Here is a 57671-nt window from a genome sequence, read left to right as displayed (position 1 = left end):
GAGTGCGATACATGCTGACCAATCCTACCTATGCCGCTATGCAACGATGGAAAGATAAATATTACCCTTTACTTGTATGTCCGGAGTTAGTCACATGGGATGATTTCCAATACATCCAATCAACATTGTTCGGAAACGACAATGTTTGGAAAGGGAAACAACGGCAATTGCTATCGTCAATCATGATCTGTCCTTTATGTGGGTCAAGAATGCACTCAAGGTATTTTAACAATAGGTCAAATCGAAAATATGTATGTAGCCGTAAGATCCAAACCGGAGATTGTAAGAGTCCCAACATCGATCAAGCTTCCCTAAACACCGCTGTAATTAACCTCATAGGCAAGATTGCGGAAGAAAAATTTGAACCAGATCATATATTGCCTGAGCTTGGAGATACCGAAGACAAAGGTCTAAATTCGATCCGTAAACTTCAGGATGAATTATCAAATATCGAGCGAGCAGAACAACAAGTATTTGACGATTATTATTTGCACAAAAAATTAAATGATGATCAATATAACAATATTATTAGGCGGTACGAAAAACGGAAGCAGGAAATACACAAGCTTCTGGACAAAATTCCTTTGCCGGTATCCAGATCCTTTGGGGATTATGACGATGCACTCAAAGATTTTGCAGAAGCCATTGAAGTTCTCGATGATGATGACAAAAGGAGATCCGTGGAACTCTTAGTCGAGAAGATCGTACCCGGCGCGCCAACGCTGGTACATTTCAAATGGGGAGAAGTTAAACAAATTGTACCCACAGAAACAAAGAAATACAAGTCTAAGCTGATCATCTACTAAAAAAAATAGACCGCGAAAATCGCGGCCCGTTGCCCATTTTAGAGCAACACACTTTTAGGATAGGAGTGGAGAGAAACCATACTGTACTTTTATTATATGTATACGTTTACATTCTGTCAATACTGAAAACGCATTTATTTCCGGTTATTTTAAACAACCGGAAATGATCACTGGTACACCGAGTGTCCTTTTGATAAGAGCAGCTCTTTTGCCCGCTCCTGTTCCACTTCATTACGGAAGGATAACCTCATCACACCAGGCACATCTTCCCGACTCTCGATAATTTGCATATTACTGAGGTTGATGCTGTTCGTTCCCAAATCGGTTGCAATGCGGCCGATGATACCCGGATGGTCAGGCACATCGAGATACAGATCATACTGAGACACAATCATACCTTTCCGCCTCTCAGGAAGGACGCTTCGGAATTCACCCGCTCTGCGGAAAGCTTCTTCAATGGCGGGACCGTCCTTTTCCTCCAGCATGTTCATAAATTGCTGGATGCCCTCATTCCAGTCACGGAGTAATGGCAGCATGACATTGCGATTATTTAATAGAATATCGCGCCAAACAATGGGATCACTGGAAGCAATCCGGGTGATATCCCGAAAGCCACCTGCAGCAAGTGTACGATACAACGGATTATCGTCATTGTATGCACTTATTTGATTCACCAAGGCAACTGCGATCACATGGGGCAGGTGACTGATCGCTCCCACAATCTCATCATGCAGCCCCGGTTCAACCTGCACGATATGCGCACGGGTATGAGACAAGAGCTCAATAAGGATGTCGAGCTTCTCTTGAGGGATTTGTCCTGGTGGAGTAAGTACATAATAGGCATTCTCGAACAATACCGTTGAAGCGGCTCCTACGCCGGACCGCTCTGAGCCGGCCATCGGGTGTCCCCCGATAAAATAAGCATCCTGAAGGGCTAGCCTGGACGCGCACTCCGCGATGCTCGCTTTGGTACTGCCCACATCCGTAATGATACAGCCCGGTTTTAACGATATTTCGCTTAACCGTTTCATATACAACTCAAGGCTGCCTACCGGCACGCACAAAAATATGACGTCTGCATTCTGTGCTGCTTCTTCTACCGAGAGCGTCACCTTATCTACGACACCCTTGGCAGTCACCTGGTCGGCATACTCTTGGGTATGGGCATAACCGGTAACGGTTATGCCTGGTTTTCCTTTGAAGCATAAAGCTAATGAACCGCCGATTAAACCGACGCCGAATATTGAAATTTGCATTGTCATATTCTCTCTCTCACTCGTTTCAAGCTGCGTTTATTGTTGCATCATTAGATTAGACTGGTGCGTTTACTTCGTTGAGCACTTGTTTCAATGCTCCAATAAAAGCTTTGTTCTGTTCTTCTGAGCCAACCGTGACGCGAATATAGTTCGGATACACTGCAAATCCCGGACGCACGATAATACCTTTTCTAAGTAAGGAATTAAATACTTCAGTACCCGGTTTTTTTACATCTACCATAATAAAGTTCCCGTTCGCCGGGAAATAAGACAGACCCAGACGATCAAACTCCTGCTGAATATAAGTGATTCCTTCGGCATTCAACCGTCGGCATGTCGCTATAAATTCCTGATCTTTGAGAGCTGCCATTGCAGCTACTTGTGCAAGACGCCCGGTATTAAACGGCTCACGCACCCGGTTAATCAAGGAGATCACCTCTTGCTGGCCTATGCCATAACCAATGCGAAGGGCAGCCAATCCATAAATTTTAGAGAAAGTGCGCAGGATCACCAGGTTCGGATAACGTTCCATTAGCTTGATGCTGTCCGGATATGCTGCATCCGTTACATATTCATAATAAGCTTCATCAAGTACAACCATCGTACGGGCAGGAACTTCATCGAGGAAGGACACCAGTTCACTCTCCGAAACGATTGTACCCGTTGGATTATTCGGATTACATACCCATATGATTTTGGTTTTGTCCGTAACAGCTTTCGCCATAGCGGGCAGATCATGTTTACCGTCAACAAGCGGTACTTCGATGCTTACAGCACCTTCAATGTCCGCGTTGGTTTTATATACCGAGAAGGTCTGATCCGCCATGATGGTCTCATCCCCCGGCTCCAGAAACGCACGGATAATCAAAGCGATAATCTCGTCAGATCCGCAGCCAAAAATAATCTGGCTTCGCTCGATTTCAAGCTTCTCGGCAAGAGCCGCTGTTAACTCCGCTGCACTGCCATCCGGATACAGACTGAGCGCTCCCAATTCGGCGGTAATCGCTTCGGTTGCCTGCGGAGAGCATCCATACGGGTTCTCGTTTGAGGCCAATTTAATGACTACATCCAGACCTAATTCCTTTTTGACTTCCTCAATCGGCTTTCCGGGTTGATAAACAGGAAGATTAACGATTTGCGCTTTCGGTTTCATTTAATATTCGCCTCACCTTTCTATACTGCCATACACAAGCACTATCCTATTAATTGTGCCACAAACTCTCTAATTTGCAAAAGCCCCTGCTGACGAGTATCTTCCTTCTCAAGCAAAGGAATATTGGACTCGACCTGGCGCACGATCGCGCTGCCGACAACCACGCCATCACAGATTTTCGAGAATCTGGCTACTTGTTCCTGAGATGAGATGCCAAAGCCGATCACGATGGGCACCTTGCTGTATCGTTTCACCGTTTCCAGGAAGTTATCTACGCCAGAATAAAAATCGGTGCGTTCCCCTGTCACGCCAAGCGAAGATACACAGTAGACAAGGCCAGTTGCTTCCGAAACAATGCTGGCAATCCGCTCATGAGAAGTAGGAGCCACCAGCGGAATCAAGTGTATTCCTGCTGTATGAGCAAGGGATCTGATCTGTTCGCATTCTTCCAGCGGGAGATCGGGAATAATCAAGCCGCTGATATCATGTCTCACTACTTCCTCGAAGAATGTATCGAGTCCGGTCTGCAGAACCGGATTATAATAAGTGAACAGAATGAACGGCAATTGACTTCCTCTATCCCTAGCCAACCGTGCGGTTTCCATCGCTGTACGGATCGTCACTTTGTTCTTCAGCGCACGTTCGGAGGCACGCTGGATGACTGGGCCATCCGCAAGCGGGTCAGAATAAGGAACGCCGAGTTCAATAATGTCAGCTCCGGCACTTTCAAGCTCTAGAATAATATCCACTGTTGTTCTTATATCGGGATCTCCTACAGTCAGATAGGGCATCATTGCGGTCTTGTTTTGCTGTTTTAGAGACGCAAAGGTCTGATCAATGCGATTCATTCCGTCTTCCCTCCCGTGTAAGCCATGATGGACTCCACGTCCTTGTCACCGCGGCCGGATAAATTAATCACGACGATATCGTTCTCCGTCCATTCAGAAGCCATCTTTACCGCTTGTGCCACAGCATGTGCGGATTCCAATGCTGGGATAATACCTTCTGTACGGCAAAGCAGCTGCAAGGCATCCAGTGCTTCTTGGTCTGTTATAGGTACATACTTGACTCGTTCAATATCTTTTAAATAGGAGTGCTCCGGACCTACACCGGGATAATCGAGACCGGCCGAAATGGAGTGTGCCTCTTGTACTTGTCCGAACTCATCCTGCAGCAAATAACTCATTGATCCCTGGAATACACCTTGGGTCCCCTTCGACATCGTAGCCGCATGAAAATCGGTATCGACTCCTTTGCCGGCTGCTTCGACGCCAATCAAACCGACTTCCTTATCTTCAAGAAACGGATAGAACATACCGATCGCATTACTCCCGCCCCCGATCGGTGCAAGAATCGTGTTTGGAAGGCGGCCTTCCATCTCCAGAATTTGCTTGCGAGTCTCATCACCGATAATGCGCTGAAAGTTGCGCACCATCATCGGATACGGATGCGGCCCTACGGCTGAGCCTAGTACATAGAAGGTATCCTCGACGTTACTGACCCAGTATCGCAGCGCTTCATTACCAGCATCCTTCAGCGTGCGGCTTCCGGATGTGACTGGAATGACTTCAGCACCAAGCATTTTCATACGAAAAACGTTCAATTGCTGGCGCTTGGTATCTTCCTCGCCCATGAATACTTTGCATTCTAGTCCCAGCAAAGCAGCTACAGTTGCTGTAGCGACACCATGCTGCCCTGCACCCGTTTCGGCTATAACCTTGCCTTTGCCCATGCGCTTGGCCAATACTCCTTGGGCGATGGCGTTGTTGATTTTATGCGCACCCGTATGGTTCAAATCCTCACGCTTGAGATATATTTTAGCCTTGCCAAGATGCTGACTGAGGCGCTCAGCATAATATAGCGGTGTTTCCCGTCCGGAATACTGTTTCAGTAAATAGGCAATCTCCTCTTTAAAAGCAGGATCCTCCGAAAAACGGTTATATTCTTGTTCAAGCTCTATTAAAGCGTTCATCAGTGTTTCCGGTACAAACCGGCCTCCAAACACTCCGAAGCGTCCATTACGGTCAGGAAGTTGTGTCATATCCCCTTCACCCTTTCTACGAATTCTGTCACTTTGTTTATATCCTTCACGCCTGGCGCACTCTCCACGCCGCTGGATACATCCACGCCGTATGGGGCGTATTGGTCCATTAGTTGCGTTACATTGTCAGAATCAAGTCCGCCGGCTACGAATAAGGGAATTCCCTGCTGCTTAGCCCACTGCTGGTAAGGTGGGATCAAATCCCAGGCAAACGTTCTGCCTGACCCACCGCCATAAACCGGATCGTAGGTATCGATTAATAGTCCATCAATACAGCCCGCATACGATTGCAGTGCTGACAGGCGTTCCATTTCCGGGCGTTCGCTCTCGATCGATACCGCTTTAAATACGGAAACCGGGAAGCGCTCCTTCACTTCCCGGCAAAATTGCGGAGATTCCTGTCCATGCAGCTGCACGACATCGAGTTTCGCTTCTTGCAAGAGCACTTCCAGCTCCTCCAAATCAGGGTTAACAAAGACGCCGACAGCGGAGGGAATCTTGTCAATTTCCCACTCCTGCAATACTTGCAGCATCCCCGCAGCCTGCTGCGGGGATACCTGCCGCCGACTCTTAGCAAACACAAATCCGATATAATCCACAGGTAAGTTTATCATCGATTTTAGCACTTCAACGCTTTGAAGTCCACATATTTTTAGAGCTGTAGTCATCATCTTTGTGTCCCCTCTTTATTCTGTATCCACGGTGATCGGCAAGGGTCCCATTAGATCATTCACTGCCCGGAAAACATCTTGCTGGCGCATAAAATGCTCTCCTACCAGAACACCGTGTGCCCCCACATAATGCAGATATGAAATATCCGCAGGCCCCGTAATCCCGCTCTCACTGATCAAAGTAACTCCTTGTGGAACTTGCGCCGCAATGTCGGCGGTTGTTTGCAGCGATGTTTCGAACGTCCGCAGATTACGATTATTGATCCCGATCAGCTGTGCTGTCCCCAAACCTAGGACGGAATCCAGTTCCGCTTGATCATGGACTTCAATCAGGCAATCCAGACCGATTGAACCGGCGATGTCCATAAACTCTGCAATTCGCTTGGGCTCTAATATGCTTGCGATCAAAAGTACCGCATCTGCACCTAACAGACGAGCTTCATAAATTTGAATCGGATCGATAATGAAATCTTTGCGCAGCAATGGAATGCTGACTGCAGCTCTTACGGACTTCAAATATTCTCCGCTGCCTTGGAAATAGTCCTTATCTGTCAACACCGATAGACAATCGGCATCGGCTGCTTCATAAGCTTTGGCGATCATGACCGGATCAAAGTCAGGCCGGATCAATCCTTTTGATGGGGAAGCTTTCTTCACCTCAGCAATTAATCCCATGCTCCGTTTTCGTCCCGTGGACAAAGCCTTTTCAAAACCGAGAGTCGGAGGTAAATCCGCTATCTGCCTCTCTGCCTCCGAAATGCTCAATGTTTCTCGGAGCTCGGCAACCTCTTTATGCTTCGTTTCTACAATGCGATCAAGATACATAACTCATTTCCCCCGTTCTTGAGATCAACTGCTCCAGCTTGGACTGCGCCAGCCCTGAATCGATGGCCTCTGTTGCCCGCTGCACACCCTCGGCCAAACTATCCGCAAGCCCCGAAACATAAATGCAGGCGCCTGCATTAGCGAGGACGATATCCCGATATGCACTGCGCTCACCGCGCAGTACGGATCCAATGATTGCTGCGTTTTCTTTGGCATCGCCGCCCAAAATATCACTCATCGGATGAACCGACAAACCTAATTCGTGAGGATGAATATCATATGTTCTGACTTCTCCGCCGCGCAGCTCGGATACCCGCGTCGGTGCTGAAATACTGATCTCATCCAAACCGTCATGACTGGTTACCACCATGGCTCGTTTCAAACCCAGTTCTTTAAGCACCTGTGCGATGGTTTCCGTTTTATTTATATCGTATATCCCCAGCATCTGACGATCAGCTCCCGCCGGATTGGTCAGAGGACCCAGCATATTAAATACTGTTCGAACCCCAAGCTCTTTGCGCGGTGCAGCCGCGTGCTTCATAGACGGGTGATAGATCTGTGCAAACAAGAAACAAATCCCGATATCCTCCAAACAAGCCGTTGCCTGTTCTGCTGTCAGATGGATATTCACACCCAGCGCTTCCAGCACATCGGCGCTTCCCGCTCTGCCCGATGCGGAGCGATTGCCATGTTTGGCTACTCTAACCGAAACAGAGGAGGAGATAATAGCAGACACGGTCGAAATGTTAAACTTGTGAATACCAGAGCCTCCGGTTCCGCAAGTATCCAGCAGCCTGTTCCGCTCGGTAACGACACGCCCGCCAGCGCCTCTCATGGCTTCAGCGAATCCGGTAATTTCTTCAACCGTTTCTCCCTTCATTCTCAGGGCTGTAAGCAGCGCACCGATTTGTGAGTGAGTAGCCTGACCTTCCATAATGGACTGCATAACCCCACGGGATTCATCGCGGCTTAGGTCTTGACCACTAACAAGCTTTGAAAGACTGGATTGCATCGTTTCCATTGTGTTGTTCATAAGGTTCTCCTCCTTCAGTTAAGGTGTATATTGATACAGATAATCTTGATTTATTAAGTCATTTCCCTGCGTGCTGGATGGAAACATCGCTTCCGCGACGCGAATCGCCTTCAGCATCCCTTTGGCTTTATTCACGGTTTCCTCATACTCCATCTCCGGCACCGAATCCCATACGATGCCTGCTCCTGCCTGCACATAAGCTTTTCCTTGACGAAAAACAATGGTGCGGATCGTGATACAGGAATCCATATTGCCGCCGAAACCTAGATAACCGATCGCTCCAGCATATGTGCCTCTGGCTTCCCGCTCCAGCTCCGCAATAATCTCCATCGCCCGGAGCTTTGGAGCTCCGGATACAGTTCCTGCAGGCAGACAGGACAGCATCGCATCAAAGAAATCTTTATTCTCGCTCAGTTGTCCCGAAACGCTGGATACCACATGCATGACATGAGAATATTTTTCAATCTCCATGAACGTCTCGCACTTCACGGTGCCAAACTCTGACACGCGGCCCAAATCATTGCGGCCCAGATCTACCAGCATAAGATGCTCAGCGCGCTCTTTCTCGTCCTTAAGCAGCTCTTCAGCCAGCGCCTTGTCTTCAGCTTCATCCCGCCCTCTTGGCCTTGTGCCTGCAATCGGCCTTGTTTCAAGCCTGCGTCCATCCACCTTTACCAAGGCTTCAGGCGATGTGCCAACGATGATGTCGTCATCCATTTTGAGATAATACATATAGGGTGAAGGATTTAGCGTTCTCAGCACCCGATATACGTGAAGCGGCGAAACATCGGTTTCAATATGGAAGCGCTGGGACGCAACCACCTGAAAGATGTCGCCCGCACGAATATACTCCTTCGCTTTTTGCACATTCTCGATATACTTTTCTTTGGTCATATTGGATTGAATGTCACCCATGTCAACATCAGCAGGAATGCTGCGGGAGTTCACGTTTTCTCTTGGTCCCTGCTCCTGCAGCTGCTCGGCGCAAGCTTCCAAAGTACGGCATACGTCCATATAGCTTTGGCGGATCGTGTCATCCGAATCTCCAGGCTTTACATGAACATTACCGACCAACAAGATCTGCTGTTTAACATGGTCAAAGACGATCACTTGGTCGCAAAACATGAACCTGATATCATCCATGCCGAGATCATCTATGGCATGCGCTGGAAGTTTTTCGTAATATTGGAGAAGGTCATATCCAAAAAATCCGATAGCTCCTCCGGTAAACGGAGGCATCTCTTTCAACTGCGGGCTGCGGTATGTTCGCAGCAGTGCCTTCAACTCTTCAAGGGGGGATCCCTCCAGCAGGGATTTTTCACCCTTCATTTCAATTTCGATTTTTCCTTTTTTGCCTCTTATCATTAAGAAGGGATCGGTTCCGATGAATGAATACCGCGCCCACTGCACGCCGCCCTCTACACTTTCAAGTAAAAATGCCCGCTCCCGCTCCGCATACCGTTGAAAAATGCGAATCGGAGTTTCCATATCGGCTAACAGTCTGATCGCTACCGGAATCAGGTTGTAATCACCTGCCATTGCCACCACTTGCTCCATTGATGGATTCGCCATGTCAATCCCTCCTTAATGAATGTATACAACAAAAAAACCTCTACCGAAGTAGAGGTTAACGTTAGAATAAGTCTATGGAAAAAGAGCACGGTTAAGATTCTCCCATCATATCCATTGATAAACTACAGCGGCTGTTGTTCAACTCCAAGTACAAGACGTGCTTGTAAACTTGATATGAACATGCTGTACTATTCATCAAAAAATCTGATTGGTTCCTTACCCGATTATGTTATGATCTAAAATGCCTCAGCTCTTCTCAACTCAACTCATCTATAAAACCTAAACTCTACTCAGCTATTCTGATACTCACTATACAGGATGATACCATATTATTGCAACCCTAAAAATGCAAACATCAGGATTTGGAGCCTGATAAATCCGGACGAAGCCGCTTGGCCTCGTTCAAATATACATGCTTGATCTCGCTCTGGCTTTTTTCGGTGTTGACCTGCACCATAAAACGGATACAGCGCGGCAGACTGCCTTGAACCGGTATTTCAACCGAACACATCAAAGGGACGAGATCCCAGCCATCCAGCTGGCGTATCGCTTTGGCTGGGAATGTTGCATCCAGATCCTGCGTCATCGTTATCCATATATTGCTGATATATTCCGGCTCGAGCTCGTTGCGTCTCACCATCTCTTCAAGCAATCGCAGCGTTTCCTGCACAATCTCCTGCTCATCGTTGCGAGTGACAGTTGTTGCCCCTCGAATTCCCCGATTCATCATGTACTATTCCTCTCCCTTCAACTGTTCAACCACCGATCGAACAGCTTCAACAGGCACATCCTTTACGATGCTGACCGAACCGATAGCATCTGGCACAATAAATACCATTTGCCCTTCGGCAAACTTTTTATCGTGCTGCATGGCGTCCATTATACCCTCAACCGGGACATCATCCGGCAACGTTACCGGCAGATTCATCGCTCTCAGCATACTAACCGTTTCATCGTATAAATCCGAATTTCTGCCCAGCATTTCAGCCAGACGTGCGGAACCCGCCATTCCTATTGCAATCGCTTCGCCATGGAGAAAGCGTCCGTAACCTCCGACGGCTTCGATCGCATGGCCAATCGTATGGCCCAAATTAAGGATGGCACGCAGACCGCCTTCCCTCTCATCTTGGGATACAACCTTGGCTTTAATGGCGCAGCCCCGCTCAAGACCATAAATCAATGTATCCGGCTGAAGATTTAGCAGCTTCTGTCCATTCTCCCGGCACCAATAAGCAAAATCACGATCCAGGATCAATCCGTGCTTCACCATTTCCGCAAGTCCTGAAGAAACCTCTCGCGGAGGCAGTGACTTCAGCGTATTCACATCGTAGACAACCATGACCGGCTGATGAAATGCGCCAATCATATTTTTCGCTAACGGATGATTGACCGCTACCTTGCCACCTACGCTGCTGTCATGAGCCAGGATCGTGGTGGGTATCTGAACAAACGTCACGCCGCGCATATAGGTTGCCGCTACGAAACCAGCCAAGTCACCCACAACGCCTCCACCCAGCGCGAATACAGCGGAGCTGCGATCCAGCTTGCCGTTAATGGCTGTGGTCATTACCTCTTCATAGACCTGAAGCGATTTGGAGGATTCTCCCGAGGGAACGATATGCGTAATTACGGTATAACCCTGTGATTTCAACCGTTCTACCGCTAATGATAAATAATGCGGTGCCACTTGATCATCCGTCACGATCAGATGCGGACTTTTCCGGGTAATTCCATGCTTCTCGCTGAGTTCGCCGAGAGTGTCCAGAATTCCGGCTCCAATATAGATTGGGTAGGAACGTTCCCCCAAATCAACCTGAAGTGTTCTCATATTAATAGTTCTCCAGCTGTTTCAGGTAATTCTGATAGTTGGCATGAATTTCTTCCATGGAATCACCACCGAATTTCTCAAGAAATGCCTTGGCGACCTCCCAGGTTACTACATGCTCCATGACAACACTCGCTGCCGGAACCGCACAAGCATCCGAACGTTCAACTTGAGCCGTGAAAGCTTCCTTCGTATCGATATCCACGCTTTGAAGCGGTTTATAGAGCGTAGGTATTGGCTTCATCACCCCGCGGATAACGATTGGCATACCATTCGTCATACCGCCTTCAAATCCGCCCAGACGGTTCGTTGCCCGGTAGTACCCGCGCTCTTCACTGTACATAATTTCATCATGAACCTGAGAGCCTCTCAGTTCCCCTGCCTCAAACCCGATTCCTACCTCGACGCCCTTAAATGCGTTAATTGACATCACACCTTGTGCAATGCGTCCATCCAGCTTGCGGTCGTATTGAACATGGCTTCCTAATCCAACAGGCAGTCCTTCAATGATACACTCTACAACGCCACCGATGGAGTCGCCTTCTTTCTTGATCTCGTCTATGTAAGCTTCCATCTTCTTCTCGGTTTCTTCATCCACTACCCGAACCGAGGAAGCTTCCGTCCGCTCGATCAGCTCATCGATTGGCAGATTGTGTGCAGGTGCTTCGATCTCTCCAATCCGAATAACCTGACCAGCAACTTTGACGCCAAATTGTGCCAGGAACTGTCTGGCAATTGCACCAACCGCTACGCGAACCGTCGTTTCACGCGCACTGGAGCGTTCCAGCACATTGCGCAAATCCTTCAGATTGTACTTCAACCCGCCGTTCAAATCGGCATGTCCCGGTCTTGGGCGATGCACTCTTCTCTTCGCCTCGTCATTGCCCTCGATTGGCTCCACGTTCATGATGTTCTGCCAATGCTTCCAGTCGTTATTCTGCACAACGAGTGCAATCGGTGCGCCAGTCGTATATCCATGCCGCACTCCTCCCAGAATTTGAGCGGTATCCTTTTCGATTTGCATGCGGCGTCCCCGCCCATAGCCCTTCTGTCTCCGATGCAACTGAAAATTCAGCGCTTCGAAATCAAGCTCCAAATTACTTGGAAGTCCTTCGATTATGGTTGTCAACTGAGGACCATGTGTTTCCCCAGCAGTAAGAAAACGTAAACTCATGCTGCTTTTCCCCCTTTAGGCTTTTAAGCGTTAAACCGCTAAACTCCGTAAATATCTTCTGCTCATTATAGTATAGGTCAAACGCTTTGACAAGAATATGCTAGACGAGCAAAAGCGCTTCTCATCCTCAGGATTGAAAAGCGCTTTATGACTCATACAGCCCTATTTATTGAATTTTCCGGTAGAAAAAGGTTTCGTTACTCTCCAAACCATATTGTCCCGGATTAAAGATTTGCTCGGTACTGCCAACGAACAGGAAGCCGCCAGGCTTCAGGCTGGCCGCAAATTTCTGATACAGCTTGTGCTTCGCACCTTCGGTGAAATAGATCATCACATTTCGGCACACTATCAGATCATAACCGCTTTCAAATCGGTCCGTCAGCAGATTCTGCTTATGAAAAGTAACTTCCTTCTTCAAGTTGTCATTGAAGCGGTAAACAGATCCCTCTTCCTGAAAATAACGGGCGGCCACTTCAGGAGGGACATCCTTTAAGGACCTCTCAACATACAGGCCTTCTTTCGCTTTATGTAACGCGCCGTCATCAATATCCGTCGCCACGATGCGAGAACGGTTGAGCATCCTATTCTCGGCCAGAATCATGGCAAGCGTATAAGGCTCTTCACCCGTAGAGCAGGCAGCGCTCCATATTTTGAGCACCCCAGGGTTCTGCGCGGACAGCATCGGCAAAATTTTATCGCGAAGAACCTCCCACCGGTTCGGATTGCGCCAAAACTCCGAGACATTGATCGTCATTCGGTCTAAAAACTCATGGAACAGCGGCTTGTCCTTCATCATGGCATCATAAAAGGCCGAAAAAGTTTCATAACCCTTCTTTATTCGCAGCGTGGTGAGCCTTCGCTTCATTTGCGCTTCTTTATAATCCGCCAGATTGATCCCCGTGCTTCGTTCGATGCTGCGAACAAAGCCGATATAATCCGGATCCTCCAGCACAGGTTCATGTTCCGTCATCGTATCATCCTGTTAATCATAGTATTCGCTTTCCCGGATTACAGCCAAGGGGACAGCGTTTTGTTATATACAACCAATTCTTTCTCTTCAAAAAAATTAGCTATCTCGCGCTGGGCACTTTCCGGGGAATCCGATCCATGAATTAGATTATGCGGCGTGTGCGCCGAAAAATCCCCACGAATCGTTCCTGGCAAGGCATCCTTCACATTCGTTTTGCCGATGACCTGGCGGGATAGCGCGATGATGTCATCTCCCTCCCAAACCATGGCAAACACCGGTCCGGATGTTATAAATCCAACCAGATTATCAAAAAAATCCTTACCATCATGCTCTGCGTAATGACGCTTCGCCTGCTCGTCCGAAATCTGCATAAACTTGCCTGCTACCAGCTTGAACCCTTTATCCTCCAAACGACCAACAATTCGGCCAATAAGTCCACGCTGCACACCATCTGGTTTAACCATCAAAAAAGTACGTTCCATAGGCCCATCACTCCATCCTAGGTAATTGAACAAACATATCGTGCTTTAGGTGATGTTACATGTTTGTACCCGTATTTTAACAGATAGCAACCTCATGAGTAAGGCTAATATGAGCGCTTGGTAATAAAATTTGCAATATCTCTAAGCTGTTTTTTCGTCTTGATGTCAGGCAAAGTATCCAATGCAGCCAATGCTTTATGGATATACCGATCAGCCAATGCTTCGGATCTCGGTACACCTTCACTTGAGGTTACGAGCCTTACGGCTTCAGACACATCACACTGGCCATTCAGGGCGCGGATTCGATCCAGCTCCTGCAGCAGCTGCTCTTTGCGCTTGCTGTCTTCTAGCGCAAATATAACAGGCAGCGTAATATTCCCCTGTCTCATATCGCTGCCCGGCGGCTTGCCGATCTGTTTCTCGGTGCCGCACAGATCCAGAAGATCGTCCTGAATCTGAAATGCCATCCCGACATTATACCCGAACCGGTACAGGCTGCTCGCCACTTTACGATCAGCATCGGCAGCCAGCGCTCCAAGCTGGCAGCTGATGGCAATTAATAACGATGTCTTACGACGGATGCGAAGAAGGTATCTTCTGACGTTTTGATCCGTGTTAAAGAAATCTCGAATCTGTTCCATTTCGCCGATGGACATTTCTACCATGGCTTTGGCCAAAATCTGATGAATCTCGGGCTGCTTCAGACGGGTCGTCAGCTCTAAAGCCTGGCCATAGATATAATCTCCTGTATACATGGCAATTCGGTTGTCCCATTTAGCCTTCACTGTTGGCTTTCCCCGCCGGGTGTCGGCATCATCAATTACGTCATCGTGAACGAGTGAGGCGCTGTGAATGAGTTCGAGCGGCACGGCCACATACTTTAGCTTATCAATGTCATAATTCCCGAACTTGCCCCCCATCAGCACAAATACGGGACGGAGTCGTTTGCCGCCTGCTCTAAGCAGATGCAATGAAGTCTCCGTCAATTCAGGACTGTCACCTTCGACACTAAGGTAGAGCTCCTTCTCGATAACATCCATATCTTTTTTTAATGTTCCGAATATGTCAAATCGTTTCATCTTTTCACCCGTCTGCTTAAATTCTCATTCCCTAATTACCGGTACCGGCCACTACTTGTGACGATCCGCAGGCCAAGTTCATATGCGAACTTGAAGTATAAGCGTAACCCTTCCTGTTGTCGTTCGTCAACGTTATCAAGTATCGGCAGCTCTAGTCACCCCATCTGGTGTACAATTGGTGATCGATACGCAGGCTGTCAAGCACCTTGCCGACCAGAAAATTAACAATATCATCAATCGTTTTGGGTTTATGATAAAACGCAGGCATTGCTGGAATGATTTTGACCCCAAGCTTGGATAACGTCAGCATATTCTCTAAATGAATCGCATGAAGCGGCGTTTCTCTCGGAACAAGCACGAGCGGACGGCCTTCTTTCATCATGACGTCGGCAGCACGTCCCATCAGATTATCGGAAGCTCCGTGTGCGACAGAAGATAACGTACCCATGGAGCACGGCATGATGATCATTCCTTCAACCAGGAAGGACCCGCTGGCAATCGTGGCACCGATGTCGGTTATGGGGTGATAGATTATCCGCCCCTCATATCCGCCGAATTTCTCGGCCAGCATCTCTTCGCGGCTAGTGACCTGAAAGCCCATTTCTTCCTTCAATACACGCCAGCCCGCATTGGTAATAATCAAATGCACATCGAAGCCCAGCGAGAGCAAGCTCTCGGTAAGGCGAACACCGTAGATGCTTCCGCTGGCCCCGGTTATACCGACAACCCAGCTTTTTTTGCGCAGGGAACTCATTAGGTATACCGCACCACCAAATCAATCAGAGTAAATACAAACAGAATGATGCTCAGTGTGCTGTTCATCGTAAAGAAAGCCGTTTGCAATCGGCTCATATCATTCGGGGACAAGATGTAGTGCTGATAGAACAAGATCCCGCAGGCGATGACCATACCAGCCAGATACCACCAGCCAACCGGCGTAACAAAGAAAAGGATGATAAAGCCGATCGCCGTTACAACATGAAACCCGCGTGCAAACCAGAGCGATCTATGTAAGCCGAACCGGGAAGGGATCGAGTATAGCTTCTCACCTGCATCAAACTTTTCATCCTGACAAGCGTAAACGATATCAAATCCCGCCGTCCAAAAGGCTAGTGCAATATAAAATACGATCGCCTTCCAGTCGATTTGACCCGTTACAGCAACCCATCCGCCTAAGGGAGCCAGAGCTGTTGTTAACCCAAGCACTAAATGACACAGCCAAGTAAATCGTTTGGTAAAGGAATAAATAATAAGCAGGAAAATAGCAATAGGCAGCAAACGAAATGCAAACGGATCTAACATGTACGTGGCCCAGAAAAACACCGCAAAAGAAAGGATAATGAATAATATAACTTCAAGCGGCTTTAGCAGACCTGCCGGAATCGCCCGTTTTGCGGTGCGGGGATTCTTGGCATCAATATGTCGATCCGCCAATCGATTCAATCCGAAAGCGGCGCTGCGCGCCCCGAACATCGCGAGAAAAATCCAACCAATATCTCCCCAGGAAGGCAATTGATTAAATACAACGGCCGATCCGAGAATCGCCCCCATAAAAGCGAAAGGCAGAGCAAACAACGTATGCTCCACTTTAATCATTTCAAGATACGTTCCTATTTTCTTAAACATCCAGATTCTCCTTGGTCCCAATATGTAAGGCTACGACTCCACCGGTTAAGGGATAGGCCTGGACTTGTTTGAGTCCGGTCTGACGGAAAGCTTCGGCAAGCTCCTCGCGGCCCGGGAATAAAGCCAGCGACTCTGGCAGCCATTTATACTGTTCATATCGTTTGGCTACCAGTTTCCCCATCCGAGGCATCACTTGTTGAAAATAAAAATAATATAGTCCTTTAAACGGCTGCCAGGTCGGTTTGGACACATCCAGGCATACAACCATCCCGCCAGGTTTTACGACACGCTTCATTTCCCTCAGTACCTGCATATAGTCCGGCACATTGCGAAGCCCAAAACCGATTGTGGCATAATCAAAAGACTCATCTTCAAACGGCAGGCTCATAGCGTTTCCTTGAATGAGTTGAATCTGCTGGTCCAGTCCCTGCATGGCAACCTTCTCCCGACCAACCTTCAACATTCCTTCACTGAAATCAAGTCCGACTATGTGGCCGGATTCACTTGCCTTGGCCATGCTGATGGTCCAGTCGCAAGTTCCGCAGCATAAGTCAATCGCCGTATCACCAGGGTGCATGCCCATCTTTTCCATGGTAAATTTGCGCCACGCTTTGTGTCTCTTGAAGCTGATGACGTCATTCATCATATCATATTTTCCCGATATGCTTTCGAAGACGGAATGAACATACTCCTCTTTTGGACTTTTGCCGTCATGCTTGCTCATGTCTACTGTTTGATTATCCACTGTATCCCCCTACCCTTCACTTACGACAGATCGGTACGTACTGAGCCGCTTCAAGAATGGATCCAGCATACCGTTACACGAACTGTCCCCGCGGTTTGCCAGCAGCTGCTGTATGGCATTAACTGAATCTCGGAGCTTGTCCAGCAGCTTCTCGGAAGCCTTATGCTTCAGAATCAGTTTTCTCCAGTCCTTCGTATCCGTCTTCTTGCTAACCAGCAGATTTCGTTCCTCTTCGCTGCCCGATTCGATCAAATGCCAGTACGCATAACCGCATCTGCCGATTTCAGGCGCAGCACAACGCTCCATCTCCTGCACAATGGTTTCACATGCTGTAAATTCCTTGAGCAGCTTCTCCCACGTTTCTTGAACGGATACCTCAAGCAGCGGAGTAAAAGAAAGAAACAGCTGCATATTCAGCTGTACGGTTAGCCGCAGATACTCTTCAGAAGGCAGCAATGTTTTTTTCATTTTGCCATACAGACGCATCTTCATCACATTCACATCGCTGACAGCCTTGCCAAGAAGCGAGATCACGGCAATTTCGCCCTTATGGGCAAGGAGTTGATAAAAACGGCTGCTAAAATAATCCCCAGCGAGCACTTTTAGCTGCCGGGAACGCATCATCGCCTCTCCTTGATTGCCCTCCGTAATGTCGATGCTTTCATGCGTATCGAGTCCCAACTGAACCAGTGAGGTAACCAGCGCGTACAATTCTTCGTGCCCGGCAATGTTCTTTCCTGAATCCTTTAAAAATATGTATAACAAATGAACACGAGCATCCGGAAATTCAGGAAGGTCCGTGTGTTTTTGAATCATATCATATTGAGTATATTTCTCTGCCAGTTCTTGTACGCGATACGGTTTCATTCTTAGCCTCCGAGCACTTGATGTTCTTTTGTCCAAATAAGCTCACAATCCAATCTATTATAACACATGTTCAGAGCACGTACATGCCCTGTCATCTACTATTTTAACCGTTTCATCGGCCGCTGAACTGCTTCTGCCAAAGATTCGTAAAAGTTATGTTAAGCGAGTTGGCAAGCCCTGGCGGGAATTCCCCGTCCTCAAGCTCGATTAAAGATTCCGCATATCTTGAATCCCATGCTTCCCTCGTCATATTCGAAGCAAGCAGCAAATATCGCTTCCCACTCCACCGATCGATGGCAACCACTCTTAAGTAAAGCTGCTGCACATTATCCGTTCCCTCAAATGAAAATGACAGGATGCTGGCAATATCTTCATAGACATCGGTGGCAGCAATTTCCGCTTCATCATGGTGTTTGATATCCAGAGTGAGGGCGCCTTCCTCAACATCCGCACGACTGATCTTGAGGTGGAGAGGTATCGACATGAGGGAATCCACTAATACATCATCACTTAATTCTCGGCTGTGATAAGGAAGCGCGGCAGTCATCGCTCCGGCCTTATCAAGCATTTGCGGCTTTAGCCCAGTTAATAGAGCCAACATCGTAAATGAAATCACCGCCGGCAATAATACTGCTCGTATGAAATGCCAATGCTTCATGTCTCCCTTGCCTCCTCTACTATTAAGTTTCTTCCTCTCACCATAAGTCCATACCTCATTGTATAAAGAAAAAAAGCAGGCTATGCCTGCTTTTAGGTCAACCAAACTCATGTTGTTTTAGAATAGCGATTGGGATGTAAAGATCACAGCGATCGTCAACGCTGCGATTCGTGCAAGATTCATAAACACAAAGTTTTGTACCGCGATCACGAAAGTCTTTTGTTTCGAGGGATCAGCAGTGAATATAACACTCTTTTTATAAATTGGAACTGCCGTGATTAGGACCAGGGCAACCAGTACGGGATGTACCTTTATCATCAGCAGTGCTACCAGATCCAAATAGGCGAAACAGTACAGCAACCGGAACAGCTTCAAGGAATGCTTAGTCCCTATGTATACAGGCAGGGTGTAACGCTTATTCTCCACATCTTCATCCATGTCACAGATGTTGTTGGCCAGCATTATGTTAGCAATCCCAAGAATGGCAGGCAAAGACACCACAAGCAGCAATATCACCTCGAAGAAATTCACATGAATCGCTGCCATGCCTGACCATAAATCAATATCCAGGACAGCAAGACGGATAGGGTTGTCCAAATGAATCCAGGCCGATATAAAAATGATAACGAATCCCATAAACAGCCCTGAGAACAATTCTCCAAGCGGCATACGGGAGATCGGGATCGGACCAAACGAATACAATATACCAACCGCAAAAGACAGTCCACCGAGCAGCAGGATCAGCCAGCCCGTCGAAAGGAAGAGCGCAATGCCACAACCTGCCGCTGTCAGGAGCAGTATGACGATTACAGACACGACTGCAGACTCTTTCAGGCCATAACGTACGATGGCATTATGCTGTTCGTAACCAAAACCATTTTTTTTAATTGCTTTTTTATAATCGTAGTAGTTATTGATTGCCGTCGTAGCCATGTCAAATGACAGCAATGATGCAAGCATCAGGGCAAAATGAACACCATCAAATGAATCAAAGCGAAACATCGCATAAACGGTTCCGAACAAGAACGGAATCATGCTGGCTACCTTGGTCTGTATTTCCACCAATTTAAAAAAAGCTTGTATTCCCACGGCCATCATCCTTTATCCAAAAGATCTAATTACAGAATAAAGGATTCCATGATCGCAGTCTGTTGGAATTGTACTTGACAAACCCATCTCGAAAGTGACGAAAGTTACTTTTGCGTTGAATTATACCTTCGCGGATAGATCCTTCTCTTGTCGTCTGCGGCTCCATGGTGTACCCAGCAGCGGCAAGGCCCAGCGGTCTAAACCATACCAACCCGCGACTTTCCATGCCATAACGAGCCAGGTAGCCAAAATAAAGAGCAGAGGATTGGTGCTTACCGTACCTGCGAACAGGAAGCTGGCATTCATCAGCCCGCCAAAAAAGGCAGCAATGCCGGTCAGGAGACCCACGATCAAGCCAAGTCCCACCAATACCTCACCAAAGGCTACCATGTATGAGAACATCTTGGCATTGGGAAGCACGAAACCTTCGAGGAAAGAAGCATACCAGCCGGTTACGTCCTTGCCTTCCTCTGCCTTGGCCAGTGCGCCGCCTACAAAGCCCTGTAGGGCTGAGCCAGCTTCACTTCCAGTCCATGCTTCAGATGTCATCTTTTTAATTCCCGCTGATAACCATGCATAACCAAGATACAGTCTCACAAACAGCCATATCCATGCAGACCGGGTGCTGTTAAACAAAAACATGGATACTGGATTTTCGGGGACCACAACATATTGTCCTTCTTTGTACGAATTAGCCATCGTTTCTTTAATCATCCTTTTTGTATATTTATTCATCCCATTCCTGCTAGTATATACATAGTTGCCATACTCGGCAATATACATTTAACAAGTTGTTAACACACATAACGAGAGAATAAACATCCGAAACAAAAAAAGCCGCCACCCATTGGTGGGGCTTTTTCTTATGAATAAATGAATAGATCAGCTGCCGGACTCGACCTTCCCGTGCTTGGTTATCACTTCAGCTTTACCGCGAATTTTCACAGCGGATGTATGGTCCGTGAATTGGGCGATAATCACTTCACCTTTGTCCAATTTCTCGGTATGATGAAACCGCGTATCCTGTCCCCGGGTCAGACCAATCACTTGGACTCCATGGTCTAACGCTTTGACTATAAAATAATCACCGCTTTGGGCGTTCTCCATCTTTAAGACCTCCTTACCGTATGTCTAAAAGAAAAGGCCGTGAACGAATTCACGACCTGTGCTCTTAGGTAATATGTAGAAATCATTATTTGATTCCGTCTTTGAGCGCTTTACCAGGTTTAAACGCAGGAATTTTGCTCGCAGGGATTTCGATTTCTTCACCTGTTTGCGGGTTACGGCCTTTCCGCGCGGAACGCTCGCGAACCTCGAAGTTACCGAAGCCCACCAGTTGTACCTTGTCTCCGTTCTGCAATGCTTCAGAGATAGCATCAAAAACGGCATCAACAGCTTTCGTTGCATCTTTCTTGGAAAGCTCTGTTGATTCGGCTACTTGTGTAATCAGATCCGATTTATTCATTCTTTCACCTCCCTAACAAGGAATGTGCTCCACTTGCTATTCACTGTTTCCGTTTTACCGCAAATTATACGTGCAATCGGGTAATTCACCCCTATTTCGCGTTTAGAATGCATGACGCGGAACAAATTTATAGTAATACAGTCATCTCATAATTTCAAGCACTTTGCTTTATTGGACCAAAGAAAACACGAAAAACAGTCACTAATCGGGACTATTGTCCCGTTAGCGACTGCATTTTTAACGCCTTTTCCGCGCTCACTTATAGAATAATTGCGATCAGACCGCCTGAACCCTCGTTAATGATGCGACCCAATGTTTCTTGCAATTTATATCTGGCATTGTCGGGCATCATGGCGATTTTGCCTTGAATTCCCTCACGGACGATCGAGTGCAGCGAGCGTCCGAATATATCGGATTCCCAAATCTTGATCGGATCATTCTCAAAATCCTGCATCAGATAGCGCATAAGCTCCTCGCTCTGCTTCTCTGTACCGATGATCGGCGAGAACTCGGATTCCACATCGACCCGTATCATATGGATCGATGGAGCCGTCGCTTTCAGTCTTACCCCGAAGCGGGAGCCCTGGCGAATAAGCTCAGGATCATCCAGCGCCATTTCGGTCAAGGAAGGTGCAGCAATTCCGTATCCGGTCGTTTTTACCATTTCAAGTGCTTCAGCGAAGCGGTCATATTCCCGCTTGGCATGAGAGAACTCCTGCATTAACTGGAGCAGATGATCTTTACCGCGGATCTCCACCCCTACAACTTCCATCAGGATCCGATCATACAGTTCATCTGGCGCGAAGAGATCAATTTCGGCAACCCCTTGCCCCATATTCATGCCGCTTAGGCCAGCGTGGTTGATGAAGTCATATTCCATGAACTGGCTTACCACACGATCGACATCGCGCAATCGGCGGATATCCTTAACGGTATCTCGAACTGAATTCTCATAGTTACTGCGCAGCCAGTGATTCTCGTTGAGCACCATCACCCAGCTAGGCAGATTCACATTGACTTCATGAACCGGGAACTCATACAACACTTCACGAAGAACGCCGGTTACATCATCTTCGGTCATTGTGGCCGCACTCAGCGTCATAACTGGAATATCGTATTTCTCTGCCAGCTCATTACGCAACTGCAGCGTTTCCTCACTGCGTGGACGTGTAGAGTTAATGACAACCACAAATGGCTTGCCGACTTCCTTCAACTCTTCAATTACGCGTTCTTCCGCCTCTACGTACGAGCTGCGGGGAATATCGGCAATACTTCCGTCAGTGGTTATCACCACACCAAGCGTGGAGTGCTCCTGAATCACTTTACGGGTTCCGATTTCAGCAGCTTCCTGGAACGGAATTGGCTCTTCGAACCATGGTGTTGAAATCATTCGTGGACCGTTCTCATCCTCATAGCCCTTGGCGCCTTCAACCGCGTAACCTACACAATCCACCAGTCTTACATTGACTTCAAGGCCATCCGTAACCTTGATCTGTACTGCATTGTTTGGCACAAATTTCGGCTCGGTTGTCATGATGGTTTTCCCTGCAGCACTTTGAGGCAGCTCATCGACAGCTCTTACTCGATCCGCCTCGTTCGTAATGTTCGGGAGAACAACCGTCTCCATAAACCGCTTGATGAAGGTTGATTTTCCCGTACGGACGGCACCGACGACACCCAAGTAAATGTCCCCTCCGGTCCGCTCGGCAATGTCTTTAAAAATGTCCACTTTTTCCAAAAGAGATCCCCTCCTCAAATTACTCCGAAGGAAAAATGCTTTAAGAGCATCCGCTTCGTGTTCCACTCATAGCCAAAGCCATTGCAACAGATGAGCCGCCTTTACAATGTCGCCAGCATCCCGCCGCCGGTGTTCCATGAGTTTTTGATGGAAACGGCAAAGCGGCGTAACTCGTACATGCATTTGGACTAGTATCATCATATGTACCGGGTTCAAAAATATGACGGTCGCTCCTTATGTCCCTCCTATTTTTTTTGAGAGAAGGAAATGCCAAATCAACTAGATACCGTCATCAGATTTTCAATGATAAACTACCGCATGGACGCAGGTCTTCTTCCTTATGCGCCTTCAGTCGTTTTCGTATTGCTCATGCTGAGGGCAACCGGCTCTTGCCCGCACTACTCTTTCGGATTATGAATATGCTCGCACTTTACTAGATATTCCAATCAGATCAAGCGGACACAAAAAAAATACCCGCCGTTCTCGGCGGGTATGATGGTTTAAGATAGAGGCTGAGCGACTGGTTGGCCGTCCTGCCATGTATAGGGCACGGATTTCACGGGAACATAAGAGGATTCCTGTTCCAAATATCTCCGTAAATCTTCACCTTCTTTAGGGTCAGTGCCGTTCTTTTGGATCGCCTGCATAATATCGAATGCATAATCGGCATAAACGGTACCGTTTTCATCCATGATAAAAGTCATTTCCTGACCCGAATACACACTGTTCAATTTAACGGATTTGGCATCGGTTTTGGACAGATCCACCGCTGTATACCCAGGATAAAGGGCTTCCCCTGCGGGGAGGGCGTCGTCATGGCTCATTTTATACAGATTGACAGCTCTCTGAACGTCATTCACCTTTTGCGTGGTGGTCAGGTCCATGACCTTCACGGTTGGCTCGGTTTCCTCATTGATAATGAGAAAATACCCGCTGCCTCCCTTCTCAAATGCCGTATTCGGAATTTGATCCATATATCCTCTGTTCTTCAGCTGATCCAGATCGACGCGATACTTCTCATAGCGCGGAATTTCCGAGCCAGCCGTAATAATCGGCAGTATGCCCTGCTCTTGATAAAAATCGTCTACAGCCGACTGGATTCTTTTGACGCTTTCCCTATAGGAAACCTTGTTCTCCGGCATGTTCTCACCAGGATACAGACAACCTGTCAGCAATACTGGAAACAGCACCAGGACCAAGGCTGCAGACATCCGCTTCGAACGGCCTGCCGCTTGGGTTATCCAAGTGATCATATTCAACTAACATCACCTTTCGCATTATATAAAGTCATCCGTATCTCGATTTCTCGCAGCTTCCAACTGCTTACGTATTGCAGCTTTCAGAGGGTCCTCCGGTATGATAACCTTCAAGTGATTCGTGATTTTTGTCTGGCAGGCAAGCCGGTAACCTTGTTCAATCATTGATGTCCCCAGCTTTCGGACTTCCTTCAGCTCCGGCGGTGAACAATGTTCCTTTTCCTCGCCTTGAACCATAATTTTGCACATCAAGCATCCGGCCTTGCCCCCACAACGGGTGGGAATACGCACACCCGCCCTTCTCGAGGCATCCAAGACATTTGTCTGTGAACGCACCTTGACCTTTTTGTCATCCGGCTGAAATAATATCTCGTAGTCCAACGGTAACCGCGCTCCTTTGTCTTATGTACACAAGTGATCCCTTGCGATATATTGGTGCGGCTAAAGTCCGAGAAGCTGATCCAGAGCCCTCTTATGTTCTTCATTCAGTTGATTCCGGGATAAAATTTGCTGGAGAAGCGGTATATGTTGTTCCTTATCCTTCCGCATTGCCTCCGCAATAGCTTCATAACGGTCAGCCCGGCCTCGAAGGACATTAAATACAAGCTCATGGCTTAAGGGCATCAGCCGTACTGTGCCACCTTGTATGTGTCGCGCTGCGGCTGCTGGGTACAGCAGCAGATCAATCTCCACTCTATAAGACGATCCCTCTGCATTCACTTCAAATCCGCCAACTAATTCAATTGAATATTTCATGAGTTCATAGTGGCTTAGTGTTGAAGAATAGATTCCTTCCTGGTCCAAGTGTGGTACATCCACTGCCACCGAGGCCAGGGACTGATGCAACAGCTGTATCCCGCTTGCATCGGCATATATATCGATATCTCTAGGTGACTTATGTAAATTGACATCCTGCAGCAGCAGACTGCAGCTTCCACCCAACAGCCAAGGGATTGAGACCTGATTCAGCTTATGAATGGCTGTAGCTAACACATTCTCCAGTTCCGGCATATCATTCAGTGTCATGCTGCACCTCTTCTACCATTTCTCCTGAATGGGGACTCTCCATATCAAATAATGGAGGCCAGTCCAATAATAAACCCGAAAATCATCATCATAAAGGCCACGAATGACAACGTGCCACGCAGAAAGCCCTTGGTTTTGCTCCGCGCAAGTGTAACCACTATAACGGACAGCGCCATAATCAATAATGCGACAAGGGACAGCCACATCTTTTGCATCGGATCCATGTCATGAAACTCTCCATTCTATCATCAAATTATTCAACCTATTATATCACAAAAAATGATTCCGCCTCATCCCGCATGCATCAAAAAGAGTAAAACAAAAGCCGTCGTCCATCTGGACACGGCTTTTGATCTGCATCGCCCTATCTTATTTGTTCATCATCATTTTCATCAAGGCTTCCATATTGCTCGGATTCATGCCACTCTTCTTGACCGCGCCAACAATCTCCTGGATCGTATCCTCACTCACAGGTATATTGGCCATCGCCGATACCTGCTTGATCAGCTGGCGGAGCTGGGCTTCATTTTGCATTGTAGACGGTTTAACCGTGCTAGCCAGCTTATTGACAGCCCCTGAAGAAATTTTTTTGCCGCTCTTCTTGTTGATCGCATTCAGAACATCCTTGTGAAAGCTTTTGCTCATTTCCACCCCTCCTCCGACATCCTCACATCAATATATGAGTCAAACATCGGAATGGTGAATAAGCTAAGTGTGCCACTGCTCCCAAGTTTCAAGCGGCATCATTTCCATCTCGGTTTTGGGATCGCGGCCCATCAAGGCTTCCACGGCGATGCGTGGATTCCGGTCTTTAAACAATACATGATACAGCTGATCAGCTATCGGCATCTGTACGCCATACTTTTCTGAGATCGCATGTGCTGCTTTAGTTGTACGTATGCCTTCCACAACCATGCCCATAGAACTTAGCACCTCGTCCAGCTTCTTGCCTTGGCCGAGCATAGAGCCAGCGCGCCAATTCCGACTGTGCTGGCTTGTCGCCGTTACGACCAGATCTCCGATCCCTGCAAGCCCGGCAAAAGTGAGAGGATTGGCCCCCATCTCCATGCCGATTCTTAAAATCTCCGCCAAACCTCTCGTAATGAGTGCTGCTTTGGCATTATCGCCAAAGCCCAGTCCGTCAGACATCCCTGCTCCCAGCGCGATGATATTCTTCAACGCACCGGCCAGTTCTACGCCAATCATATCCCGATTTGTATAGACTCTGAAATAGGCGTTCATGAACAAATCCTGAGCAGCTGCGGCCGCGTTGGCGTCCAATGAAGCCACAACGACCGTGGTTGGACAACGTCTGACCACTTCCTCCGCATGGCTCGGTCCTGACAATACCACGATATGCCCTTCCTCGCAGCCCAGCTCTTCAGCGATAACGCTGGACATTCGCTTTAAGGATTCCGTCTCAAATCCTTTGGTTGCGTGAATAACGAGCATATCTTTGTTCCAATACTGCTTCAGTTGCCCTGTAACCTCCCGCATCGCGGACGAAGGCGCAACGATGACAACGGCAGTAGCGGAAGAGACCGCTTCTTCCATATCCGTTGTAGCTCGAATCTTCGGGGAGAGTTCCACGCCGGGCAAATAACGGTTGTTGGTATGAGACTCGTTAATTTCGCGAGCCTGTTCCTCCGTTCTTGTCCAGACTACGACATCCAGATTATTCGACGCTAGAACACTTGCCAAAGCGGTTCCCCAACTCCCTGCTACCAACACAGCGACTTTGTCAGACAACTCGCTTCCCTCCTTTGTCCTTTCCTTTTCCAGAACCCAGCTTATTTTCACGGCCCTCTACCAGCTTCACGATGTTTGAGCGATGCCTCCAGATGGCGAATAAGCAAATGATCAAGCTCGTCCAAAAGATTGGCCAGGGATATCCTGCAATCAATAGAAAAATAGGTGTAAGTATTACAAATATAAGGGAACCAAGAGATACATATCGAGTAAGTACGATAGATAAGATGGCAATAATCCCAGCGATCAACGCTGGAATAAAGCATAGCGTAGCAAGCACCCCAATGGCGGTTGCAATTCCCTTACCTCCCCGAAAGCGGAAGTATATCGGCCAGTTATGACCGATAATAGCCGCTATGCCGCATAATCCGGGAAGCCACGCATTATCTCCGCCGAGCCATCGTCCGATCCAAACCGCAGCGATGCCCTTAATAACATCCAAAGCCAATACGAGAATGGCAGGTCCCTTTCCAAGGACTCGAAGGGTATTCGTTGCCCCGGCGTTACCGCTGCCATGCTGACGAATGTCAATCCCTTTCAGGATTTTGGCAAGCAGTACGCTAAAGCTTACCGAACCAAGTAAATAACACACTACGATCGCTACGATTTCTAGAAACAAACTATTCTCCCCTAACTCTCATCAGACTTTCTTCGAGTAAATATCCTGATGGGTGTACCTTCAAAGTCAAACGCGGCCCGAATCTTATTCTCAAGATAACGTTCATATGAGAAGTGCATCAATTCCGGATCGTTGACAAACACAACCATGGTCGGCGGCTTGACCGCAACCTGCGTGGAGTAATTGATACGCAATCTTCTTCCCTTATCCGTCGGAGGCGGGTTAATCGCGACCGCGTCGGATATCACGTCGTTAAGCAAATGTGTCTGCACACGCAAGGAGTGCTGATCCGCCACGTGCTTAACCACAGGGAGCAGCTTTTGCAGGCGCTGCTTGGTTTTAGCGGATAGGAACACAACAGGTGCATAAGTCATGAACAGGAAATGATCCCGTATCTTCTTCTCGAACTGCTGCATTGTCTTATCGTCTTTCTCAACCATATCCCATTTGTTCACGACAAATAAGGAGGCCTTACCTGCTTCATAAGCATAGCCCGCAATATGCTTGTCCTGCTCAATGATCCCTTCTTCCCCATTAATGAGCACAAGAACGACATCCGCGCGCTCAATCGCTCGCATGGCTCGCATAACGCTGTATTTCTCCGTCGTCTCATAAACTTTACCGCGTTTACGCATACCCGCCGTATCGATGAGCACATAGCGCTGCCCGTCCTTCTCGAAAGGTGTATCAATCGCATCGCGGGTCGTGCCTGCAACATCGCTGACGATGACGCGTTCTTCTCCCAAAATAGCATTAACCAGCGAGGATTTGCCAACATTCGGTCGGCCGATCAGGGCAACTCGAATAACGTCCTCGTCATACTCATCTTCTTCCAGTTCTGGCAAGTTCTCTACCACCACATCCAGCAGATCACCGATTCCAGTGCCGTGGCTGCCCGATATTCCAACAGGGTCACCAAACCCGAGGGAATAAAACTCGTAAATATCGTCAGCACGTTTCAAATTATCAACTTTATTCACGCTTAGGATGACGGGTTTGCCCGAACGGAACAGTATCTGTGCAACTTCTTCATCCGACTGGGTAACCCCTGTCTTTGCATCGCACATAAATACGATGACATCCGCCTCTTCAATGGCAAGTTCGGCCTGCATGCGTATGGATTTTAGTATCATGTCGTCGCCATCAATTTCGATACCTCCGGTATCGATGACGCTGAACGCTTTGCCGTTCCATTCGGCATTTCCATAAATTCGGTCACGGGTAATACCCGGTTTATCTTCAACGATGGCCAATCTGTCGCCTATCAATCGGTTAAATATGGTGGATTTACCGACGTTCGGCCGTCCAACAATAGCCACTACGGGTCTTGCCATAGTCACTCCTCCTGTCAATTCTTACGATTATCATCATAGCAAAAAACGTTACAATTGGCTAACCTTTCATTCTTATTTCTATTATGCTCCACCCCATGTTACAACATCCGCTACGATTCGTCCTCTAAAAAAACAAATGGCGAACCCAGATCTCTGGGTTCGCCAACTTCGTTATGATAGGTCGATAGACCGAACAAAACTGTTCCCGGGCTTACTTGAATTTGCTCAGCTTATCGCCGAAGCGCTCTCCAAGCGTCACGCTCATGCCTTGATTGCTCAAAGAAACGTTCGGGTTGTCTTTCAGGTCGATCTTAGGACCTTTGGACGGTTTTTCAGCACGCGGAGCTTGAGCCGGCGCTTCTTCTGTTTCTTTAATGCTCAGGCTTACACGCTGCTCGGAAGTGTTGATATCCAGCACTTTAACCTGAACTTCCTGGCCTTCCTTCAATACTTCCTGCGGAGTTCCGATATGCTTGTGAGAGATTTGGGAAATATGAACCAAACCTTCCACGCCTGGAGCAAGCTCAACAAAAGCACCAAAGTTAACCAGACGTTTAACCACACCTGTTACGATGTCGCCTGTTTTGAATTGCTCGCCAGCCGTTTCCCAAGGACCCGGAGCAGCAGCTTTGATACTGAGGCTGATTTTTCCTTTTTCAGGATCTACTTTCAATACCTTCACACGCACTTGATCGCCTTCGGACAGTACGTCCGCTGGTTTGTCAACATGGCTCCAAGCAATCTCAGATACGTGTACGAGACCGTCTACACCGCCTACGTCAACGAATGCGCCGAATTGTGTAAGACGTTGTACTGTACCTTCCAGTACTTGGCCTTCTTGAAGCTCGGACATTACTTTTTGTTTGTTCGCTTCAAACTCTTCTTCCAGAACATCTTTCTGGGAGAGAATCACTTTGTTGTTCTCGCGGTCCAGTTCTTTCACTTTTACGCGAAGTGTGCGGCCTTTATAGTCGCTGAAATCTTCAACAAAATGACGTTCTACCATGGATGCAGGAATAAATCCGCGAGCACCTACATCAGCTACAAGCCCGCCTTTTACTACATCAGCTACCGTTACTTCGAAGACGTCCTGATCTGCAAAATGCTTCTCAAGCTCTTCCCACGAGTTCTCGGTATCGATGGCGCGTTTGGACAATACCAGGTTCTCTTTGTCATCATTGATGCTTACAACTTTGCATTCTACTTCTTGGCCAACCTGAACCGCCTCAGAAGCATTATCAAGTTGTACTGAAGACAGTTCGCGAACAGGAATTACGCCGTCATATTTATATCCAATGCTTACATAAGCTTGGTTGTCCTCCAGTTTGACGATCGTCCCTTTCACGGTGTCCCCTTTTTTCAAGGATACGATTTGGTCGAGCTGTTCTTGATTCTCAACAGCCTCTTCGTTTCTTGTTTCTTCCGACATGTCAAATAACCTCCTCAATTCAAACCCCATTTATTTAAACTCGCATAGGCGAAGTTCAAAACATAATTGCTGTAGTATCTTTCCAAACTTCCCATGGTTTTTATGCATGAAGTGCATAAATTCAGTTCACGGTTGGTTTGCCGCTTGCTCGCATTTCGTGAATTTTGCTCATAATGATTTCGGTTGCGGCATCGAGTGCTTCTGGTGACTTTTCGCCTTCGAAGCGGGATAAATCTACAGGAGCCCCATAGATAATCTTCACTTTTCGGAACGGTTTATAATCCCCAATAATTGCAGCCGGAATAACGGTTGCTCCACTGCGAAGTGCAAAGCTTGCTGCTCCCCGCTTGGCAGCCGTCGCATCGGAGTTGCGGGTACCCTCAGGGAAGATTCCCATAATCTCGCCAGAACGCAGAATCGTAAGAGCCGTCTTGATGGACTCTTTACTAACTCCACCGCGCTTAACCGGAAAAGCTCCAAGCTGATGAACCAGCCATCCGAACACCGGAATCTTGAACAATTCAGCTTTTGCCATGAATTTAACCTGGCGTTTGACGTGAATTCCGACAGATATCGGATCTCTTATGCTAATATGATTGCTACAGATCAGCACGCCGCCTTCAGAAGGTATGTTATGTACGCCGACAGATTCGAATCTGTAGAGAATAGCGAACAAACCGCGGACCACCGCTCTGCAAAAAACATAAATCATGTTCTTTTCTCTCCATCCCAATTAAGTTTTGCAGTATGAAAGGATTGCCTCCACAACTTGGTTGATATCCATATGTGTCGTGTCGAGAATGATGGCGTCTTCAGCACATCGGAGCGGCGACACTTCACGTTCCTGGTCAAGCCTGTCACGTTCTGCGATATCTTTTTCCAGTTGTTCCAGCGTTATGCCTTCATCACTCAACTCATTGAAACGGCGAAGCGCGCGTTCCTTGACACTGGCCGTCATGAAAATTTTTACCTCGGCATCCGGTAAAACCGTAGTTCCGATGTCACGTCCATCCATCACAACGCCCTTCTCCAGGGCCATTTGCTGCTGCAAATGGACAAGTTGTGTTCGTAATCCTTCGATTCGCGCATACTTCGACACTTCTGCACTCACCTGCTGGGAACGAATATAGGGGGTAACATCCTCGCCGTTAAGCCAAACCATCTGGCCATTTTCATGCGGTTTTAATTCAATCACCATGTTTTGGGCATGTTGAAGCACTTTTTCGGAATCTTCTGCAGAAATCCCTTGGTTCAACATAAACCAGGTGACTGCCCTATACATGGCTCCGGTATCCACGTAGATGTATTGGAGCCTGCCGGCTACCATACGTGCCACTGTGCTTTTACCTGCGCCGGCCGGGCCGTCAATGGCAATATTAATGTTGTCGCGATAACCTGTCCCCTGCATAACCAACGGGGCATTCCTCCCTCAAACATGAACCTTCAAAATCAAAGAGCTTGCCACCCAAAAAGGATGGAGACCACCGTTACTTAGCAAAAATATTAAGAAAGTGAGGGATATTCCGACACAATCTTCATATTTCAATAAAAAAGCAGGCGCCCGCCTGCGACGTGAAAATTATACCACACTAGCTAGAGTGATGCAAAAGAGAAGGGGTGTTTCCACACATCCAATCGTTTACATGTGGCTCGTTAACAGGAATTCCTTCCATTTGCTGAACGGGTGAAATATAGAGCCTGCTGGGCTCGTAATGGAGCAGCAGCTGGATTACAATCAGGGCAAGTATCAGTCCGATCAGCAGCCTCAGAAGCACCTTGCCATACCGCTCATCGAGTGCTTGTCCCTGCTCCTCTGCTGTCCAATCGACATTCTTCGTCCCGGTCATATGATCTTGTTCATTGCATGTATTCGACATGGCAGATATTCCTTCCAGCATGAAATTTCCGCTAGTATGCCACCATATCGATTCGATTATTCATTAACGATTACGAAAATCAAATTGTCTCTCAAAACAATAACGAATCAGCTTCTGCCGTTCCATATCTACAATCTGTTTAAATTTCAACATGGCGATGCTTCGGTTCGTAGGCAGTTCTTTGATTCTGACAACTTCACCTTCAAAAGGGACATGCTCTACCGATCCATTCTTATAAGGGACGAGTATCCAGCAATGCAATACGCTACCTTCCTTAATCCGTTGTTCCGGATTCACGTAGAAAGATATGCCACCTCCGCCGACATCCTCCGACTTCGTTAAGAACTGTGTACCGTCTTTGGCTGTAACTGCAACTTCGAGCTCAGCCTGCACTCTCAGGAAGCTTCTCCTTTGCACTTTTGTGATCTGATCAGGTTCCGGTTTTTTGATGCGGACCAGGCGTATTACATCCTCGTGATGGCTTAGGACATATGAATTGAAATAATTCTTTACGCCGCCTTCTGTCAAAAAATAAGCGGAAAGCTCATCTCCGATAAACAGTCTCTTTAATCTGCCGGTTCCTTCCTGAAGCGGTACCTCCATATACATCGATTCGTCATCCATGTCGGAAATACGGGATTTATACACAATATTAGCTTCTTTTTCATCACCCGTATCCAGCTGGATATAGAGGACATCGTTGATCTTTGGATACAATACTCTCACCCACCACTACTTCATCATAATCAATATGTTTCATTATATCACGGCTTGCCTGGCTCCATGGGGAAAAATCTTCAAGCACATGCCGACTTCGACAGAAAAAGCCGATTAAGGATTTCCTTAATCGGCTCGCATACTCGTTATAAAAGTTATCTAACTCCAGCTTGTGCATCCTTCACAACCTCGACCGTTTCCTCAAGCCCGGTATCCGAGTTAATGTAAATTCGGTACTGGGATCCGTTGATGCGTCCGCCGAATTCGTAGCACAGCACATCCTCGGAACGATCATTTTTAATGATGGCTTTCCGGTGGTAGAGCACCTTAAAGTCTGGATTCAGCACCTTTTTCGCTTCGGCGAGGCTGATGGAAGGCTGTGGAATCTCGCGCTTAATCTGATGCTCATAAACAAAGTCGCTGGCCTGGAACCCGATGACATCCCCGTTATCCATAGCCGAACGAACGGTGATTTTTTCAGGATATATCAGGACACCATCCTCTTCACGTACAAATGAGAAGTTAGCGAGATTATCATATGGATCCGCAGAGACGGCGGTCATGTCGGGATACCCCTTCTTCTCCAAGAATTGCTGAGCACGTTCGATAGCGTCTTGAACGGATACCCGCTTCGCACCAACATTCCGTTCATTCGTGTATGAAATGATTTGGCCGCCTTTTTCAGTAAAGTCCATACTGATCATATAGCCCTTCGGATGTTTCACTTTTGCAGTGAAGGATACCCAGTCCGTTCCCTTCCCGTTCTTCGTTATTTGCACTCTGGCATTATCGCCGGCATCGGCAAACTTCAGTGCTTTTCGTTTTACGTCCTCCTCCGTAATCGGCATGCCTGCCAATTGTTTCACGGAGCGTTTGTTATAAATACTGCTAACGGATGGACCCCAATCTAGCTCAGGATAGGCCTCCACCTTTTTATCAACTGTTTTGAACCCGTCAATAATCGAGTTATCCTCTATACTGTTCGTAGCCAGGGCCGTCTCTACGTCCATCCATCGTAAGCTGTTCGTGATGACCTTATGCTGCACTTGCTGTAAATCCTTTGTTATCTCTCCCGAGTTGGTATACAACGTTTTTAGCGTTTTGACCTCATTCTCACTGAGCGGCTCTTTCGTCAAATCACGCACGCCAGCTTTATAAGCAAAGTTGGAGATGCGAGAGAGGAATTCCTCCGTTTTGTTAAAAGGCAGCAGCGTCAGCGGCAGCTGGCTGATCTCGTTCTGCGCATTGCTGGTCAGTCGCCATACATTCATCAAGCCTTTCCGGTGCATCCCCTGAGAGGTAGAGCTTACAGCAAGCGTATTGCCAAGCTCTGCATGAATTCTGTCCATATTATACGACAAGTTATGAAACGCCCGCTGGTATTGGTTCTCCGCATTAATCAATATCGCGTTTTTTTCTTTATTCTCTTGATATCCCCACACCAGAGCTCCGACCAATAAAATGGTCGCCAGAGGAAACAGTATAGCGCTTATTCGTCTGTACATGATACGATCGTCTCCTTTCTTCTACTCACTGCAGTTAGTTTGACTAGAAGAAAGAAGTCTTATGCACTTTTTCCAGCATCACATCGTGAAATTAATAATCTTCCTCGATATCGAAATGATCACGATTGTTGCACAAACATTGTTTAAAGCCCGTTTCAATTCTGCCTTGTTCTTTCTTTCCTCGGAGCACAAAACGTTCGCCGCAGTCCCTGCAAAGAATTCTTACTTTTATACGCAACAAAGGACACCTCCTTTTCTATAATACCCGGCTGCCAGCCAGGCTCTATAGAATGAAGTGTGCCCTTATTTGTCACGTATTAACCTCTTCCTCCCGCTGGATTAAACGAAAGGGAGAGCGGTTGTTGGCCCTTGTAATTTTGCCCATGCCGCCATACCATAGCAGTACCATAAGCGGAACAATAAACCATAACCATGTGTGGGTGAATAAATTCAGTATAACATCGTAGAGACCATGCCACATCCAAGGCAGCATGAGGGACAAAGCGAGAAAGAAACGTCTCCTTTTCCCTTCCGTAAATCTGGCGTGCCCCATGTAGTAACCCATTATGACACCGAACATTGCATGACCTGATACCGGCAGCAATGCGCGCAAGAGCATGGGACCAAAAGCAGCCTGACTGTACCAGGAATAAATCAAATTCTCCACCGTTGCGAAACCTAACGATATCGCCACAGCATACAGGATGCCGTCATACGGCTCGTCAAATTCCGTATGGTTAAAAATAATATGATACATCACAAACCATTTCAAAAATTCCTCTACGCCCGCGGAAACGAACAGAGAGTTGACTACAGGATTATCGCCTAGCCACAGCATCATTCCCCGCTGCAAGATCATCACCGGGAAAACGATCAGAACCCCTAACATGAATACTTTGATTACCATGTGCAGGGGTTCTTGATCATACCTGTCTTTCAGGTAGAAATATGTGAGCAATGCGAGTCCCGGCGCCAAAGCTGACGCAATTACCGAGAACACAAGCACTAAAAAATCCCCTTCCATCCGCTGCGGCCTAGAGTCCGGCGCGCACGCCCACATCCATTATTGCTGACGCTGGAAGTGTGTACAGATCACCTCAACCGCTTGCTGAGGCATTACTTTCTTCCCGTATTCCTCCAGCATAGCCTCCGTTACTGAGGATGATTCTCCGAATTCTGCGAGCATGGCAATTACCGCCGGCAGCTTCTCGCTGTTTAATTCCTCAGGGTCGAAGTACAAAAACCATTTATCCATATAGTGATAGAGCTTACCTGCTCCGCCTACTAGGTCCTTCAACATATGTGATGCTTCAATGAGCACTTCAAAATCTTGAAAAACATAGACGATTGTATCACTTTGATCCAGCGTTAACTCCATTTCATAGATCTCGTCCGGCATATCTTCTTCGGACAGGCCGCCGAAATGATGATCGTATTTCCCTCTCGTCACAATAACCACCATGCCTTGGGCAGGCAGTGCAAATACCTCAACGGCAAGAGGTCCGGTGGCATCAAACCCGAGTTCACTGTATGCCTGATCCATCATCTCCGTAAACAGGTCATAAACTTTCGGTATTTCCTGCCACATCTCTTCCTTCTGGATCCCTCGCTCACTCAGATCGTCAAACGTGAGGAAAATCCGTATCTTATCTTGACTCAAACGCTCTATTTTCATGACAGGATCCTCCTTACGTAAACAAAAGTTTATAACAAATTATGATGTCTGGATTATGACGTGATAAAAATGGTTTTATATAATTGATTTTATCATTTAATACCCACAAATGCACGTAAATATGTAGCAGAAGAAAAAAGAATCATTCCAGGGACCAGAGAAGTCGTTCCCCGAGAATGATTCAAAAAGGTTCTTGCCGTTTACAAACCCGGTATGACGGTGTGAGTCTCTTTTAAAATCTGTTCGACTTCGGATTTCACTTCCGGGTTATTGCGGATGAAATCCTTGACTTGTTTCAGGTTGGCAGATTTCGTATGGGTCGAAGTCTGTACCCCCGATACACCCGTAGTGCGGTTGATGTCATGTTGGCCCATGCTTTCTTGGCTGGAGCCGGAATACTGGCTTTTCGTGCCTTGAATTTTGCTGATTGCGGTATCGGCAAATTGGCCGAGATTTGTATTTTTCATCATCGATGAAATCGACATGTTGTTTTTACGGGAGATCACTCGGGAAGCTACCGCACCGAGTATGACACCACATAAAAATGACGAAGTCTTCATACATGATACCTCCTTCTATGGTAAACTCGAGATTATTGTTCTCGCACCGCCCACAACTCATGCTACATAAATACAGGAAAGTGAGATGGAATCATGGTTAGAAAACGAACAGTCCTTTTGTTGGCTTGCTGCCTCATGCTTAGTGCCTGTGGAAATAACGGAGCAGATAAGCAAGGTACAGCCACAGAAGGCGGTAATGTACCCGCAGCGCAACAGCCCGCAACGCAACAGAATCAAGTTTCCGGACAAGTCTCCGAGCCACCGGTTGAACAGACGGAAGAAGTGGACCCAGAGGCCGTCCCGGATACAGAGGCGACGGATGAAGGCACTTCGGAGGACCCCGAAAAAAGCACCGATGTTACAGCACCAATAGAACCGAAGTACCACATGAACAAGGTATACCGAATCGTACCTAACGATGAGTCCATTCCTGACAAAGTGGTGCTGCTTACTTTTGATGACGGACCTAAAGATGAGGGTATGATCAATCAATTGATTGATACACTCGATAAACATAATGCCAAGGCTATCTTCTTCGTTAACGGGTATCGTGCAAAAGCTCATCCTGAGCTATTGAAACTCATTCACGATCGCGATCAATTCATTGGCAATCATTCCTGGGATCATATCGACCTCAAAAAGGAGAGCAAACAGAAGGTTAAGGAGCAGATCGGGGACGTGCAGGAAATCGTTAAGGAAGCAACCGGTTCGGAACCAAGGTTCTTCCGCCCTCCATTCGGTTCTGGAGGAGATACGGTCAAGGAAATCGCCGCGGAACATGACCTGTTGTTTATGACCTGGTCCAACGGCTCCTTGGATTGGGAAGGCAAGAACAAGGATAAACCCGATGAAGTCGTCAAAAATGTTCTGGAACAGCTTCATCCCGGTAGCAACATTCTTATGCATGAGCTTCCATGGACCGTTGAAGCACTTGATGAGCTGTTGACCAAGCTGGAAGCCAAAGGATACGGCTTCGTCGATCCGCAGCTGATTGAGCCAAAAATGAGATAAGTCCAAACATAATATAAAAACTGCAAAAACCATAATTCTTCGTCATTCCCTCGACGATCGTTATGGTTTTTTGCGCTTGCGCAGTGTAAGCAAATGATATTCACATGGGCATTGCAGGCGCAGCGGGATATGAGACGTGCCAAATCCGCGGCTTATCAGCATCTGGGAAGAAGGCTTGATTTCTGCAGCTGTTCTAGGCAGCGTATACCAGCCGGATTTGAACTTCTTGTAGAAACGCGCCAGGCGCATAGCACCGGCTATAGGCAGAACAATCTGTCCTCCGTGGGTATGACCTGCCAGCAAGAGATCCGCATGCACTTCCTGCCTTCCCTTGACCCAGATCGGATCATGCACCAGAATAATATGAAAATCTTCCTCATGTGCTTTTCCCCGAAATTGGGTATACGGGTGCTGCCTGCTTGCCGGTTGTCTAACTCCGCTTAAGACAATTCGCTCTTCCTGATGCTGCAGGGTGATAGTTTTATCGTTCAACAGCGTGACTCCGGTCTCTCGCAATACTTTGCGCACCGCATCTTTGCCTGCAAACAGATCATGATTCCCTAGAACAGCATACACCGGAGCGATACGCACTAGCACCGACATATTATGTCTTAACCGCTCAAAGGGCACACCCTTTTCCGTAATGTCCCCGCCGACAAGCACACAATCAACCCCGGATAGATGAGAGGTTAGCTTGGCTTCTGATAACTTTCTACGGTGTATATCGGTAATAAATAATATTCGATACCCGTCAAACGACTGCGGAAGACGATCTGATATAACTTCCTGTTCACGCATCCGGTAGCCATGCGCCTCCGCACTCATCCACCCAATAGCGCCTGCTCCGACAGCCGCAGCACATGCTAACCACATCAGCACACTCATAATATCTCCTTAAGTAACTCGCTCAATGGAGGCGCTCCGATAAGTCCCCACCATAATAGTGCTGCCATTAATAATATGAAGACGATAATCAATGAGTTCACAAACCATTTGCTCATTCTTACGCGATAAGAGGAATATGTATTCGTTCGTTTGGGTGCCAATTCTTCTTCCATTGTGGCCCGCGCTGATCTTGACGATCTGGAGCGGCTCAACCCTTCGGTTGCAGCACTGCTTTGCGTCCGTTTCATCCCTGCTCTCGCAGAGTTGGAAGATGTAGGATGACCCCATGTTTCCTCTTCTTGTCCTACCTTCGTTGTCTTACCTTTTTGTGACTGAGCCGATGTCTTGTTTTTCCGGCCTTTATTACGGCTCTGGTGTCTCTGCATTCTGCTAAGCTCACTCATTCTCCTCTTTCCTCCGAAACCGAATCAACATTCCTGATATGAAATCGATCAGAAAATGACACAAGATGGGTGCCCAAATGGTGCCTGTATGAATATATACGTACCCCAAACCATAACTGCTCAGAAACACCCAACCTGTAGGTAACCAATGCTTTAAATATCTGACATGGATAAGTGCAAACAATATACTTGTCCAATAGGGGCCGAAGGCATGTTGAATCGCTCCGCGAAACAAGAGTTCTTCACAGATGGATACCATCAGAGCGATCACAAATATATGCCATACCGGCCTTTTTCGGAATAACATTTCGTTAATTCCACCATCATCCATACTGTCTTCCGACACAAACCGGGATAAAACAAAATCCACAACCAGCATGGTTCCAGCAAGACCCAGCCCCCAGTAAACGAACTCAATATCTTGAGGGATGACGAACAGCCCAAAGGGATTCCTCTTCTGAAATAAAATCCAGATCAATCCCGTAATGAGCGTCAATGCCTGTGTAAGATACAGATTAATTAAGAGCAGCCGGTCGTTTAATTGATGCGCTTCAATTCTTTTTACACGTATTTTAAATTTTTTCATAGAAGATGGGCCTGTCTTTCATTCTGATTTTTAAATATATCATAATGTTTTGTAAATGATTCAATGAAATAGGCGGGCATATGCATCATAGCAAATTAACAGCATGATGTTCAAGCTATCCGCGGTTTCCGCGGTTTCTTCCCTTGCCTACCAATCTATGAACAAATGATTCACCTATTGACACAATGTTAGAAGCCATGATACATTATGAAAAAATTAATCTGTGAAACCGATGACGGAAAAAAGATGCTGTAACGCCCTCAGAGAGCCGATGGTTGGTGCAAATCGGTGGCGAGAAAGTAATCTTAAGCGTTCCTGAGATATTTCGCTGAAGTATATAGTAGGCGTAAATCGGATGATATCCGTTACCAATCATGGTCTGAACAGACCGCTTGAGGCTGCGCAAGACAGCAGCGAATAAGGGTGGCACCACGAATAACTCTCGTCCCTTACTACGGAGGTAGTATGCGGATTGGGAGTTTTTTATATTTTACATCCTTTGCCACGACAACGCGTCAGCTATTCATAGTCCTCTTATGTGTTTAACGGACTGCGCTTAAAAGCGTGTTCCTTATACAATATGCAGTACCACATTTACAGAGAAATGTTAAGGAGGAAGAGAAAACCATGTTTAAAGTATTGGTATCAGATCCGATCAGTGATTTAGGGATCCAGCAGTTAATGGATGCTACCGATGTGCAGGTAGACAAAAAAACCGGGCTTAGCGAAGATGAGCTCACTGCCATTATCGGTGAATACGACGGTCTCCTCGTACGCAGTCAGACCCGTGTTACAGAACGCATTATGAAAGCAGGCACGAACCTCAAGGTGGTTGGCCGGGCTGGCGTTGGTGTTGACAACATTGATCTTGAGGCAGCAACCAAGCTCGGTATCGTCGTCATTAATGCCCCTGACGGGAATACGATTACAACTGCAGAGCATACATTTGCCATGATGATTGCCCTCGCCCGCCACATCCCTCAGGCCTATGCCAAAACGGTAAGCGGAACATGGGACCGAAAATCTTTCCTTGGTGTTGAACTTCGTAACAAGACGCTCGGCGTTATGGGTATGGGACGAATCGGCACCGAAGTGGCCAAACGCGCCAAAGCATTCGGTATGAGTATTCTGGCTTTCGATCCCTTCTTAACGGAGGAACGTGCAGACAAGCTCGGCGTGAAGCTCTCTTCCGTGGATCATATTATCCGCAATGCAGACTTTATTACCGTTCATACTCCGCTTACGCCGGAGACGCGTCATATGATCGCCAGACCACAATTTGAAGTCATGAAACGCGGCATGCGGATCGTGAACTGCGCCCGCGGTGGCATTATCGACGAACTCGCGCTCGTGGAAGCCATTGATGAAGGTATTGTAGCAGGCGCTGCATTTGACGTTTTCGAGCATGAGCCACCTGAAAGTGATCATCCGTTCCTGAGTCATCCAAAAGTCATCGTAACTCCGCATTTGGGTGCATCTACTGTTGAAGCGCAAGAGAATGTGGCAATCGATGTGTCGGAACAAGTGCTTCACATTCTACGGAACGAGCCGTTTAAGAATGCTGTCAACTTCCCGCTTGTAGCGGCGAGTGTCATGAACAAGCTCCAGCCTTATTTCTCCCTCGGCGAGAAACTGGGCAGTGTAGCAGCCCAGATCACCGCACATGCGGTAAAAGAGATTCATCTGGACTATGCCGGTGAGCTGGCTGAAGTCGATACGCAGGCCCTGACCCGATACATCGTCAAGGGAGTTCTCGAACGCCACCTTGGAAGTGAAGTGAACATTGTCAACTCCATGCATCTCGCAAAAAGCCGTGACTTGCATGTGGTTGTTACCCAGACACCGAAAACCAAGGACTTCACCAACCTGGTTACTGTTACACTCAAAACGCAAAACGGTATGGAGCGAATTGTCGCTGGCACACTTCTGCTCGGTTATGGAGAGCGCATTGTCCGTCTTGACAAGTTCCCAGTCGATATTTCTCCGGAAGGTCATCTGATTCTGATCTCCCATAATGACAAACCAGGGCTTATCGGGCGTGTTGGTACCCTGCTTGGCGAGAACGATGTTAATATCGCCTCCATGCAGGTTGGACGCAAGGTCATCGGCGGAGAGGCGATCATGCTCCTCACGGTCGACAAGAACGTTCCTAAGGACGTATTAATCAAGCTTACCGGTCTGTCAGACCTGAACACCGCACAACAAATCGCTATGGGCTAACATATTGGACTAAATCATTCGTAAAGGGGTTAATCATTGTTCCACGTAGAACAAGATTAACCCCTTCATTTCAACAAAAAAACACGCTCCCAGGGAGCGTGTTTTGTCTTATATGCGAAGATGCTCTAAGATTCTGGCGCTTTTGCAGGAATGGTCAACGTAAACACGGTTCCTTTTCCCACTTCACTCGTTGCAGTAATCGTGCCATGATGAGCATTCACAATATTCTGCACGATGGCGAGTCCTATTCCTGTTCCCACTGTCTCACCCCGTACACGTGCCTTATCGGCCTTGTAGAACCTCTCAAACACAAAAGGCAGATCCTCAGGTGGAATTCCGATCCCCTGGTCGCAGATCTTCACCTGGAGAGCTTCGGTATTCGATTGGCGGATCCGATCAGCAATAATCTGAATTTGCTTGTCCGAAGGCGTATGACGAAAAGCATTATCGAGCAAATTGGTCAACACCTGCTCCAGCTTGTCTTCGTCGGCTGCTTCAAGTTGAAGGTTCGAATTTAGCTTGTTCAGTTGAAGATCAATATGGCGCTCCTTGGCACGAACCGTAAACTTCCGGTATACCCGTTCGCATAATTCACCAGCATCCATCTTTCCAAGCGATAATTCCGAATGTCCGGCCTCCATGCGGGTTAAATCAAGCAAATCTTTTACCAGCCGTCCCATGCGTAGAGACTCTTCATGGATCACCTGGATGAGCTCTCGGCTCTCTTCAGGCGAAGCCGCCATTCCGTCAAGCAGTGCTTCGCTATAGCCTTGCATCATAGACAACGGCGTTCGAATTTCATGCGACACATTCGCAATGAAATCTGTACGCATCTTCTCCAGCTTCACCTGCTCGGTAATATCTCTCAGCACCACAACAGCGCCCCGAATCGTATCATCCGAAGATAAAGGCGCCATGTGGGCTGACCAAATCCCCTGGTTGACATGCAGGTCGGCACTCTTGTCTTTACCTTCATCTACAGTGGCATAGTATAGCTCACTTAACGGTTTTGGCATAACATCGGCTGCCCAGCCTCCGCCCTGCAGCTCATCGTCCCATTGCAGTCCTTTCCAGGTCTTCATAATATCCTGTCCCGGCGGGTTCGCCAAAATGACCTGACCATGGTTATCGAAGGTAATAACGGCATCACTCATGCTTCTCAGCACACTAGACAAATGCTCCTTCTCATGGTTCAAATTACGAATGTTCGATTCGAGCTCTGCTGCCATATGATTAAACGTATTTGCCAGTTCGCCGATCTCATCACTGGTTACAAGATTCAATCGAGTCCCGTATTTCCCCTTACGAATGTCATTAGCCGCCTCAATGAGCTGCTGCATCGGCTGCGTAATCTTCGTTAACAGGAACAAGCCGAAGAAAGTAGTCATTGAAAAACCAATAATGGCCACATACGTGAATAATCGCTTGATCGCATCTGAATTTGCAAACGTCGTATCAATATAAGGGAGCAGAAATAATCCGAGCGTCAGCAGCACGCACGCGACCAAACAAGTTATCGTAATCCAAAGCTTGCCGACGAGTGACCTCCAGAAACTCACGTTACTTCGGGACCTCCAGCTTATAACCTACTCCCCATACAGTCGTGATCATCGCAGCAGATTCCAAGGAAACTTTGTTCAACTTTTCACGAAGCCGTTTCACATGGGTATCAACAGTGCGCAGATCACCGAAAAATTCATAATTCCATACATCTTTAAGCAGTTCTTCGCGAGAAAACACTTTGTCTGGCGAGGAGGCCAGATAGTGTAATAGCTCGTACTCCTTCGGCGTCAGGCTGATCTCATGTCCGCCCGCTGTTACGCGGTGAGCATCATGCTCAATGACCAAATGAGGGAATACGATGCTGTTGCTAGGATTTGATTCTTTGGTCAGATAGGCAGTAGCCGATGAGCGGCGCAATATAGCCTTCACCCGGAAGATCACCTCGCGCGGACTGAACGGCTTAACTACATAATCATCCGCTCCCACTTCAAATCCCTGAACCCGGTTGATCTCTTCGCCTTTGGCAGTCAGCATCAGAATCGGTGTAGACTTCACCTGACGAAGACGAGTGCATACTTCGACCCCGTCCATTCCAGGCAGCATGACATCCAAAATAACGAGTCCGTAATCTTCCGAGCTTGCTTTACGCAGGGCGGTCTCACCGTCCTCTGCCTCTTCGATTTCATAGCCTTCTTTCTCCAAATACATTTTCAACAATCGGCGAATCCGTTCTTCATCATCAACAACGAGAATACGATTTCCGTGTTCTGACATTGGCAGCCAACTCCTTATGAATGATAGGGAAAACCAGAAGTGGCCCTCTTAATTAAGAAAGGGCCCTTCTGATATTATTCATTGCTATTATGTTCGATTAATCGGTTCCGGCGTAAGAATGCAGACCCGCGATAATCAGGTTGACGCCAACCAGCGTAAACATGACTACGATAAAGCCGATAACGGACAGCCAGGAAGAGTATTTACCCTGCCAGCCACGTGACAGCCGAAGATGGAGATACACGCTGTAGAACAGCCATGTAATAAGCGCCCATACTTCCTTCGGGTCCCATCCCCAGAACCGGCCCCAGGCAATTTCTGCCCAGATCATGGCGAATATGAGCCCGCCAAGCGTAAATACCGGGAAACCAATCGCAATGGCTCGGTAACTAATCTCATCCAAATCATCCGGATCCAGTCGGTTAAGCGCAGGCTGAATGAATTTCGCCAGCGGCTTGCGCAGAATCAGGCGGAGCAGTCCATACAGAATCACTCCGGTGAGCAGAGACCAAATGACTGTATTCAGCTTGCGTCCTGCATTTACTCCGTGCATCCAAGATGGAGCTTCCATGAGAGGAGATTTCATTCCCAAGAAGGATTGCATGCTCTCCGTCTCGCTCTTGTAAGGCGCAACAAGTGGAGGCATGTTGTATTCCACTTTTACTATTGTACTATTTTCTGTCTTCGGGTCAACCAATGTCTGATTAAATTCAGCCTGATAACCACTCGTACGGAAGCCGTATACCGACACTATGAATCCGATCAAAATAACGATGGCAAACATGCACAGTTCAAGCCAGAGCTGCTCTCTGCGCGAAGCCTTGTCAGTTCGGCTAAAGTTAACAGTACGGAGAAGGTGCATCAAACCGGCTATGAAACCGATGGCAAAAAATGCATCACCCAATGCTGCGAGCGTAACGTGAATGCCCAGCCAATAAGACTGAAGAGATGGAATCAGCGGTTGAACCTGCTGCGGGAACACGGCTGCATAGGCCATAATCAGAATTGCCAGCGGCAGTGCAAACAGACCAAGCAGTGACTTTTTGTAAATAAAATAGAGTACAAGAAAGGCAATCATGATTGCCATCGACAAGAAGGACATGAACTCGTACATATTGCTTACAGGCACATGACCTGAGCCCGCCCATCTTGTGAAGAAGTACACCAGATGCCCGATCAAGCCGATCGTTGCCGTCACAAACGCAATCTTGCCCCATTTTGCCAAATGGGTTTCCGGGTCCCGCTTGCGGAATCTTCTTCCCATTACGGCAAGTGCATACAGGATAAACGCTGCACAATACAAGGCAAAGGCTACGACAAACGCGTCGCCACTAAAATCAATTAGATTCATGCTTATTCCCCCTGTTATTCTCCAATGACTTCTCGTCAACCTCCATATTCATTCCCTTGAATATTGCAGAGATCTCCTTACGAAGCCCAAACCAGTTTTTATTCGTATGGGCGCCCAGAGTCAAGATGCCGTCATCAATACGAAGCCAGATTCGGCGATGGGTGAAGTAAAAGCCCATAATCAACCCGATCATGCCTATGAAACAACCTACCCATATGAACGGCATGGCTTTATCCACACGAATATTCAAATACGTCGTCGATTCTGCAAAGTCTACATCGTCCATGCTGAGCACATCCAGTGATACAAGTTCTTCCCCACCTGCCAGCTGCGCATTAATCGCTTCCTGGTTGAATCGTTCCTTGTCGATCTGTTTCGGGAAGTAAAAGTATTGGATGCCTTCCTTCGGCAAATCAGGCCCTTCAATCAGAAATAAGAATGCAGGCGCATTCGGGTTCGGTGACAGGTTTACCGGTTTACCGTTATCGCCAAGTCCAAAATCAGTATAGGTTTGGGTCAGCGTTAACGTATACTCTCCCGCTTGGTACTTTCTCTGGGGATCATTGATCGACAATGTAATCTTGCCGTATTCTTTGCCGCTCTTGCTGTTAACCAGCACGGGCGAAACCGAACGGAGAATGGGGGTCAGATCATAATCGAATTGGTATGCCTTTAACCCTTTGTAGTTGAGCGGATGATTCACCTCAATGTTATGACGTGTTACTTCCACAAGCTCAGGGTCCTTATCCAAGTCGTCGCAATTGGCCTCACACATGTACAGTACAGCCTGCGTTTGGAATTCTTTTGGCAGCACTTTATTTTTGCCTTTGAATTCTTCAGGCATATCATCTTCGGTATAGAATTCAACCTTAAATCCATCGTTCAGCAAGTAATAACTGGTGTTCTTGATATGCACCGGCTCACCTTGCGGAAATGCCACATGCTCGTCCATATACAGCCCTGGAAGATTCCGTCCGAGTACCGCCAGAAGGAATACGATCAGACCGATATGCAGAACATAGGGCCCCCAGCGGCTGAAGCGCTGCTTCTCCGCCAATAAAGTCCCTCCGTCTGTGCGCACGCGGTACCCTTTTTTCTTGATGATTGGCTTAACGCGTTCAACCCACTCTATTCCGCCCTCTTCGACTGGCCCTTGATAAACAACCTTTTGGCGGGTAAGAAAAGACATATGTTTCGGAATCCGCTGCCGGCTCAGCGCCTTGTAGAGAGGCAGCACACGGTCAAGACTGCATATGACAAGCGATGCGCCAATCATGACGAGCAGCAGCACAAACCACCAGGATGTGTATGTATGTGACAGGCCAAGCAAGTAATAAATATGCCCGAGCTGTCCGTACTCCTCTTTGTAATAAACCGAGGGATCAATGTTTAGGAACGTGCTCTCCTGAGGAAAAATCGTCCCTAACGAGGAACCGATCAACGTGAACAATATCAGATATATTGCTACTTTTACCGAGGAAAAGAAATTCCATACTAGGTCAATAACCCCGGGATTTGCTTTCTGTGACCGGCGGGCAACCCCATCGTAGCGCATTTCTAAAACAGGCTGCGCTTCAGCCTCCTCGGTAAGCGGCTTGCCGCAAGCCTCACATAGAACGGTTCCCGTGGGATTCTGGTGTCCACAATCACATTTCGTGTTCTGGATCAAAGGCTTGGAACCTTGACTCATTTCGCATTCACCAACTGTTCAATTTGTTTGTCCAGGGTGTTCAAATCCAGTTCGCCTATACGTATATGGTCAATCTTGCCAGAGGCAGTAACGAAGAAGGTGGTTGGCATGGGACCTACCCCGAAGCTGGCAACAGCATTCCGTTTAGGATCCATCAATATGGGGAATTTCACACCGGTCTGGGCAACAAAATTCTCTACTGTCACTTTGTTCTCCCCTACGTTAATCCCGATGATCTCAACGCCTTGGCTGCTCCATTTTTCCCACTGGGACTGAAGAGCCGGCATTTCACGCACGCATGGCGGACAGTAGGTTCCCCAGAAATTGATCACCCTGGCCTTACCTTCATAATCACTCATGGTATGTACGTTACCATCCATGCCTAGAAGTTCAAAATCCGCTGCCTTCTGACCCACTTTAGGTACCTTGTCAGAGCCGAATACAACCGTGGCAACGGCGTATACTCCAATCAACACGATGGCAAGCAGAATCACGATTTGTATATTTTTCTTCGATTTGCCCATATTGCAGCAGCTTCCTTTCTATGACAATCATCATAAACGTACCCCGCGGGTGTGAACATCCTATGAACAATTATAACGAAATTTGTCATAAACGCCGCTCGCCAATTTGAATATTATGTGTCGGGTTTAGCGTTTTCTCTTTGATTTTCCGGCCGGTTTCGCGGATTTCGCCATCTGCAGCAGCTGATTGATTTCATTTGGCGTCAAATGGCGATATAGACCCCTTTTTAAATTCTGAAGGAGCAAATCTCCGTACGATATTCGCTTCAGACGCACAACCGGATGGGAGATCGCTTCAAACATTCTTCTCACTTGACGGTTGCGTCCTTCATGAATGGTAATCGAAATAACGGATTGTTTATTATCGGGATCGACATCCTTATACTCCACTTCAGCAGGTGATGTCATACCGTCTTCCAGCATAATCCCTTGACGCAGCTTGTCCAGTTCGGTGCCATGAGGCACCCCTTTCACGGTAGCCAAGTATGTCTTGGGCACATGATATTTAGGGTGACTGAGCAGATTCGCAAACTCGCCGTCATTGGTTAGCAGCAGCAGACCCTCCGTGTCGTAATCCAATCGTCCAATCGGATAGACCCGCTCTTTAATGCCTTTAAGATAATCGGATACAATTTTTCGGCCTTCGGGATCGGAAGCACTTGTAATGACTCCCTTCGGCTTATTGAGCATGATATATACCTTTTTTTCGTTCTTAATCGGTTTGCCTGAAACCGTAATGACATCTTGGGCTGGATCGGCCTTCGTGCCGAGCTCGGTAACGGTCTCTCCGTTTACCTGCACCTTGCCTTCAAGAATCAATTCCTCGCACTTGCGGCGGGAAGCAACTCCGGCCTGTGCCATTATCTTCTGTAATCTCTCCATGTTCTTTAGGTCACCTCATTCCTAATGATAACCATCGACAGGATAAATCACAAGCGAGTTCCAAGGAAAATATGAGCCAGGGCAGTCGTCTGTGTGCGGAAATAGGTATAGCGGGGATATATCATGGAGTCTGGACAGCTCCATTATCACTTTGCTGGCGATAAACAGCTGGGTTTTCTGGTCCAGGCTCATGGCGGCGTAGCCGATATTGAAGTCGCCTTCCAGGCAAATATGAATCTGTCCTGGCTGGACAGATATCGAAGAGGCGGTGACCGAACCGTCCGCATGAATAATAAAGTCATAGTTCTGGTGTTTCTCTATGCATGCGGTATGATGAATAACAAAACCCTCGATTTCCATTTCATCACCCCTCCCACAATTTTCATTGCAGCAGTATATGATGGAGTGGAACCAAGGGTATAGGCAAATGCTGACGGTTGACTACCGATTAACCGAAAACCAGTAAACAGACGGCAATCGCCGCGATAAAACCTACCAAATCGGAGAACAATCCTACCTTCAGCGCATACCGGCCATTTCGAATGCCAACAGCTCCGAAATAAACGGTCAGCACATACAAGGTCGTGTCTGTGCTTCCCTGGATGGTTGATGCCATTCGTCCGATCATCGAATCCGGACCATATGCCCGGATCAGTTCGGTCGTGTAAGCAAGTGAGCCCGTCCCGGTCAGCGGCCTTAGTATTCCCAACGGTAATATCTCGCTAGGCACCCCCAAGGTTTGAAGGAAGGATCCCGTCCAACCAACAAAAAACTCCAGCGCCCCGGAAGAGCGGAAAACACTGATGGCCACCATCATCCCAACCAAATGCGGTATAATTCCGATCGCTGTTGAGAAACCATCCTTGGCTCCGTCCACAAAAGACTCATATACAGGTACTTTTCGCGTATAAGCATAAAGAGGGATAAAAGCGATAATAATGGGAATAGACCATGCTGAAACGAGATTTATCCATGACAGCAATGTTTATCACCCCTTCACATCCGGGTTCAGATCTGTTCGAATATCCGACCGTATTTGACGACGTATCGTCTGCTTCCGATACCACCGGTCTGCAATAATTGCTGCGGCCGTTGCAATTGCTGTTGCTAATAACGTTGTCCCAACAATTTCAGAAGGATTGGCAGACTCATAATTCAGCCTGATTGCTATAAGCGTTGTCGGTATTATCGTAATGCTGGCGGTATTTAACGCCAGAAGTGTACACATTGCCGGCGAAGCCGTATGCTTATCCGGGTTCAGCTTCTGAAGCTCCTGCATCGCTTTGATTCCCATCGGGGTTGCCGCATTGCCAAGGCCAAACAAGTTGGCGCTCATATTAGATAGTATATATCCCATGGCAGGATGATTCTTAGGCACATCAGGGAACAGGAAGCGGACAACCGGTCCCAGCAGCTTGGCAACCTTTGCGAGCAGCCCGGCATCCTCCGCCAGCCTCATCATACCTAGCCAAAAAACCAGGATGCTGATTAAACCGAAAGAGACGGTCACTCCGGTTTGTGCTCCATCAAAAGCTGCCTTTGTAACGCTATCTATATTGCCATTAAATGCCGCAAAGCAAAACCCAACCAATATCATCCCCATCCAAATCAAATTAATCATCACTTCGCCTCCGTTTTGTGCCCCGCTGCATGAGAATCCAGGATCTCTTTAGCGAAGACTAATTATGGTGGGCTCTGAACAGCTGCCTCAGCACTTCTCCCGTAGCCTGCCATAACGACAACGAACCAACAGGAGCCGATGCGCTTCTCGATTTCTGCACAAACTCTGGAGCTTCAGGAAGCTTGCTCCCCTCCTCATAGACCGGTATTTTGCCGATGCTGACATTCTGGAGCAGCAGCTCAATATGACCGCGAAGTCCAAACGACAGATCCGGTGATCCCGCCTTATACAGTACCAGCCTTTTAACCAGCTGTGCCTCCTCGTCATGGGCGAACGCATAAGTAAATGTACTGCCCGCAACAAGTGGATAGCCCTGGATCTTTTGTCCTTTTTCCGTCACTTTCTTTAATGGGAATTTCGCAAATCCATAGTCCAGCATCGTGGAGTGGTCATTCCAATCATTGCCGTCATTCAGCGTTACTGCCGCAATTTGCTGGCCGTTTCGAGTAGCCGAACTGACCAGACAGCGAAAGGCTTTTTTGGTATAACCCGTTTTGACACCGTCAGCTCCTTCATAGAACCGAAGCATCTTGTTCTTGTTATCCCATTTGTAATCCCATGCCTCATTCGGATTGGGTGCCTTCTTGGTCGGTGTTTTGACGATTTCGCTAAATATAGGGTTAGTGAGCGCGTAAGCTGTCAGTTTAGCTACATCGTTCGCTGAAGAGTAGTGTTCATCATGATCAAGTCCATGGGGATTCATAAAATGTGAATTTGTCAGGCCTAGTTCCATCGCCTTCTCGTTCATCAACATAACGAAGCCTTCTTCCGTACCACCGACATGCTCGGCAATAGCGGTTGCCGCATCGTTCCCTGAACGAAGCATAAGGCCATATAATAGATTTTCCAGCGTCATCTCTTCTCCAAGCTTCAAGAAAAGCGAAGAGCCCTCTTTGGCAAAAGCATTCTTGGAAATTTTAACGCGATCATCCAGCTTGCCGTGTTCAATGGCTACGATAGCTGTCATGATTTTGGTCAAACTGGCAATTCTTAATCTCTCATCCCCTTGCTTGCTGTACAGGATTCTCCCGGAAGTAACATCAATCAGCGCTGCTGCCTGGGCATGATTGGGCGGTCCACTCTCATGATCCGAATATACGGGAACATACATCACCAGCAATAGACATAGGGAGACTACCAAAGATACCAACGACTTGCAGTTTGTCCGCTTCATTTTCATTATTCTATCCTCCGGGGTTCAGAAATCTTGTACAAGTATATGTCCTCTTCGCTGAAGGTATGTCCAATTATTACAGCAAAAATCCCTTCCATCTCTGGAAGGGATCAGCTTGCTCCTATCAATACGCAGACGTATTGTTGTCGGGCGCATTGCTGCCTGATTGAAACATCGACTGGATTTGCTCAAGCAAAAATGGGGTTGCGTCGATAATTCGTTCAAACAGATGGGTTTGGTTGTCGAGTGGCACAATGTGCACGCCATCCTTGCCTACGACCAGGAAAGCAATCGGGCGAATGGAGACGCCGCCCCCGCTGCCGCCACCGAAAGGAAGGGGATTATGGTCGCCGCCATGTGCCCCGTTAGCAGCATGCTGATGGCTGCCGCCACCCTCGATGTTGTAATCGCTGCCGCCGGCTGCAAACCCGAACGCCACTTTACTGATAGGCAATATAACGCTGCCGTCAGGCGTATTCACTGGGTCGCCTACGATGGTATTAACGTCCACCATTCCCTTGATGTTCTCCAGAGCGGTTTGCATCAAGCCTTGAATAGGGTGTTCTGCCATGTTCTAATTCCTCCTTTCACCTTTAACACGCGAACTATAAGTACCAGTCCAGCATACATAGCTTTACCGCAGGAGATTTTCGCTATGCAATATAGCTCTGTGGAAATTTGCGGAGGACCGTTAAAGATTGGCACCACATCGATTTGGGGCATCTCTTCCATGATCAGGCGATACGACATCCATCCCAGAAGCGTATGCTTTATGCCATGCAGCAGCCCGGTCGCTACCGCCGTATCGGCCGCATGCTCAAGCGCAATCCGGGTTGACCAGCGCATATCCATGAGATGAACAGCCGCCATCGTCTGTCTCGTCCATTTTTTGAAGCCTTTTGTTGAAAGCATAGCCCGCCCGTAATCCTTAAATCTGATCGTTCTGCTAGAAGCCTTCTCCTCTTTTGAATCATGCGTAGTTCCTTGTTCTCCGTCTCCAGCAACGGTCTCCTTCTTAAACTCGATCCCACCGTTCGCCAGGTGAAAGGGGACTGCATATTTGCGCGTAATCAATCCGAAAATCATTTTGATTTCCGCCAATACTTTATATTCATCTTTTTTTAGAACCACATCCAGCTTAATCGTTACCTTGGAGCTCAGCACAACGATCAGCAATAAGATGAGGAGCACGACCAGACCAGCCGCCAGTAAGATCCATATCCTCACGAAGTAACCCCCAAGAAACGTGCTTAGTAAAATGTAATCCGCTTGGCTTAGTATGGCAAAACCTTCTCTAAAAGATGCGGGACTTTAAGTTTCAAAGGCAATTCTAAAACCAGTGATTTGAATATTACTGGCATGTGTCTTCTTTGGTGGAGTTATACCCTTGGAATTTAAGGGTCAGCTGGAATCAGGGTTGGAAAAACACAATACAGCGTTGAAACAGTTACCTAGAAGGAGGAGGAAACAGCAGCTCCGTTGATATCCGTGGTGAGTAGCAAAATCTCATTCTGGAAAATTTTAAGAATAAAGATAATGCAGTATAATTTATACTGTAGCAACCTTTCATTAAGGAGGTGTATAGATGAGTAAAATTTTTAGTTTACTTTTAGTCGCGGGACTCTTGTCAATTATTCTCGGCTGCAATGGTGTTCAACAGAGACAGAATGCACAAACATCGGATGAGAAAGAAATTTCAAGCAATCAGAATGACAAAGAATCAGAAAATTCTAGCCAACCCTATAAGGCAAAATATCTCGATAACCCACAGTATCTTGATGAAAGTCTCTACGAAGGGGACGAACTTGAAATTGTTCGAGTGCTAAATAATATGATGAAGAGCATTCTTACGGAAAATGTAGATGGCTATAGAAGTGTTTTGACAAAAGACCATTACCAACAAACAGATACTGAAGAATATCTCAAAAATATCAAAATAACATATTTATCTGAAGCGACTTTTTATGATGGTCCATCAGAGTACTTTTCTGATATGGAAGTAGGTGTTAAAGAAGAATCATACCTTCCCAATTCCACTGATTCCCCCAATGCTTATTTCGGAACAGCTATATATCTAATGTTTAAGGAAGATGGCCAGTGGAAGATTGGTGAAAAAAAGTGGTGACATATTGCCCTATACAGTTAACAGAACCTGATTATATAAGCCGTATTGAAAATATAAAGTTAATTGATATTAACGGAAGGTTGGTTGATTCCATGAAAACACAAAAAATCCCGAGCGTGCTTAAACAGCGCTCGGGATAACATCTTACTCTTATATGAGATACTAGCTTTCCCCCACATCATCAAACGTAAGCTGACGATCATCCAGCTTATCGAATAATAGCTGCGTCTCTTCTTCTAACTGATCCGTGTCCTCAAACTGTGACGGCTCGGGTAAATCCTTGATATTAGCGAGTCCGAAATAATCCAGAAATGATTTGGTCGTTCCATACAGAATCGGCCTGCCAATCGCTTCGGCACGTCCGACTTCCTCGATCAATCCCTTACTCACTAATGTATGGATCGCACGCTCGGATTTAACCCCCCGGATGTCTTCAATCTCCACACGCGTTATCGGCTGGCGATAAGCGACAATGGACAGCGTTTCAAGCGCCGCTTGAGACAATGCAGAGCGGGAAGGCGAATAAGCCAATCGTTCGAAGTACGGGGCATGCTCGGCCAATGTAGCCATTTTGTAGCTTCCGGCAATCTGAACAATCTGAATTCCCCGCTCCTGACGCTCCCATTCCTCCTTCATGTCCTCAAGTGCTTCACCAACCAGGCCATCCGATTGCTCGGTGATCTCAGCAATGTGCTTGACCGATAAGCCCTCTTCCCCAGACAGGAACAGAAGCCCCTCAATAATCGATTTCAGCTTCGGATAATCCATCAATGCGTTCTTCCCCTCTCCACTCCAAAACGATATCTTCAAACAACTTCTCCTGATAGCACAAAATTTGTTTCATTTTCATAAGTTCCAATATGGCCAGGAAGGTCACCACGATCTCATGCCGTTCCATCTCTTCGTGTAAAAGCTTGGAGAACAGGACCCTTCCCCCTGTGCCGGCCTGTTCCAAGGTGTCCATGACCTGGCGAATGCGATCCTTTACCGATATTTCATCCCGCTGAATGCGGGCATACGAAGTACGCTTGACTGCCTTACTTAACGCTTTCTGGAAAGCGCTGATCAAATCCGATATATGTAATCCCTGTACCGGGTTTTCCTCCACTAGCGGCATATAAGCGCTCAGATCTTCCGCTTCCTTGGAATAAATGTGGCTGCGTTCAAACTCTTTCTCATGCAGATGGCGTGCGATGCCTTTATATTTGCGGTATTCAATCAGCTTGGCAATGAGTTCTGCTCTCGGATCCATGTCGTCCTCTTCATAAAAATCGAACTCGTCCATTTCGATAACGGGAGGCTTAGGAAGCAGCAGCTTGCTCTTTATAGACAACAGCGTGGCAGCCATCACCAGGAATTCGCTCGTAACTTCCAGCTCCAACTCCTGCATATTGTGCAAATAGGCCATGTATTGCTCAGTAATCTCACTGACGGGAATATCCTGGATGTCGATTTCCGCTTTATCAATCAAATGCAGCAGCAGATCGAGCGGTCCTTCAAACGTTTCCAGCTTGTATAATACGGTCACGGTAAATCCTCCCGCCAAAAATAAAATGCAGTGCTCTTAAAAAAGAGCACTACATTAAATAAGCACTATTTTAGGCTTTTCGTCAAGTTCGCCATTTCAATGGCTGCCATGGCCGAATCCCAGCCTTTATTGCCAGCCTTGGTTCCTGCCCGTTCAACGGCTTGCTCGATATTCTCTGTCGTGACGACTCCGAAAATCGTTGGTACACCGGTCTTCAGATTAATGGCCGAAACTCCTTTGGCCACTTCGTTGCATACATAATCGTAGTGAGTGGTGGAGCCGCGAATGACGGTTCCCAAGGTGATGATTGCATCGTATTTACCGCTCTCTGCCATTTTTTGGGCAATGAGCGGGATTTCGAATGCTCCTGGTACCCAAGCCACGTCGATTTCGTTATCATCTGCACCGTGACGTTTCAATGCGTCCAGAGCGCCTCCGAGCAGCTTACTGGTGATGAATTCGTTGAATCGACCTACTACGATACCGTACTTTAGACCTTCAGATACTAATTTACCTTCAAATATAGTTGCCATTATGGATGACTTCCTTTCGGTTTGGAGTTTATAAGGTCAATCAAGGGAGATGAGATTAGTTCGATGTCGTTTGCCCGCTGCGCTGACGGCTGCTGCTTCCGATCGCTGTTAACTCCTGATTTCACGAATAATTTACCAGGGTAGAAATCAGGAGTTAAAGGCGACCGCTGGCGCTTCTCCAACAGCATTCCGCCCTCTTCGCTAGGTCATACCATAGAAGCAAATCATTCCACATGATCGACCTTTTGTTATTTGGTGATTAGTTGGCACTCTCGTTCTGCTCGATATCGTTGAACTTCAGCATATGACCGAGCTTCGCTTGCTTGGTATGCAGGTAACCTGTATTATCCTCGTTCTCGGGCATTTGGATCGGGACCCGCTCCACTACTTCCAGGCCGTAACCTTCAAGGCCCTTGATTTTACGCGGGTTGTTTGTCAGCAGGCGGATTTGTCTCACACCCAGATCCTTCAGAATCTGGGCACCGATGCCGTAATCGCGTAGATCTGCCGCAAAGCCGAGCTTCAGATTCGCGTCGACGGTATCAAGTCCCTCTTCCTGGAGCTTGTAGGCTTTCAGTTTGTTGATTAAGCCGATGCCCCGCCCCTCCTGGCGCATGTAGAGGAGCACACCTCTGCCTGCTTCGTCAATCTGGCGAAGGGCCGCCTCAAATTGCGGACCACAGTCGCAGCGATGGGAGTGGAACACATCCCCTGTCAAGCACTCAGAGTGAACGCGGACGAGAACTGGCTCATGTGGGTCGATCTCTCCTTTGACCAAAGCGACATGCTCTTTGTTGTCCACGTCGTTGGTGTAAGCAACGGCCTGAAACACGCCGTAGTCGGTCGGCATCCGTACAGCTACCTCACGCTGCACGAGCTTCTCTTTTTCGTTGCGGTAATGGATCAGATCCTTGATGCTAATCAGCTTCAGATCATGCTTTTTCGCAATCTCCACCAGGTCGGGAAGACGGGCCATCGTTCCGTCTTCTTTGATCACCTCGCAAATGACGCCGGCCGGATAGGAGCCGCTGAGCCGGGCAAGATCGACCGCTGCCTCGGTATGTCCTGCACGGCGAAGGACGCCCCCGTCCTTTGCAATTAGCGGGAACATATGTCCCGGCCTGCGGAAATCCGCAGCAGACGCGCTTGAATCCAGGATACTCTTCACGGTTACGGACCGCTCATAGGCGGATATGCCTGTCGTTGTGTCCTTATGATCAATGGAGACGGTAAAAGCCGTTCCATGAAAATCTGTATTTTGGGTAACCATCGGTTTGAGATCAAGTTCCTGAGCTCTTGCCTGCGTCATCGGCAAGCATACTAACCCGCGGCCTTCGGTGATCATAAAATTGATAACCTCAGGGGTTGCCTTGTCTGCCAGAGCGATAAAATCCCCTTCATTCTCGCGATCTTCATCGTCAACGACAATGATGACCTTGCCTTCCTTCAAATCTGATAACGCCTCGTCGATTGTATGAAATGAAAAACGTTCATCCATCGTTGCCCCTCCTTTTTCTCCAAAACGTCTGTTGTCTAGAAGCAATCTTTATACAAACCCGTGCTCAGCAAGATAGTCTCTGCTCAATTCACGCTTGGTCCCGCCTCTTCTACCCGTATCTTGTGAGCCAAAATGCAGAAGATGCTCCACATATTTCCCTAAAATGTCGGTTTCGATATTCACTGTATCGCCCGCTTTTTTATCAGCAAGCACCGTCTCCGCCAGTGTGTGGGGGATGATAGACACCGTAAACGAGGTCTCTGTCGTTTTAACAACAGTCAAGCTGATTCCATCCAAGGTGACGGAGCCTTTCGGAATAATATATTTGATTACGTCCTTGTTCGAAGGCGCAACCTCATACACCACCGCATTCTGATCCGTCTGCACGCTGCGGATGACCCCAACACCATCGACATGCCCCTGAACGATGTGGCCGCCAAATCTTCCTCCGGCTGCCATCGCCCGTTCCAGATTGACCTT

The 57671-nt window shown here is 47.5% G+C and carries 66 protein-coding genes and 1 other annotated feature (2 of these 67 cut by a window edge); of the genes, 4 read left to right on the top strand and 62 right to left on the bottom strand.

The genetic code is table 11. The features are described from left to right. A protein-coding gene (locus AM231_RS05960) for a recombinase family protein (RefSeq protein ID WP_054401668.1) crosses the window boundary here: on the top strand, positions 1-806 show its 3' portion. It extends 688 nt beyond the left edge of the window; 806 of the gene's 1494 nt are visible here — the last part of the coding sequence; the start codon falls outside the window, past its left edge; its stop codon occupies positions 804-806. Between the two features lie 167 nt (positions 807-973). On the opposite strand, the gene AM231_RS05955 is transcribed toward AM231_RS05960, so the two are convergent. From AM231_RS05955 to AM231_RS05755, 41 genes are all read right to left on the bottom strand, one after another. Continuing rightward, the gene (locus AM231_RS05955; RefSeq protein ID WP_207383603.1) at positions 974-2062 is read right to left on the bottom strand and encodes a prephenate dehydrogenase; all 1089 of its coding nucleotides are present in this window, start codon (positions 2060-2062) and stop codon (positions 974-976) included. A gap of 55 nt (positions 2063-2117) precedes the next feature. Next, on the bottom strand, positions 2118-3215 hold the full coding sequence (gene hisC / locus AM231_RS05950; RefSeq protein WP_054401666.1) for a histidinol-phosphate transaminase: 1098 nt from the start codon (positions 3213-3215) through the stop codon (positions 2118-2120). Positions 3216-3256: 41 nt separating this feature from the next. Then, positions 3257-4063, bottom strand: a complete 807-nt coding sequence (gene trpA / locus AM231_RS05945; protein ID WP_054401665.1) for a tryptophan synthase subunit alpha — start codon at positions 4061-4063, stop codon at positions 3257-3259. Further along, positions 4060-5256, bottom strand: coding sequence for a tryptophan synthase subunit beta (trpB, locus tag AM231_RS05940; protein ID WP_054401664.1), 1197 nt, complete (start codon positions 5254-5256; stop codon positions 4060-4062). Before trpB ends, trpA begins: the two co-directional genes overlap by 4 nt. Beyond that, positions 5253-5927: a phosphoribosylanthranilate isomerase gene (locus AM231_RS05935; protein WP_054401663.1), complete on the bottom strand. Its 675-nt coding sequence runs from the start codon at positions 5925-5927 to the stop codon at positions 5253-5255. The genes trpB and AM231_RS05935 overlap by 4 nt, the downstream gene beginning before the upstream one ends. 15 nt (positions 5928-5942) lie before the next feature. Beyond that, a complete protein-coding gene (gene trpC / locus AM231_RS05930) occupies positions 5943-6752 on the bottom strand; it encodes an indole-3-glycerol phosphate synthase TrpC (RefSeq protein ID WP_054401662.1) in 810 nt (269 codons plus the stop codon). After that, the gene (trpD, locus tag AM231_RS05925; protein ID WP_054401661.1) at positions 6742-7785 is read right to left on the bottom strand and encodes an anthranilate phosphoribosyltransferase; all 1044 of its coding nucleotides are present in this window, start codon (positions 7783-7785) and stop codon (positions 6742-6744) included. The genes trpC and trpD overlap by 11 nt, the downstream gene beginning before the upstream one ends. Before the next feature lie 18 nt (positions 7786-7803). Then, positions 7804-9357: an anthranilate synthase component I gene (gene trpE, locus AM231_RS05920; RefSeq protein ID WP_054401660.1), complete on the bottom strand. Its 1554-nt coding sequence runs from the start codon at positions 9355-9357 to the stop codon at positions 7804-7806. A 355-nt stretch (positions 9358-9712) separates the two neighbouring features. Further along, a complete protein-coding gene (gene aroH, locus AM231_RS05915; RefSeq protein WP_053488765.1) occupies positions 9713-10087 on the bottom strand; it encodes a chorismate mutase in 375 nt (124 codons plus the stop codon). A gap of 3 nt (positions 10088-10090) precedes the next feature. Continuing rightward, positions 10091-11185: a 3-dehydroquinate synthase gene (aroB, locus tag AM231_RS05910; protein WP_054401659.1), complete on the bottom strand. Its 1095-nt coding sequence runs from the start codon at positions 11183-11185 to the stop codon at positions 10091-10093. Between the two features lies 1 nt (position 11186). Further along, complete coding sequence (gene aroC / locus AM231_RS05905) at positions 11187-12356, bottom strand: chorismate synthase (protein ID WP_054401658.1); 1170 nt, start codon at positions 12354-12356, stop codon at positions 11187-11189. Between the two features lie 166 nt (positions 12357-12522). Then, positions 12523-13326 carry a CheR family methyltransferase gene (locus AM231_RS05900; RefSeq protein WP_054401657.1) on the bottom strand — a complete coding sequence of 268 codons (804 nt, stop codon included), beginning with the start codon at positions 13324-13326 and terminating at the stop codon, positions 12523-12525. 38 nt (positions 13327-13364) lie between these two features. Further along, the gene (gene ndk / locus AM231_RS05895; protein WP_053488769.1) at positions 13365-13808 is read right to left on the bottom strand and encodes a nucleoside-diphosphate kinase; all 444 of its coding nucleotides are present in this window, start codon (positions 13806-13808) and stop codon (positions 13365-13367) included. A 104-nt stretch (positions 13809-13912) separates the two neighbouring features. Continuing rightward, positions 13913-14887, bottom strand: coding sequence for a polyprenyl synthetase family protein (locus tag AM231_RS05890; RefSeq protein WP_053488770.1), 975 nt, complete (start codon positions 14885-14887; stop codon positions 13913-13915). A gap of 151 nt (positions 14888-15038) precedes the next feature. Further along, on the bottom strand, positions 15039-15641 hold the full coding sequence (locus AM231_RS05885; RefSeq protein ID WP_053488771.1) for a UbiX family flavin prenyltransferase: 603 nt from the start codon (positions 15639-15641) through the stop codon (positions 15039-15041). Beyond that, entirely contained in the window at positions 15641-16513 is an 873-nt protein-coding gene (locus AM231_RS05880) for a UbiA-like polyprenyltransferase (RefSeq protein WP_053488772.1), read from the bottom strand. The genes AM231_RS05885 and AM231_RS05880 overlap by 1 nt, the downstream gene beginning before the upstream one ends. After that, complete coding sequence (locus AM231_RS05875) at positions 16506-17237, bottom strand: demethylmenaquinone methyltransferase (protein WP_054403542.1); 732 nt, start codon at positions 17235-17237, stop codon at positions 16506-16508. Before AM231_RS05875 ends, AM231_RS05880 begins: the two co-directional genes overlap by 8 nt. A gap of 30 nt (positions 17238-17267) precedes the next feature. Continuing rightward, positions 17268-18125: a heptaprenyl diphosphate synthase component 1 gene (locus AM231_RS05870; protein WP_054401656.1), complete on the bottom strand. Its 858-nt coding sequence runs from the start codon at positions 18123-18125 to the stop codon at positions 17268-17270. Between the two features lie 112 nt (positions 18126-18237). Then, the gene (locus AM231_RS05865) at positions 18238-18783 is read right to left on the bottom strand and encodes a hypothetical protein (RefSeq protein ID WP_054401655.1); all 546 of its coding nucleotides are present in this window, start codon (positions 18781-18783) and stop codon (positions 18238-18240) included. A gap of 117 nt (positions 18784-18900) precedes the next feature. Next, on the bottom strand, positions 18901-19872 hold the full coding sequence (locus tag AM231_RS05860; RefSeq protein ID WP_053493928.1) for a 1,4-dihydroxy-2-naphthoate polyprenyltransferase: 972 nt from the start codon (positions 19870-19872) through the stop codon (positions 18901-18903). A gap of 120 nt (positions 19873-19992) precedes the next feature. Further along, complete coding sequence (locus AM231_RS05855) at positions 19993-20571, bottom strand: DoxX family protein (protein ID WP_054403541.1); 579 nt, start codon at positions 20569-20571, stop codon at positions 19993-19995. A 183-nt stretch (positions 20572-20754) separates the two neighbouring features. After that, positions 20755-20979 carry a trp RNA-binding attenuation protein MtrB gene (mtrB, locus tag AM231_RS05850; protein ID WP_053488775.1) on the bottom strand — a complete coding sequence of 75 codons (225 nt, stop codon included), beginning with the start codon at positions 20977-20979 and terminating at the stop codon, positions 20755-20757. An 85-nt stretch (positions 20980-21064) separates the two neighbouring features. Further along, the gene (locus tag AM231_RS05845; protein ID WP_053488776.1) at positions 21065-21337 is read right to left on the bottom strand and encodes an HU family DNA-binding protein; all 273 of its coding nucleotides are present in this window, start codon (positions 21335-21337) and stop codon (positions 21065-21067) included. A 259-nt stretch (positions 21338-21596) separates the two neighbouring features. After that, positions 21597-23075, bottom strand: coding sequence for a stage IV sporulation protein A (gene spoIVA, locus AM231_RS05840; RefSeq protein WP_053488777.1), 1479 nt, complete (start codon positions 23073-23075; stop codon positions 21597-21599). Between the two features lie 500 nt (positions 23076-23575). After that, the gene (locus AM231_RS05835; RefSeq protein ID WP_054401654.1) at positions 23576-24328 is read right to left on the bottom strand and encodes a hypothetical protein; all 753 of its coding nucleotides are present in this window, start codon (positions 24326-24328) and stop codon (positions 23576-23578) included. Positions 24329-24352: 24 nt separating this feature from the next. Further along, complete coding sequence (locus tag AM231_RS05830; protein ID WP_053488779.1) at positions 24353-24712, bottom strand: 2Fe-2S iron-sulfur cluster-binding protein; 360 nt, start codon at positions 24710-24712, stop codon at positions 24353-24355. Positions 24713-24772: 60 nt separating this feature from the next. Next, a complete protein-coding gene (locus AM231_RS05825; RefSeq protein ID WP_054401653.1) occupies positions 24773-25357 on the bottom strand; it encodes a hypothetical protein in 585 nt (194 codons plus the stop codon). Between the two features lie 44 nt (positions 25358-25401). Beyond that, positions 25402-25581 (bottom strand): DUF2768 family protein, encoded by a 180-nt coding sequence (locus AM231_RS05820; protein ID WP_006209457.1) that lies wholly within the window; start codon positions 25579-25581, stop codon positions 25402-25404. 145 nt (positions 25582-25726) lie between these two features. Continuing rightward, a complete protein-coding gene (locus AM231_RS05815) occupies positions 25727-26002 on the bottom strand; it encodes a stage VI sporulation protein F (protein WP_009595189.1) in 276 nt (91 codons plus the stop codon). A gap of 63 nt (positions 26003-26065) precedes the next feature. Then, positions 26066-27106, bottom strand: coding sequence for an NAD(P)H-dependent glycerol-3-phosphate dehydrogenase (locus AM231_RS05810; RefSeq protein WP_054401652.1), 1041 nt, complete (start codon positions 27104-27106; stop codon positions 26066-26068). Beyond that, on the bottom strand, positions 27099-27725 hold the full coding sequence (gene plsY / locus AM231_RS05805) for a glycerol-3-phosphate 1-O-acyltransferase PlsY (RefSeq protein ID WP_053488782.1): 627 nt from the start codon (positions 27723-27725) through the stop codon (positions 27099-27101). The genes AM231_RS05810 and plsY overlap by 8 nt, the downstream gene beginning before the upstream one ends. Positions 27726-27736: 11 nt before the next feature. After that, on the bottom strand, positions 27737-29059 hold the full coding sequence (gene der / locus AM231_RS05800; protein WP_053488783.1) for a ribosome biogenesis GTPase Der: 1323 nt from the start codon (positions 29057-29059) through the stop codon (positions 27737-27739). Between the two features lie 211 nt (positions 29060-29270). After that, positions 29271-30488, bottom strand: a complete 1218-nt coding sequence (gene rpsA / locus AM231_RS05795; RefSeq protein WP_054401651.1) for a 30S ribosomal protein S1 — start codon at positions 30486-30488, stop codon at positions 29271-29273. A 121-nt stretch (positions 30489-30609) separates the two neighbouring features. Further along, positions 30610-31200, bottom strand: a complete 591-nt coding sequence (locus tag AM231_RS05790) for a lysophospholipid acyltransferase family protein (protein ID WP_053488785.1) — start codon at positions 31198-31200, stop codon at positions 30610-30612. Between the two features lie 21 nt (positions 31201-31221). After that, entirely contained in the window at positions 31222-31902 is a 681-nt protein-coding gene (cmk, locus tag AM231_RS05785) for a (d)CMP kinase (protein ID WP_054401650.1), read from the bottom strand. 175 nt (positions 31903-32077) lie between these two features. Then, positions 32078-32365 carry a DUF5359 family protein gene (locus tag AM231_RS05780; RefSeq protein WP_165593374.1) on the bottom strand — a complete coding sequence of 96 codons (288 nt, stop codon included), beginning with the start codon at positions 32363-32365 and terminating at the stop codon, positions 32078-32080. Between the two features lie 63 nt (positions 32366-32428). Then, a complete protein-coding gene (locus tag AM231_RS05775; RefSeq protein ID WP_106406050.1) occupies positions 32429-33091 on the bottom strand; it encodes a flagellar brake protein in 663 nt (220 codons plus the stop codon). Between the two features lie 146 nt (positions 33092-33237). Beyond that, a complete protein-coding gene (ypeB, locus tag AM231_RS05770; protein WP_054401648.1) occupies positions 33238-34587 on the bottom strand; it encodes a germination protein YpeB in 1350 nt (449 codons plus the stop codon). A gap of 310 nt (positions 34588-34897) precedes the next feature. Beyond that, positions 34898-35593: a glutamic-type intramembrane protease PrsW gene (gene prsW / locus AM231_RS05765; RefSeq protein WP_053488789.1), complete on the bottom strand. Its 696-nt coding sequence runs from the start codon at positions 35591-35593 to the stop codon at positions 34898-34900. A 57-nt stretch (positions 35594-35650) separates the two neighbouring features. Next, positions 35651-36262, bottom strand: a complete 612-nt coding sequence (locus tag AM231_RS05760) for a genetic competence negative regulator (RefSeq protein WP_053488790.1) — start codon at positions 36260-36262, stop codon at positions 35651-35653. A gap of 200 nt (positions 36263-36462) precedes the next feature. Further along, positions 36463-36822 carry a hypothetical protein gene (locus AM231_RS05755; RefSeq protein WP_053488791.1) on the bottom strand — a complete coding sequence of 120 codons (360 nt, stop codon included), beginning with the start codon at positions 36820-36822 and terminating at the stop codon, positions 36463-36465. A gap of 93 nt (positions 36823-36915) precedes the next feature. Here AM231_RS05755 and AM231_RS05750 point away from each other — a divergent pair, with 93 nt between their 5' ends. Further along, complete coding sequence (locus AM231_RS05750) at positions 36916-37833, top strand: polysaccharide deacetylase family protein (RefSeq protein ID WP_054401647.1); 918 nt, start codon at positions 36916-36918, stop codon at positions 37831-37833. A 60-nt stretch (positions 37834-37893) separates the two neighbouring features. On the opposite strand, the gene AM231_RS05745 is transcribed toward AM231_RS05750, so the two are convergent. The 3 genes from AM231_RS05745 to AM231_RS05735 are packed head-to-tail and all read right to left on the bottom strand — an operon-like array spanning position 37894 to position 39708. Next, positions 37894-38706, bottom strand: a complete 813-nt coding sequence (locus AM231_RS05745) for a metallophosphoesterase (RefSeq protein WP_242615187.1) — start codon at positions 38704-38706, stop codon at positions 37894-37896. Between the two features lie 8 nt (positions 38707-38714). After that, positions 38715-39122, bottom strand: coding sequence for a hypothetical protein (locus AM231_RS05740; RefSeq protein ID WP_053488794.1), 408 nt, complete (start codon positions 39120-39122; stop codon positions 38715-38717). Beyond that, positions 39115-39708 carry a CPBP family intramembrane glutamic endopeptidase gene (locus AM231_RS05735; protein ID WP_053488795.1) on the bottom strand — a complete coding sequence of 198 codons (594 nt, stop codon included), beginning with the start codon at positions 39706-39708 and terminating at the stop codon, positions 39115-39117. The genes AM231_RS05740 and AM231_RS05735 overlap by 8 nt, the downstream gene beginning before the upstream one ends. 223 nt (positions 39709-39931) lie before the next feature. Continuing rightward, positions 39932-40161, top strand: a binding site (T-box leader). A gap of 174 nt (positions 40162-40335) precedes the next feature. On the opposite strand from AM231_RS05735, the gene serA reads away from it, so the two are divergent. Then, positions 40336-41928, top strand: a complete 1593-nt coding sequence (gene serA, locus AM231_RS05730) for a phosphoglycerate dehydrogenase (RefSeq protein ID WP_054401645.1) — start codon at positions 40336-40338, stop codon at positions 41926-41928. Between the two features lie 125 nt (positions 41929-42053). Here serA and AM231_RS05725 read toward each other — a convergent pair whose 3' ends face one another. The 12 genes from AM231_RS05725 to AM231_RS05670 form a co-directional block, all read right to left on the bottom strand. After that, positions 42054-43487, bottom strand: coding sequence for a HAMP domain-containing sensor histidine kinase (locus AM231_RS05725; protein ID WP_054401644.1), 1434 nt, complete (start codon positions 43485-43487; stop codon positions 42054-42056). A gap of 1 nt (position 43488) precedes the next feature. After that, complete coding sequence (locus AM231_RS05720) at positions 43489-44205, bottom strand: response regulator transcription factor (protein WP_053488798.1); 717 nt, start codon at positions 44203-44205, stop codon at positions 43489-43491. Between the two features lie 97 nt (positions 44206-44302). Next, a complete protein-coding gene (gene ccsB, locus AM231_RS05715) occupies positions 44303-45556 on the bottom strand; it encodes a c-type cytochrome biogenesis protein CcsB (protein ID WP_053488799.1) in 1254 nt (417 codons plus the stop codon). Next, a complete protein-coding gene (locus tag AM231_RS05710) occupies positions 45543-47246 on the bottom strand; it encodes a cytochrome c biogenesis protein ResB (protein ID WP_054401643.1) in 1704 nt (567 codons plus the stop codon). Before AM231_RS05710 ends, ccsB begins: the two co-directional genes overlap by 14 nt. Beyond that, positions 47243-47770, bottom strand: a complete 528-nt coding sequence (locus tag AM231_RS05705; RefSeq protein ID WP_053488801.1) for a redoxin domain-containing protein — start codon at positions 47768-47770, stop codon at positions 47243-47245. The genes AM231_RS05710 and AM231_RS05705 overlap by 4 nt, the downstream gene beginning before the upstream one ends. A 126-nt stretch (positions 47771-47896) precedes the next feature. Next, positions 47897-48652, bottom strand: a complete 756-nt coding sequence (locus AM231_RS05700) for a pseudouridine synthase (RefSeq protein WP_053488802.1) — start codon at positions 48650-48652, stop codon at positions 47897-47899. Positions 48653-48673: 21 nt separating this feature from the next. Beyond that, positions 48674-49012 carry an N-acetylmuramoyl-L-alanine amidase gene (locus AM231_RS05695; RefSeq protein ID WP_054401642.1) on the bottom strand — a complete coding sequence of 113 codons (339 nt, stop codon included), beginning with the start codon at positions 49010-49012 and terminating at the stop codon, positions 48674-48676. Positions 49013-49100: 88 nt separating this feature from the next. Beyond that, positions 49101-49634, bottom strand: a complete 534-nt coding sequence (locus AM231_RS05690; RefSeq protein WP_053488804.1) for a spore maturation protein — start codon at positions 49632-49634, stop codon at positions 49101-49103. 6 nt (positions 49635-49640) lie between these two features. Continuing rightward, a complete protein-coding gene (locus AM231_RS05685) occupies positions 49641-50273 on the bottom strand; it encodes a nucleoside recognition domain-containing protein (protein WP_054401641.1) in 633 nt (210 codons plus the stop codon). 58 nt (positions 50274-50331) lie between these two features. After that, entirely contained in the window at positions 50332-51513 is a 1182-nt protein-coding gene (locus AM231_RS05680; protein WP_207383531.1) for a D-alanyl-D-alanine carboxypeptidase family protein, read from the bottom strand. Positions 51514-51631: 118 nt separating this feature from the next. Then, entirely contained in the window at positions 51632-52078 is a 447-nt protein-coding gene (gene ytfJ / locus AM231_RS05675; protein ID WP_054401639.1) for a GerW family sporulation protein, read from the bottom strand. Continuing rightward, positions 52051-52734 (bottom strand): DUF2953 domain-containing protein, encoded by a 684-nt coding sequence (locus AM231_RS05670; protein WP_054401638.1) that lies wholly within the window; start codon positions 52732-52734, stop codon positions 52051-52053. The genes ytfJ and AM231_RS05670 overlap by 28 nt, the downstream gene beginning before the upstream one ends. A 358-nt stretch (positions 52735-53092) precedes the next feature. Between AM231_RS05670 and AM231_RS05665 the strand changes: the two genes are divergently transcribed. Beyond that, entirely contained in the window at positions 53093-53632 is a 540-nt protein-coding gene (locus tag AM231_RS05665) for a hypothetical protein (RefSeq protein WP_054401637.1), read from the top strand. 162 nt (positions 53633-53794) lie between these two features. On the opposite strand, the gene scpB is transcribed toward AM231_RS05665, so the two are convergent. The 6 genes from scpB to ribE all read right to left on the bottom strand — a co-directional run. Then, positions 53795-54400, bottom strand: coding sequence for an SMC-Scp complex subunit ScpB (gene scpB, locus AM231_RS05660; protein WP_053488810.1), 606 nt, complete (start codon positions 54398-54400; stop codon positions 53795-53797). After that, complete coding sequence (locus AM231_RS05655; protein ID WP_053488811.1) at positions 54369-55160, bottom strand: segregation and condensation protein A; 792 nt, start codon at positions 55158-55160, stop codon at positions 54369-54371. The genes scpB and AM231_RS05655 overlap by 32 nt, the downstream gene beginning before the upstream one ends. A 65-nt stretch (positions 55161-55225) precedes the next feature. After that, positions 55226-55693, bottom strand: a complete 468-nt coding sequence (gene ribH / locus AM231_RS05650; RefSeq protein ID WP_053488812.1) for a 6,7-dimethyl-8-ribityllumazine synthase — start codon at positions 55691-55693, stop codon at positions 55226-55228. Continuing rightward, positions 55693-55881 (bottom strand): hypothetical protein, encoded by a 189-nt coding sequence (locus AM231_RS05645; RefSeq protein WP_054401636.1) that lies wholly within the window; start codon positions 55879-55881, stop codon positions 55693-55695. The genes ribH and AM231_RS05645 overlap by 1 nt, the downstream gene beginning before the upstream one ends. Before the next feature lie 71 nt (positions 55882-55952). Then, positions 55953-57191 carry a bifunctional 3,4-dihydroxy-2-butanone-4-phosphate synthase/GTP cyclohydrolase II gene (locus AM231_RS05640; protein WP_053488813.1) on the bottom strand — a complete coding sequence of 413 codons (1239 nt, stop codon included), beginning with the start codon at positions 57189-57191 and terminating at the stop codon, positions 55953-55955. A 48-nt stretch (positions 57192-57239) separates the two neighbouring features. After that, positions 57240-57671, bottom strand: partial view of a riboflavin synthase gene (gene ribE / locus AM231_RS05635; RefSeq protein WP_053488814.1) — the 3' portion only. The gene runs 237 nt beyond the window's last position; the window shows 432 of its 669 coding nt (coding positions 238-669); its start codon lies off the right edge, out of view — the gene reads right to left on this strand; the stop codon is at positions 57240-57242.

The organism is Paenibacillus solani (genome assembly GCF_001277345.1).
Lineage (GTDB): Bacteria > Bacillota > Bacilli > Paenibacillales > Paenibacillaceae > Paenibacillus_AQ > Paenibacillus_AQ solani.
This window is presented reverse-complemented; position numbering and strand designations above follow the sequence as displayed.

Coding starts and splice junctions, on each gene's coding strand:
- AM231_RS05955 (WP_207383603.1), bottom strand. CDS start 2,062: ATGCAAATTTCAATATTCGGCGTCGGTTTAATCGGCGGTTCATTAGCT.
- hisC (WP_054401666.1), bottom strand. CDS start 3,215: ATGAAACCGAAAGCGCAAATCGTTAATCTTCCTGTTTATCAACCCGGA.
- trpA (WP_054401665.1), bottom strand. CDS start 4,063: ATGAATCGCATTGATCAGACCTTTGCGTCTCTAAAACAGCAAAACAAG.
- trpB (WP_054401664.1), bottom strand. CDS start 5,256: ATGACACAACTTCCTGACCGTAATGGACGCTTCGGAGTGTTTGGAGGC.
- AM231_RS05935 (WP_054401663.1), bottom strand. CDS start 5,927: ATGATGACTACAGCTCTAAAAATATGTGGACTTCAAAGCGTTGAAGTG.
- trpC (WP_054401662.1), bottom strand. CDS start 6,752: ATGTATCTTGATCGCATTGTAGAAACGAAGCATAAAGAGGTTGCCGAG.
- trpD (WP_054401661.1), bottom strand. CDS start 7,785: ATGAACAACACAATGGAAACGATGCAATCCAGTCTTTCAAAGCTTGTT.
- trpE (WP_054401660.1), bottom strand. CDS start 9,357: ATGGCGAATCCATCAATGGAGCAAGTGGTGGCAATGGCAGGTGATTAC.
- aroH (WP_053488765.1), bottom strand. CDS start 10,087: ATGATGAATCGGGGAATTCGAGGGGCAACAACTGTCACTCGCAACGAT.
- aroB (WP_054401659.1), bottom strand. CDS start 11,185: ATGAGAACACTTCAGGTTGATTTGGGGGAACGTTCCTACCCAATCTAT.
- aroC (WP_054401658.1), bottom strand. CDS start 12,356: ATGAGTTTACGTTTTCTTACTGCTGGGGAAACACATGGTCCTCAGTTG.
- AM231_RS05900 (WP_054401657.1), bottom strand. CDS start 13,326: ATGACGGAACATGAACCTGTGCTGGAGGATCCGGATTATATCGGCTTT.
- ndk (WP_053488769.1), bottom strand. CDS start 13,808: ATGGAACGTACTTTTTTGATGGTTAAACCAGATGGTGTGCAGCGTGGA.
- AM231_RS05890 (WP_053488770.1), bottom strand. CDS start 14,887: ATGAAACGATTTGACATATTCGGAACATTAAAAAAAGATATGGATGTT.
- AM231_RS05885 (WP_053488771.1), bottom strand. CDS start 15,641: ATGAGTTCCCTGCGCAAAAAAAGCTGGGTTGTCGGTATAACCGGGGCC.
- AM231_RS05880 (WP_053488772.1), bottom strand. CDS start 16,513: ATGTTTAAGAAAATAGGAACGTATCTTGAAATGATTAAAGTGGAGCAT.
- AM231_RS05875 (WP_054403542.1), bottom strand. CDS start 17,237: ATGAGCAAGCATGACGGCAAAAGTCCAAAAGAGGAGTATGTTCATTCC.
- AM231_RS05870 (WP_054401656.1), bottom strand. CDS start 18,125: ATGAAACCGTATCGCGTACAAGAACTGGCAGAGAAATATACTCAATAT.
- AM231_RS05865 (WP_054401655.1), bottom strand. CDS start 18,783: ATGAAGCATTGGCATTTCATACGAGCAGTATTATTGCCGGCGGTGATT.
- AM231_RS05855 (WP_054403541.1), bottom strand. CDS start 20,571: ATGGCTAATTCGTACAAAGAAGGACAATATGTTGTGGTCCCCGAAAAT.
- mtrB (WP_053488775.1), bottom strand. CDS start 20,979: ATGGAGAACGCCCAAAGCGGTGATTATTTTATAGTCAAAGCGTTAGAC.
- AM231_RS05845 (WP_053488776.1), bottom strand. CDS start 21,337: ATGAATAAATCGGATCTGATTACACAAGTAGCCGAATCAACAGAGCTT.
- AM231_RS05835 (WP_054401654.1), bottom strand. CDS start 24,328: ATGATCACTTGGATAACCCAAGCGGCAGGCCGTTCGAAGCGGATGTCT.
- AM231_RS05825 (WP_054401653.1), bottom strand. CDS start 25,357: ATGACACTGAATGATATGCCGGAACTGGAGAATGTGTTAGCTACAGCC.
- AM231_RS05820 (WP_006209457.1), bottom strand. CDS start 25,581: ATGGATCCGATGCAAAAGATGTGGCTGTCCCTTGTCGCATTATTGATT.
- AM231_RS05815 (WP_009595189.1), bottom strand. CDS start 26,002: ATGAGCAAAAGCTTTCACAAGGATGTTCTGAATGCGATCAACAAGAAG.
- der (WP_053488783.1), bottom strand. CDS start 29,059: ATGGCAAGACCCGTAGTGGCTATTGTTGGACGGCCGAACGTCGGTAAA.
- rpsA (WP_054401651.1), bottom strand. CDS start 30,488: ATGTCGGAAGAAACAAGAAACGAAGAGGCTGTTGAGAATCAAGAACAG.
- AM231_RS05790 (WP_053488785.1), bottom strand. CDS start 31,200: ATGATTTATGTTTTTTGCAGAGCGGTGGTCCGCGGTTTGTTCGCTATT.
- AM231_RS05780 (WP_165593374.1), bottom strand. CDS start 32,365: ATGTCGAATACATGCAATGAACAAGATCATATGACCGGGACGAAGAAT.
- ypeB (WP_054401648.1), bottom strand. CDS start 34,587: ATGTACAGACGAATAAGCGCTATACTGTTTCCTCTGGCGACCATTTTA.
- AM231_RS05760 (WP_053488790.1), bottom strand. CDS start 36,262: ATGAAAATAGAGCGTTTGAGTCAAGATAAGATACGGATTTTCCTCACG.
- AM231_RS05755 (WP_053488791.1), bottom strand. CDS start 36,822: ATGAAGACTTCGTCATTTTTATGTGGTGTCATACTCGGTGCGGTAGCT.
- AM231_RS05750 (WP_054401647.1), top strand. CDS start 36,916: ATGGTTAGAAAACGAACAGTCCTTTTGTTGGCTTGCTGCCTCATGCTT.
- AM231_RS05745 (WP_242615187.1), bottom strand. CDS start 38,706: ATGTGGTTAGCATGTGCTGCGGCTGTCGGAGCAGGCGCTATTGGGTGG.
- AM231_RS05740 (WP_053488794.1), bottom strand. CDS start 39,122: ATGAGTGAGCTTAGCAGAATGCAGAGACACCAGAGCCGTAATAAAGGC.
- AM231_RS05735 (WP_053488795.1), bottom strand. CDS start 39,708: ATGAAAAAATTTAAAATACGTGTAAAAAGAATTGAAGCGCATCAATTA.
- serA (WP_054401645.1), top strand. CDS start 40,336: ATGTTTAAAGTATTGGTATCAGATCCGATCAGTGATTTAGGGATCCAG.
- AM231_RS05720 (WP_053488798.1), bottom strand. CDS start 44,205: ATGTCAGAACACGGAAATCGTATTCTCGTTGTTGATGATGAAGAACGG.
- ccsB (WP_053488799.1), bottom strand. CDS start 45,556: ATGAATCTAATTGATTTTAGTGGCGACGCGTTTGTCGTAGCCTTTGCC.
- AM231_RS05710 (WP_054401643.1), bottom strand. CDS start 47,246: ATGAGTCAAGGTTCCAAGCCTTTGATCCAGAACACGAAATGTGATTGT.
- AM231_RS05705 (WP_053488801.1), bottom strand. CDS start 47,770: ATGGGCAAATCGAAGAAAAATATACAAATCGTGATTCTGCTTGCCATC.
- AM231_RS05700 (WP_053488802.1), bottom strand. CDS start 48,652: ATGGAGAGATTACAGAAGATAATGGCACAGGCCGGAGTTGCTTCCCGC.
- AM231_RS05695 (WP_054401642.1), bottom strand. CDS start 49,012: ATGGAAATCGAGGGTTTTGTTATTCATCATACCGCATGCATAGAGAAA.
- AM231_RS05685 (WP_054401641.1), bottom strand. CDS start 50,273: ATGATTAATTTGATTTGGATGGGGATGATATTGGTTGGGTTTTGCTTT.
- AM231_RS05680 (WP_207383531.1), bottom strand. CDS start 51,513: ATGAAAATGAAGCGGACAAACTGCAAGTCGTTGGTATCTTTGGTAGTC.
- ytfJ (WP_054401639.1), bottom strand. CDS start 52,078: ATGGCAGAACACCCTATTCAAGGCTTGATGCAAACCGCTCTGGAGAAC.
- AM231_RS05665 (WP_054401637.1), top strand. CDS start 53,093: ATGAGTAAAATTTTTAGTTTACTTTTAGTCGCGGGACTCTTGTCAATT.
- scpB (WP_053488810.1), bottom strand. CDS start 54,400: ATGGATTATCCGAAGCTGAAATCGATTATTGAGGGGCTTCTGTTCCTG.
- ribH (WP_053488812.1), bottom strand. CDS start 55,693: ATGGCAACTATATTTGAAGGTAAATTAGTATCTGAAGGTCTAAAGTAC.
- AM231_RS05645 (WP_054401636.1), bottom strand. CDS start 55,881: ATGCTGTTGGAGAAGCGCCAGCGGTCGCCTTTAACTCCTGATTTCTAC.
- AM231_RS05640 (WP_053488813.1), bottom strand. CDS start 57,191: ATGGATGAACGTTTTTCATTTCATACAATCGACGAGGCGTTATCAGAT.